Origin of the sequence: Nostoc sp. (assembly GCF_036917095.1) — a bacterium.
In the GTDB taxonomy this organism is placed as follows: domain Bacteria; phylum Cyanobacteriota; class Cyanobacteriia; order Cyanobacteriales; family Nostocaceae; genus Nostoc.
Map to the genome: position 1 here is coordinate 173014 of NZ_JBALFH010000020.1, position 57671 is coordinate 230684.

General features: G+C 42.6%; 56 protein-coding genes (2 of these 56 only partly in view). 28 read left to right on the forward strand and 28 right to left on the reverse strand.

The genetic code is table 11. From position 1 onward, the window contains the following. Positions 1-42, forward strand: partial view of a hypothetical protein gene (locus V7L01_RS08800; RefSeq protein WP_335033796.1) — the 3' end only. Its footprint begins 222 nt before the window's first position; the window shows 42 of its 264 coding nt (coding positions 223-264); the start codon falls outside the window, past its left edge; the stop codon is at positions 40-42. Positions 43-90: 48 nt separating this feature from the next. Further along, a complete protein-coding gene (locus V7L01_RS08805; RefSeq protein ID WP_335033797.1) occupies positions 91-297 on the forward strand; it encodes a hypothetical protein in 207 nt (68 codons plus the stop codon). A 47-nt stretch (positions 298-344) separates the two neighbouring features. Here the strand turns inward: V7L01_RS08805 and V7L01_RS08810 are convergent, their stop codons facing one another. Both V7L01_RS08810 and V7L01_RS08815 read right to left on the reverse strand, forming a co-directional pair. Next, a complete protein-coding gene (locus V7L01_RS08810; protein WP_335033799.1) occupies positions 345-572 on the reverse strand; it encodes a type II toxin-antitoxin system MqsA family antitoxin in 228 nt (75 codons plus the stop codon). Beyond that, entirely contained in the window at positions 569-856 is a 288-nt protein-coding gene (locus V7L01_RS08815) for a DUF4258 domain-containing protein (protein ID WP_335033801.1), read from the reverse strand. Before V7L01_RS08815 ends, V7L01_RS08810 begins: the two co-directional genes overlap by 4 nt. 442 nt (positions 857-1298) lie before the next feature. Between V7L01_RS08815 and V7L01_RS08820 the strand changes: the two genes are divergently transcribed. After that, positions 1299-2165, forward strand: a complete 867-nt coding sequence (locus tag V7L01_RS08820) for a hypothetical protein (protein ID WP_335033803.1) — start codon at positions 1299-1301, stop codon at positions 2163-2165. A 113-nt stretch (positions 2166-2278) separates the two neighbouring features. Here the strand turns inward: V7L01_RS08820 and V7L01_RS08825 are convergent, their stop codons facing one another. From V7L01_RS08825 to V7L01_RS08840, 4 genes are all read right to left on the reverse strand, one after another. Continuing rightward, positions 2279-4381, reverse strand: coding sequence for an NAD(P)H-quinone oxidoreductase subunit 5 (locus V7L01_RS08825; protein WP_335033805.1), 2103 nt, complete (start codon positions 4379-4381; stop codon positions 2279-2281). A gap of 199 nt (positions 4382-4580) precedes the next feature. Next, entirely contained in the window at positions 4581-4967 is a 387-nt protein-coding gene (locus V7L01_RS08830; protein WP_335033807.1) for a thioredoxin family protein, read from the reverse strand. A 121-nt stretch (positions 4968-5088) separates the two neighbouring features. Further along, on the reverse strand, positions 5089-5220 hold the full coding sequence (locus tag V7L01_RS08835; RefSeq protein ID WP_335033809.1) for a hypothetical protein: 132 nt from the start codon (positions 5218-5220) through the stop codon (positions 5089-5091). Positions 5221-5387: 167 nt separating this feature from the next. Further along, positions 5388-6110, reverse strand: coding sequence for an NnrU family protein (locus V7L01_RS08840; RefSeq protein ID WP_335033811.1), 723 nt, complete (start codon positions 6108-6110; stop codon positions 5388-5390). Positions 6111-6322: 212 nt separating this feature from the next. On the opposite strand from V7L01_RS08840, the gene V7L01_RS08845 reads away from it, so the two are divergent. The 4 genes from V7L01_RS08845 (at position 6323) to V7L01_RS08860 (ending at position 12176) form a co-directional block, all read left to right on the forward strand. Continuing rightward, complete coding sequence (locus V7L01_RS08845; RefSeq protein ID WP_335033813.1) at positions 6323-7336, forward strand: LysR family transcriptional regulator; 1014 nt, start codon at positions 6323-6325, stop codon at positions 7334-7336. A 469-nt stretch (positions 7337-7805) separates the two neighbouring features. Continuing rightward, positions 7806-9233, forward strand: a complete 1428-nt coding sequence (locus V7L01_RS08850; RefSeq protein ID WP_335033815.1) for a serine/threonine-protein kinase — start codon at positions 7806-7808, stop codon at positions 9231-9233. A gap of 190 nt (positions 9234-9423) precedes the next feature. Next, positions 9424-10824: an ABC transporter substrate-binding protein gene (locus tag V7L01_RS08855; RefSeq protein WP_335033817.1), complete on the forward strand. Its 1401-nt coding sequence runs from the start codon at positions 9424-9426 to the stop codon at positions 10822-10824. 305 nt (positions 10825-11129) lie between these two features. Continuing rightward, positions 11130-12176: a PstS family phosphate ABC transporter substrate-binding protein gene (locus tag V7L01_RS08860; RefSeq protein ID WP_335033819.1), complete on the forward strand. Its 1047-nt coding sequence runs from the start codon at positions 11130-11132 to the stop codon at positions 12174-12176. A gap of 78 nt (positions 12177-12254) precedes the next feature. On the opposite strand, the gene V7L01_RS08865 is transcribed toward V7L01_RS08860, so the two are convergent. Continuing rightward, the gene (locus tag V7L01_RS08865; protein WP_012412419.1) at positions 12255-12974 is read right to left on the reverse strand and encodes a Crp/Fnr family transcriptional regulator; all 720 of its coding nucleotides are present in this window, start codon (positions 12972-12974) and stop codon (positions 12255-12257) included. Between the two features lie 524 nt (positions 12975-13498). Between V7L01_RS08865 and V7L01_RS08870 the strand changes: the two genes are divergently transcribed. Continuing rightward, positions 13499-14194: a DALR anticodon-binding domain-containing protein gene (locus tag V7L01_RS08870; RefSeq protein ID WP_335033821.1), complete on the forward strand. Its 696-nt coding sequence runs from the start codon at positions 13499-13501 to the stop codon at positions 14192-14194. A gap of 179 nt (positions 14195-14373) precedes the next feature. On the opposite strand, the gene V7L01_RS08875 is transcribed toward V7L01_RS08870, so the two are convergent. After that, complete coding sequence (locus tag V7L01_RS08875) at positions 14374-15243, reverse strand: Cof-type HAD-IIB family hydrolase (protein ID WP_335033823.1); 870 nt, start codon at positions 15241-15243, stop codon at positions 14374-14376. A gap of 255 nt (positions 15244-15498) precedes the next feature. Further along, positions 15499-16206, reverse strand: a complete 708-nt coding sequence (locus V7L01_RS08880) for a PEP-CTERM sorting domain-containing protein (RefSeq protein ID WP_335033825.1) — start codon at positions 16204-16206, stop codon at positions 15499-15501. A gap of 565 nt (positions 16207-16771) precedes the next feature. On the opposite strand from V7L01_RS08880, the gene polA reads away from it, so the two are divergent. After that, the gene (gene polA, locus V7L01_RS08885) at positions 16772-19714 is read left to right on the forward strand and encodes a DNA polymerase I (RefSeq protein ID WP_335033826.1); all 2943 of its coding nucleotides are present in this window, start codon (positions 16772-16774) and stop codon (positions 19712-19714) included. A gap of 143 nt (positions 19715-19857) precedes the next feature. Here the strand turns inward: polA and psb27 are convergent, their stop codons facing one another. From psb27 to V7L01_RS08905, 4 genes are all read right to left on the reverse strand, one after another. Continuing rightward, positions 19858-20262 (reverse strand): photosystem II protein Psb27, encoded by a 405-nt coding sequence (psb27, locus tag V7L01_RS08890; RefSeq protein ID WP_335033827.1) that lies wholly within the window; start codon positions 20260-20262, stop codon positions 19858-19860. A gap of 170 nt (positions 20263-20432) precedes the next feature. After that, positions 20433-21578, reverse strand: a complete 1146-nt coding sequence (gene cofH, locus V7L01_RS08895) for a 7,8-didemethyl-8-hydroxy-5-deazariboflavin synthase subunit CofH (protein ID WP_442936956.1) — start codon at positions 21576-21578, stop codon at positions 20433-20435. Positions 21579-21682: 104 nt separating this feature from the next. Beyond that, complete coding sequence (locus V7L01_RS08900; protein WP_335033829.1) at positions 21683-23284, reverse strand: glycosyltransferase family 39 protein; 1602 nt, start codon at positions 23282-23284, stop codon at positions 21683-21685. Positions 23285-23552: 268 nt separating this feature from the next. Beyond that, positions 23553-24716, reverse strand: coding sequence for a hypothetical protein (locus V7L01_RS08905; RefSeq protein WP_335033831.1), 1164 nt, complete (start codon positions 24714-24716; stop codon positions 23553-23555). 165 nt (positions 24717-24881) lie between these two features. On the opposite strand from V7L01_RS08905, the gene V7L01_RS08910 reads away from it, so the two are divergent. Further along, the gene (locus tag V7L01_RS08910; protein WP_335033833.1) at positions 24882-25013 is read left to right on the forward strand and encodes a hypothetical protein; all 132 of its coding nucleotides are present in this window, start codon (positions 24882-24884) and stop codon (positions 25011-25013) included. A 5-nt stretch (positions 25014-25018) separates the two neighbouring features. On the opposite strand, the gene V7L01_RS08915 is transcribed toward V7L01_RS08910, so the two are convergent. Next, positions 25019-25210, reverse strand: coding sequence for a CbtB domain-containing protein (locus tag V7L01_RS08915; protein WP_335033835.1), 192 nt, complete (start codon positions 25208-25210; stop codon positions 25019-25021). A 704-nt stretch (positions 25211-25914) separates the two neighbouring features. Here V7L01_RS08915 and V7L01_RS08920 point away from each other — a divergent pair. The 4 genes from V7L01_RS08920 (at position 25915) to V7L01_RS08935 (ending at position 29819) form a co-directional block, all read left to right on the forward strand. Then, a complete protein-coding gene (locus V7L01_RS08920) occupies positions 25915-26940 on the forward strand; it encodes a multicopper oxidase domain-containing protein (protein ID WP_335033836.1) in 1026 nt (341 codons plus the stop codon). Between the two features lie 152 nt (positions 26941-27092). Then, a complete protein-coding gene (locus tag V7L01_RS08925) occupies positions 27093-28127 on the forward strand; it encodes a ComEA family DNA-binding protein (RefSeq protein ID WP_335033837.1) in 1035 nt (344 codons plus the stop codon). A 125-nt stretch (positions 28128-28252) separates the two neighbouring features. Next, complete coding sequence (locus V7L01_RS08930) at positions 28253-28687, forward strand: ferritin-like domain-containing protein (RefSeq protein ID WP_335033838.1); 435 nt, start codon at positions 28253-28255, stop codon at positions 28685-28687. Positions 28688-28850: 163 nt separating this feature from the next. Then, a complete protein-coding gene (locus tag V7L01_RS08935) occupies positions 28851-29819 on the forward strand; it encodes an FTR1 family iron permease (protein WP_335033840.1) in 969 nt (322 codons plus the stop codon). A 354-nt stretch (positions 29820-30173) separates the two neighbouring features. On the opposite strand, the gene V7L01_RS08940 is transcribed toward V7L01_RS08935, so the two are convergent. The 3 genes from V7L01_RS08940 to V7L01_RS08950 form a co-directional block, all read right to left on the reverse strand. Beyond that, positions 30174-30749: a hypothetical protein gene (locus V7L01_RS08940; protein ID WP_335033842.1), complete on the reverse strand. Its 576-nt coding sequence runs from the start codon at positions 30747-30749 to the stop codon at positions 30174-30176. A gap of 182 nt (positions 30750-30931) precedes the next feature. Further along, positions 30932-31867 carry an ABC transporter substrate-binding protein gene (locus tag V7L01_RS08945; RefSeq protein ID WP_335033844.1) on the reverse strand — a complete coding sequence of 312 codons (936 nt, stop codon included), beginning with the start codon at positions 31865-31867 and terminating at the stop codon, positions 30932-30934. After that, the gene (locus tag V7L01_RS08950; protein WP_335033846.1) at positions 31837-31995 is read right to left on the reverse strand and encodes a hypothetical protein; all 159 of its coding nucleotides are present in this window, start codon (positions 31993-31995) and stop codon (positions 31837-31839) included. The genes V7L01_RS08945 and V7L01_RS08950 overlap by 31 nt, the downstream gene beginning before the upstream one ends. A 409-nt stretch (positions 31996-32404) precedes the next feature. Between V7L01_RS08950 and V7L01_RS08955 the strand changes: the two genes are divergently transcribed. Beyond that, complete coding sequence (locus tag V7L01_RS08955; RefSeq protein WP_335033848.1) at positions 32405-33904, forward strand: family 10 glycosylhydrolase; 1500 nt, start codon at positions 32405-32407, stop codon at positions 33902-33904. 46 nt (positions 33905-33950) lie between these two features. On the opposite strand, the gene V7L01_RS08960 is transcribed toward V7L01_RS08955, so the two are convergent. The 3 genes from V7L01_RS08960 to V7L01_RS08970 all read right to left on the reverse strand — a co-directional run bounded on the left by V7L01_RS08960 (position 33951) and on the right by V7L01_RS08970 (position 37099). Then, the gene (locus V7L01_RS08960; RefSeq protein ID WP_335033850.1) at positions 33951-34547 is read right to left on the reverse strand and encodes a molybdenum cofactor guanylyltransferase; all 597 of its coding nucleotides are present in this window, start codon (positions 34545-34547) and stop codon (positions 33951-33953) included. Between the two features lie 45 nt (positions 34548-34592). Next, positions 34593-36647, reverse strand: coding sequence for a thioredoxin domain-containing protein (locus V7L01_RS08965; protein ID WP_335033851.1), 2055 nt, complete (start codon positions 36645-36647; stop codon positions 34593-34595). Positions 36648-36943: 296 nt separating this feature from the next. After that, on the reverse strand, positions 36944-37099 hold the full coding sequence (locus tag V7L01_RS08970; RefSeq protein WP_335033852.1) for a hypothetical protein: 156 nt from the start codon (positions 37097-37099) through the stop codon (positions 36944-36946). Positions 37100-37576: 477 nt separating this feature from the next. Here V7L01_RS08970 and clpP point away from each other — a divergent pair, with 477 nt between their 5' ends. Next, the gene (clpP, locus tag V7L01_RS08975) at positions 37577-38188 is read left to right on the forward strand and encodes an ATP-dependent Clp endopeptidase proteolytic subunit ClpP (RefSeq protein WP_196517036.1); all 612 of its coding nucleotides are present in this window, start codon (positions 37577-37579) and stop codon (positions 38186-38188) included. Positions 38189-38525: 337 nt separating this feature from the next. Continuing rightward, a complete protein-coding gene (locus V7L01_RS08980; RefSeq protein ID WP_335033854.1) occupies positions 38526-38999 on the forward strand; it encodes a hypothetical protein in 474 nt (157 codons plus the stop codon). Positions 39000-39398: 399 nt separating this feature from the next. Here V7L01_RS08980 and V7L01_RS35415 read toward each other — a convergent pair whose 3' ends face one another. Both V7L01_RS35415 and V7L01_RS08990 read right to left on the reverse strand, forming a co-directional pair. Next, a complete protein-coding gene (locus V7L01_RS35415; RefSeq protein ID WP_442936959.1) occupies positions 39399-40544 on the reverse strand; it encodes a hypothetical protein in 1146 nt (381 codons plus the stop codon). A gap of 80 nt (positions 40545-40624) precedes the next feature. After that, complete coding sequence (locus tag V7L01_RS08990; protein ID WP_335033856.1) at positions 40625-41512, reverse strand: hypothetical protein; 888 nt, start codon at positions 41510-41512, stop codon at positions 40625-40627. Between the two features lie 981 nt (positions 41513-42493). Here V7L01_RS08990 and V7L01_RS08995 point away from each other — a divergent pair. The 3 genes from V7L01_RS08995 (at position 42494) to V7L01_RS09005 (ending at position 46353) form a co-directional block, all read left to right on the forward strand. Then, positions 42494-44848 (forward strand): ribonuclease R family protein, encoded by a 2355-nt coding sequence (locus V7L01_RS08995; protein WP_335033858.1) that lies wholly within the window; start codon positions 42494-42496, stop codon positions 44846-44848. Positions 44849-44865: 17 nt separating this feature from the next. Then, positions 44866-45486: a flavin prenyltransferase UbiX gene (locus V7L01_RS09000; RefSeq protein WP_335033860.1), complete on the forward strand. Its 621-nt coding sequence runs from the start codon at positions 44866-44868 to the stop codon at positions 45484-45486. Positions 45487-45651: 165 nt separating this feature from the next. Continuing rightward, entirely contained in the window at positions 45652-46353 is a 702-nt protein-coding gene (locus tag V7L01_RS09005; protein ID WP_335033862.1) for a LapA family protein, read from the forward strand. Between the two features lie 18 nt (positions 46354-46371). Here the strand turns inward: V7L01_RS09005 and V7L01_RS09010 are convergent, their stop codons facing one another. Next, a complete protein-coding gene (locus V7L01_RS09010) occupies positions 46372-46566 on the reverse strand; it encodes a hypothetical protein (RefSeq protein ID WP_335033864.1) in 195 nt (64 codons plus the stop codon). A gap of 902 nt (positions 46567-47468) precedes the next feature. Here V7L01_RS09010 and V7L01_RS09015 point away from each other — a divergent pair. Further along, complete coding sequence (locus V7L01_RS09015) at positions 47469-48014, forward strand: shikimate kinase (RefSeq protein ID WP_335034178.1); 546 nt, start codon at positions 47469-47471, stop codon at positions 48012-48014. A gap of 11 nt (positions 48015-48025) precedes the next feature. Here V7L01_RS09015 and V7L01_RS09020 read toward each other — a convergent pair whose 3' ends face one another. Both V7L01_RS09020 and V7L01_RS09025 read right to left on the reverse strand, forming a co-directional pair. Beyond that, a complete protein-coding gene (locus V7L01_RS09020; RefSeq protein ID WP_335034181.1) occupies positions 48026-48649 on the reverse strand; it encodes a Uma2 family endonuclease in 624 nt (207 codons plus the stop codon). Between the two features lie 182 nt (positions 48650-48831). Next, a complete protein-coding gene (locus V7L01_RS09025; protein WP_335033866.1) occupies positions 48832-49311 on the reverse strand; it encodes a pentapeptide repeat-containing protein in 480 nt (159 codons plus the stop codon). Positions 49312-49438: 127 nt separating this feature from the next. Here V7L01_RS09025 and argB point away from each other — a divergent pair, with 127 nt between their 5' ends. Further along, positions 49439-50335: an acetylglutamate kinase gene (gene argB, locus V7L01_RS09030; protein ID WP_335033869.1), complete on the forward strand. Its 897-nt coding sequence runs from the start codon at positions 49439-49441 to the stop codon at positions 50333-50335. 148 nt (positions 50336-50483) lie between these two features. On the opposite strand, the gene V7L01_RS09035 is transcribed toward argB, so the two are convergent. Further along, on the reverse strand, positions 50484-51014 hold the full coding sequence (locus V7L01_RS09035) for a hypothetical protein (RefSeq protein WP_335033870.1): 531 nt from the start codon (positions 51012-51014) through the stop codon (positions 50484-50486). 169 nt (positions 51015-51183) lie between these two features. Between V7L01_RS09035 and V7L01_RS09040 the strand changes: the two genes are divergently transcribed. The 3 genes from V7L01_RS09040 (at position 51184) to pyrE (ending at position 53470) form a co-directional block, all read left to right on the forward strand. After that, positions 51184-51732 (forward strand): tetratricopeptide repeat protein, encoded by a 549-nt coding sequence (locus V7L01_RS09040; protein ID WP_335033872.1) that lies wholly within the window; start codon positions 51184-51186, stop codon positions 51730-51732. Positions 51733-51945: 213 nt separating this feature from the next. Then, positions 51946-52854, forward strand: a complete 909-nt coding sequence (locus V7L01_RS09045) for a DUF3153 domain-containing protein (protein WP_335033874.1) — start codon at positions 51946-51948, stop codon at positions 52852-52854. Between the two features lie 82 nt (positions 52855-52936). Then, on the forward strand, positions 52937-53470 hold the full coding sequence (pyrE, locus tag V7L01_RS09050) for an orotate phosphoribosyltransferase (protein ID WP_229465813.1): 534 nt from the start codon (positions 52937-52939) through the stop codon (positions 53468-53470). A 73-nt stretch (positions 53471-53543) separates the two neighbouring features. Here the strand turns inward: pyrE and V7L01_RS09055 are convergent, their stop codons facing one another. After that, positions 53544-53897 (reverse strand): winged helix-turn-helix transcriptional regulator, encoded by a 354-nt coding sequence (locus V7L01_RS09055; protein WP_335033877.1) that lies wholly within the window; start codon positions 53895-53897, stop codon positions 53544-53546. Between the two features lie 147 nt (positions 53898-54044). Here V7L01_RS09055 and V7L01_RS09060 point away from each other — a divergent pair, with 147 nt between their 5' ends. Then, positions 54045-54659: an FMN-dependent NADH-azoreductase gene (locus tag V7L01_RS09060; protein ID WP_335033879.1), complete on the forward strand. Its 615-nt coding sequence runs from the start codon at positions 54045-54047 to the stop codon at positions 54657-54659. 132 nt (positions 54660-54791) lie between these two features. Here the strand turns inward: V7L01_RS09060 and pdxH are convergent, their stop codons facing one another. Further along, positions 54792-55436, reverse strand: coding sequence for a pyridoxamine 5'-phosphate oxidase (gene pdxH / locus V7L01_RS09065; RefSeq protein ID WP_335033881.1), 645 nt, complete (start codon positions 55434-55436; stop codon positions 54792-54794). A 127-nt stretch (positions 55437-55563) separates the two neighbouring features. Here pdxH and V7L01_RS09070 point away from each other — a divergent pair, with 127 nt between their 5' ends. Continuing rightward, positions 55564-56652 carry an AI-2E family transporter gene (locus V7L01_RS09070; RefSeq protein WP_335033883.1) on the forward strand — a complete coding sequence of 363 codons (1089 nt, stop codon included), beginning with the start codon at positions 55564-55566 and terminating at the stop codon, positions 56650-56652. A gap of 449 nt (positions 56653-57101) precedes the next feature. Then, positions 57102-57671: the 5' portion of a ScpA family protein gene (locus tag V7L01_RS09075; protein ID WP_335033885.1), read on the forward strand. The gene runs 261 nt beyond the window's last position; the window shows 570 of its 831 coding nt (coding positions 1-570); it begins with the start codon at positions 57102-57104; its stop codon lies beyond the right edge, outside the window.

Genomic DNA, 57671 nt, shown 5'->3' on the forward strand with positions numbered 1-57671 from the left:
CCAGTTTCAGAGCTTTGGGACTACAGTGAGCGATTTGATTGAGTTTTTTTAGTAAAATAGACAGGGAAAGTTGATAAGGGAAATTAGATTATGTCATCTCCAGCGATCGCTACTGTAATTAAGATGATGGAATCTTTATCTGAAGATGTACAAGAAAAAGTTGCAGAACATCTCAGAGAGTACGTGGAAGATTTGCAAGATGAATTGAAATGGAATAAATCATTTAACAAAACTCAACAACAACTGATTGCATCTGCCCAATCTGCTAAAAGAGAGATTTCGCAAAGCTTACCTTAAGCGATCGCGTAGTCAAACCCATCGCTAAAGAAACGCCAATAAGAAAACTAAGCCGCATATCTAATAATCTCTAATTCTGCTCCATTATTAATAGCTGACTCTGCTTTTTCTAAAACCTGTTCTGTAACTGCATCACTTAAATAATATTCACCACAGTTATCACAAATTTCTGCTGGAACTTTTTTTAAGACAATAATACATTCATCTCTTTCTAATGTCACAGTTACTAAACCTGGTTTAGTTTCTCCATGCCTACAAATTACGCATCTCATCATCTTTGTTTCCTAGTTTTAAAACCATCTAACCAAATATTAGTATCAGGAATATAAGCTGTTACTACATATCCTGTATCTGTAGCTTCATCGTAGGAAAATACCACATGAATCGGCTTACCTTCTATAAAATCCAATATTAGATAACTGGGGTAGGGTGTATCATCAGGATTTTCTTCTATCACTTCTCCATAAGAAATCGCAGTTTTTACTTCTTTCTGACTGATGCGACGATAAAACATTTGTTGGATAGCATGACGGGAGAAAACTAGATTTTGACAATACATGAATTATTTTTTTAATTATATTTGGTGAGAAATTTATTATTTTGCTAAATATTGGGTTTCTATTAATTTGTATGGTGGGTTAGCTACAGAGTAACCCACGATGAGTATTGATAATTAATTGTGGGGTACGGCGGAAAAAGATTTTTATATTTTACCTCTTGATCGCGATCGCCAAATTCAAATTGACATTGAACCCATTATTGATCAGTTACAGGCTAGAAATTTTATTGGTGATCAAATCTCTGGGATAGACTTGACCGTTTTTAAAGTTCGAGCAAAAAATAGTGATATCCCGACAGGCAAAAGTGGTGGATATCGCGCGATCTATCAAGTTGTCTCACCTAAATGTATCTTATCTTCTACTCCGAGAGTACCTGGAAGATTTGCAAGATGAAGCTCTAATAAGTTATACAAGTACTGTTGTTTAAGATGTAACATTTAAATGTCACTTCAATTTCCTGATTCATGGCGCTTTAAATCTTCACCAGATTCAGTTATTCCTAATACAGCGATTGATGAATTTGAGAAACTTATTGGCATAATAGTAGCTAAAGGAAATCGCTGGGAGTTACTAGAGTATTTTAAAGAGTATTTTGCCCATACAGTAGGCTCTACGAGTGTCTGGAGTACTTCAGAGAGTTGGGCAAGCACAGATTTACGGTCATATTTGGAAGACGCGGCTAAAAACTCACCCCTGTTTCTGGAGGCGTTCTACGAGGCGTGTGAGAATCTTCGGGATAAATATGCAATCCCTGACATTGAACGTATCAACGGTATTTGTCTTGAACACAAGATTGCTTATCAAATCCATCCACCAAAACTTGTGAAGCTATCCGAAGGTGAAGAAGCTATCCCTGTGTCTGAATCGTCACCAACCCTTACTGAGTCTGCAAGACAACTCATTAGTGAGTCTCTAACGCGTTCTGAACAACTACTGATTGAAAATCGGCCTAGAGAAGCAGTTCAAGAACTGTTTTGGATTCTCGAATCAATTACAACTGCTTTTAGAGGTGAGCAATTAGTATCTGGGACAATAAAAGGGAAATACTTTAATGTAATCGTGAATGAACTCCGCAATGCAAATGAAGGGACAGCAATCAACTATATATTGAAATGTTTAGAAAATCTACATGGTTATCATTCGTCACCAACTGGTGGTGGTAGTCGGCATGGACTTGATCTAAAAGAGGGCAAACCAATGACGCTTTCTGAAGGTCGCTTATTCTGTAATCTTATTCGTTCTTACATTTCTTTCTTACTTACCGAGTATGAAAGACTCATAAATAATGATGTGTCGGACAATTTCTAACAATGTGTTGCAGCGAATTGCACCGACAACCGATTATTCAACTAACAGACATCAGAAAAACTTTGTATTCAAGAAATAATGTAGGGGCGGACGATCGCCCACCCCGATTAAAATCAGGTAACACCAAAGACAATCACTAAGCCCAAAACCGCCCCAAACACAATCAAGGCATAGAATTGAGCGCGACCGTTTTCTAGGTACTTCAGACCTTCACCGCTAACAAGGGTGAAAAAGCCTGTGAGGTTAACAGCACCATCTACAACGCGGAAGTCAACTTCCATAACTTGTCTAGCTACGCGACGCAAGCCGAGGACAAAAACCCGATGGTAAATGTCATCGAAATACCACTTGTTGAGGGATAACTCGTAAAGTGGTTGGATTTTAGCAGCGATCGCAGCCGGGTCAATTTTACGGCGCAAATACATCAGCGAAGCCAGGGTAATCGCAATCAAAGAAATTCCGACTGAGGCACCCGCCATGATGTAGAATTCCGTCGGATTGAACTCGGAAGCCTTTTCTATAACTTCGGAGAGAGTTTCGCTAGGAGGAAAGATAAACTCTTCAAAATAATTGGCGTAGGGAGTTCCCACCAAACCAATCAAAATCGAAGGCACAGCCAACAGTGCCAACGGCAGCGTCATTGTCCACGGCGATTCGTGGGGGGAGTCGCTGTGATGTCCGTGGGAGTCATGGGAATCATGATGCTGACTAGTTGCCGCCAATTCTCCTTTCTTCATCGCCCCAGGCCCATAATTCGGGACTGGTTCTTCTGACTCTAATTCCAGGACAATTGTCGCCGCAGCTTTCTTGAGCTTTTCCTTGATTTTCTCGTCAGTCCCCCGGAATTTGCCTTCAAATGTCATGAAATACATTCTAAACATATAGAAAGCTGTAATCCCGGCAGTTAGCCACCCGATAAACCAGAGAAATGGGTTAGCCTCAAAAGCCTTCCCTAAAATTTCATCTTTTGACCAGAAACCAGCAAAGGGTGGAATACCAGAAATTGCCAAGCAACCAATTAAGAAAGTAGTTGCTGTGACAGGCATATACTTTCGCAGTCCACCCATCAAGCGCATATCTTGCGCTAAGGCGGGGTCGTGTCCAACGACACCTTCCATACCGTGAATTACAGAACCTGAACCCAAGAACAGCATCGCCTTGAAATAGGCGTGGGTCATCAGGTGGAATAGTCCAGCACTGTAGGAACCTATTCCCATTGCCATCACCATGTAACCAAGTTGGGAAATGGTGGAGTAAGCCAAGCCTTTTTTGATGTCGTTTTGGGTAATCGCAATGCTAGCCCCCAAAAACGCCGTAAACGCCCCAGTAAAGGCAATGACATTCATTGCGGCTGGAACGTCTTCAAATACTGGGTACATCCGGGCAATCAGGAAAACACCCGCCGCCACCATTGTTGCCGCGTGAATCAAGGCAGAAATGGGGGTGGGGCCTTCCATCGCATCTGGTAGCCAGACGTGGAGGGGAAATTGGGCTGATTTCGCTACTGGGCCTAAGAAAACTAAAATCGCAAACAGGACAGCGAGAAAATTGCTGATAGAACCTGATTCGACGAGTTCGGCGAGGCGATCGCCCATGATATTAAAATCAAAGCTTCCTGTTGCCCAGAACAGCCCCAAAATGCCGAGTAATAGACCAAAGTCGCCCACGCGGTTGGTTACAAACGCTTTTTGAGCGGCATCTGCTGCTGACTTGCGATCGTACCAAAAGCCGACCAGCAAGTAGGAACACATCCCGACCAGTTCCCAGAATATATAAATCTGTACTAGGTTGGGGCTGACCACCAGACCTAACATTGAAGAGCCAAACAAACTGAGATAGGCGTAAAACCTCACGTAACCGGGATCGTGAGCCATGTAGCCATCAGTGTAAACCATGACTAAGCAGGCTACCGTTGTGACAATCACCAGCATTAGGGCTGTCAGGTGGTCAATAGTGTAGCCCATGCTCAGGTGAAAATTACCTGCTGCCGCCCACTCAAAGGTGCGAATATAAGCCGGATGTCCTTGAATTTGACTCCAGAGCAAGGCAAACGACAGCCCCATAGCTGCTGCCATCATGGAGATAATCACCACAGCGTTAAGCTGGCGGAGGCGGTTTGTCACCTGATTCAACGAGATTAACCCTAGACCGACCAGCATTGCCCCAAAAAGAGGGAACACCGGAATCAGCCAGGCATACTGATAGATTGCTTCCATCACTGACGCCTACTTTTAGAATTCTTGATTAGCGTGTCGAAACTGTTAATAATTGTGACACACGCCCTTTAGGATAAAATAACCCACCCAAGGCTGATTGGGTGGGGTGTTAAGCATGGTTTTAGATTTGCCGAAAATACTTCTGAGTGCTGAGTGCCCAGTCGTGAGTTTAATTATTACTCACGGCTGGGCACTCTCTTCAGGCTGACCGACACTCTAAGTCCACTGTTTTTGAACTTTTGTAGATTTTCGGGTAATTGCTGTAGCTGGCTTTAATCTCTTCTAAAGCTAGACGTAAATCTTCTCTGCCGCGAAAGCCTTCCAGGCGATGCCGAACGGTTCCATTTTCAATCAAAAGTAAAGTTGGCAGTGACTTTAGCCTATAAGTAGTTGACAATTTAAAATTTTGATCGGCGTTAACCCCAACTAATTTAATTTCTTCCCCACATTGGGCTTGAAATTGCAACAACAGTGGGTGGATAACCCGACACAACCCACACCAAGGTGCTTCAAAATTAACTAAAACAGGAATAGGTGATTCTAAAACTTCTTGAGTAAATGTCCGCTCACTAACCGACAACACCATGACGCCTCTTGGATTATAAGGTTTTTATATCAAACTCTCTATCAGCAGTGAAGTGAAGGATTGGCAAGTCAGTAACTGCCGATAGATGCTTTCAGGAACCAAATCTCAGGACACAGAATAATTAGGCAAAATATTGAGTGCGTTGATGTGTCTCTGACAAAAAAGCCACCGTGAAAGAAAGTCGCGCTGGCTTTTTTTGATGGTTAGACTCCTCATTGCCGTAGTCGCCTGGGGATTTGACTAAATCTGCCACTTCCTCCCAAGGAAAGACAACGGGGCTTCAACTACCAATATAAAATCTCAAGCTGACTGAACGCACCCCCACTGATAGATGTTTGAATTTATCCTACATTGATTTGGAGCAATTGATAAGCTGAAATCGTCAACTATTTTGGATTTTATGCTGACAGCGGGGATCGCCTAGATTTCCCATCTTATCTTACTAGTTGCTTCCAGCAATAGAGGGTGCGACCACCAAAGCAAAGCTATAAAAATGGCAACTCCCAAATAGGCGGGGCGGAGAAATTCCTGCCATTTGAGAGATTGACGCCCGTCAATAATTGCTTTAAAGGGAATAATTGAAGTCCGCTGTTTGGCAATTTCAAAAGCTTCCCCATAGCGATCGCTCAGGCGGCGATCCCCGTGCCAAACCCCAAACAAGTGATGCAACACCAATCCAATGGAAGTCACAAGGGTAAAAGTAGTACCTAGCCAGAGAGTATGAGCAACACACCAAATTATTTGTCCCACCATCTGGGGATGACGGGTAATCCGAATAATTCCTGTTTCGTAGAGATGAACTTGGGGCTTTTGAATAGCAGCAATTTCTAGTAGATTGAAGGTAGCAGGATATAAAAACAAGAACGAGATTGCTGACAGCACCCAAACAAATTCTTGCACTCCTGGCACTCCTTGTACCTGCCAAAGTTGCAAACCATCATAGCGGTGCCCAAAAAAGTAAATAATTAGTATCACAGCCAACGGTAGGCTGACTAATGCAAAGAGAATGCGATAAAGCCTTGGGCCAATATATTTTTCTGCCCAAGGGCGCAAAGCAGCGCCTCCACTATGAGCGATCGCAAAAGCTATTTGTAACCCCAGTATGACAAAATGACTAGGTGTCAACCAAGAAATCAGCAGCATATACACGGGTGAAGTAATTTAAAGAAAATTGAAATCAGTACAACCAATACCACAAAGTATTCCAAAGGAGACTTTAGTCAAGATGTTGTGCTACTGTCTTTTTCGAGTCAAGTCTTCAAGTTTAATATGCAACAAATCATGTTTGGCTGATTGTTGCCAAAACTGATTTGTTGTGTGCATCCGCTCCTTTCAAAGTTTGTGGTTTGAGCCTTATGTCTGACCTTCCTTTCACTTTAGATCAGTTACGTATCCTCAAAGCGATCGCACAAGAAGGAAGCTTCAAGCGTGCCGCTGATAGTCTTTACGTTTCTCAACCTGCCGTCAGCTTGCAAGTGCAAAATCTCGAACGGCAGCTAGATGTCCCCTTATTCGATCGGGGAGGACGACGCGCCCAATTAACCGAAGCAGGGCATCTACTATTAAGCTACGGTGAAAAAATCCTCAGTCTGTGTCAGGAAACCTGCCGCGCGATCGAGGATTTACAAAATCTCCAAGGCGGTACTTTGATTGTCGGTGCTTCCCAAACCACCGGCACTTATCTTTTGCCCAGAATGATCGGTATGTTCCGACAAAAATATCCAGATGTGGCGGTGCAATTACACGTCCACTCTACCCGACGAACTGCTTGGAGTGTCGCTAACGGACAAGTCGATCTGGCGATTATTGGTGGTGAAATTCCCGGTGAACTATCAGAATCTTTAGAAATTCTTCCTTACGCCGAAGACGAACTAGCGCTGATTTTACCTGTTTTTCATCCCTTTGCCAAACTTGAAAAAATCCAAAAAGAAGACCTGTATAAATTACAATTCATTGCCCTAGATTCCCAATCGACTATCCGCAAAGTAATTGACCAAGTGTTAGCACGCTGTGAAATTGATACAAGGCGTTTGAGAGTTGAAATGGAACTAAATTCCATTGAAGCAATTAAAAATGCCGTGCAATCTGGTTTGGGAGCTGCCTTTGTCTCAACTAGCGCGATCGCTAAAGAGTTACAAATGGGTGTTCTACACCGTGCCAACATTGAAGGCGTCGTCGTCAAACGGACACTGTGGCTGATTTTTAATCCTAATCGCTATAGATCCAAGGCCGCAGAAGCTTTTAGTCAAGACATTTTGCCCCAGTTTGCGAACCCAGGATGGAATCAAGATGTGTTAACATTGGCACAAAAAAGCATGGTGGTAACTACATTAGAAGCAGTGACGCCTGCCTCCTCCGGCGATGGCTAAAATCTAGTCATTAGTCTTTGAAGTTCTGTACCCTTACTCTTAGAGATACTTTCAGCGAACGGGAAAGGGAGCTAGACGCGCAAGGGATGCGGACTCGAAAAGGCTCCGCTATTGCCGGAAGTCGGCGATCATACTTCTTTTTTTGTCATTTGTTGTTTTGTAAACGATCGATGACCAAATAATTCGTAATACCCTACTGCAAGGCTGCGCCTACGTAATTCGTAATTATTACCTCATAGCTGTTCGCACAGTGTGCCGTAGGCAAGCTAGGGGTTTGACATCAGGAAAAAAGGTTCCTGTTCTTCTTAAATAAATTTAGTTTCTATCTAACCTGAATGAATTACGTTAGCGACGCGCAAAGCGAGTCCGCGTACTACTACGGTGAAGCAAGCTACGCAAAGCGGCTCGTAAGAGAGCGTCATTACGAATTATCAATTAGGAATTATTTGACTAATGACTAATCGCGAAAATGGAAGTTTACTGTACTCGTCCACGTTGCCTACGCCCACAAAACTATTTTGCCGATTTAGATGATATTACGACGCTGAAAACAACGCAGCAAAAGTACTGTACTACCTGCGGTATGCCACTGATGCTAGATGGTCGATATGTACCCATGAAGCTGCTGGGAAGGGGAGGATTTGGAGCAGCCTTTTTGGCACGCGATCGCCGAATACCAGGAATGCGTCAATGCGTGGTTAAGCAGTTTCAACCGGCGGGGAATTTAACCTTAACTCAACTCCAACAAGCGCAGTTGATGTTTGAGAGAGAGGCAGAAGCTTTAGCACAGCTTGGTAACGATTGCGAGCAAATTCCTGATTTGTTTGCCTTCTTTCCAGTCATAGTTAATAGCTTGCAATCAGGACAGCAAGACCAATTTTTTTACTTGGTACAAGAATACATTAATGGGCAAAACTTAGAAGAAGAATTAGTTCAAAATGGCAAATTCTCTGAACAGCAAGTGTTAGAGGTGCTGCAAGAAATTCTGAAGGTGCTAAAGTTTGTCCATGATAAAGGCATTATCCACAGAGACATCAAACCCTCTAACATCATGCGCCGTCGTGATGGTAAACTTTTCCTACTAGATTTTGGCGCAGTTAAGCAAGTAACAAATGTTGCACTCGGTTCTGCTGCCTCTTCCACAGGAATTTATTCTATGGGGTTTGCACCACCTGAGCAGATGACTGGGGGTCAAGTATTCCCATCTACAGACTTATACGCGTTGGCTGTAACTCTTATTACCTTGTTGACAAATCAGGAAGCAGTTCAACTATTTGATGCCTATAGCAACCAATGGAAATGGCGAATGCACGTAGTGCAGGCTTCGCCAACGCAAGTCAGTGTCACCTCTCACCTTGCTGACATTTTAGACAAGATGTTGCTCCCTGCTGCTAATCAGCGCTTCCAGTCAGCCCAAGAGGTTCTAGATGCACTTAACTCACAGGCGGCTCAAGCCTCTACACAACTTAATTCGCCCTCTGTAACACTTCCGCCCCAACCATCCAAAGGTTCTAGTCCCGTCGTCCCCCGCCCTCCATCAACTCAACCAGCGTTTTCTACAGTGGAATTATTGGGTGGGGCGGCATTTAGTGGATTTGAGGGTGCATTGATAGCGATCGCCCTCTTCAGTCTAGTAAAATCACCAATACTTACTTTCACTGTTGCATGTGTGATTTTAGGGTTACTAATATTTGCCCAAACCAGACGGTGGATTGAAAAGTTCGATTTATTAATTATTCCGGCAATTACTTTTGCTATTATTTTTTTTCTCCCTTTTTTACAAGGGGGTATTGGTATTGAGGCAGTAGTTGTTTTAGCAGTTGCAGCAGGCTTAGTAGCCATTTCACTAACAGCCGTATTCCGACTTATTTATAAATTATTATCTTTGTTACTTTAAAAAACTCCTGCTGCTAACAGCCATCTATGTCTCAGAAAAACGAAACACTTAGCCTTTTCTTAGCCGCTGTTATCACCCAAGGTCAAGAACCGATCGAAAAAGCTGGATTTGTCAGAATTAAATAATCGAAGTGGTTAGATTTAGCAAAATAATCAAATAATAAACATTTTTATTTTATTCAAATTTGTTCATGTCACAAAAGAATGAAACCAAAATTTTAGCCTTGGCTCTGTTGTTGACAATTGGAATAGTTGGCGGTGGTGTGTGGTGGTTTACTAATGGCTCTGGGGTCAAAATTGGTAATACCATCATTCCCAATCAGGAAACAGGCAGCAATCCATCCCTACAAGACCGGATTAGTTTTGGGGAAAAAACTTTGACTCCAGGTGACATTTCTCCTGTAAAAAAAGAAGGAGTACAGACGATCGCTGCTAAAAGTTACGATCGAGCGATCGCCAATTTCACAGCCGCCCTAAAACTCAACCGTAACGATCCAGAAGCGCTGATCTTTCTTAACAATGCCCGCATTGGCTCTTCCAAGAGCTATACCATTGTCGCTTCTGTACCAATAGGCACTGACCCCAATGCTTCTTTAGAAATTTTACGTGGCATAGCCCAAGCCCAAAATCAAGTTAATAGCTCTGGGGGAGTCAAGGGAGTGCCGTTGAAGGTAGGGATAGCTAATGACGACGACAATCCAGAAATAGCCAAGCAAATCGCTTCCAACCTAGTCAGCAATTCAGAAGTATTAGGTGTAGTTGGGCCGACTACTAGCGATTCCACCTTAGCCGCAGGTACTATTTATACTTCTGGGCAACTTGTAGCCATATCTCCTACCAGCACATCTGTAAAAATTTCTAACTTTAGCCACTACGTTTTTCGCACGGTTCCTAGTGATTTTATGGCTGCTAGAAGTTTAGCCAACTATATGGTGAAAACCTTGCAGAAAAAAAATGCGGCGGTTTTCTTTAATTCTCAGAGTAACTATAGTCAGTCTTTAAAATCTGAGTTCATCTCATCTGTTTCCTTAGAAGGTGGACAAGTATCGAGCGAATTTGATTTGTCCCAGGCGGATTTTAGTGCGGCTAAAAGTGTAGAAAAAGCAACTAAGCAAGGCGCAGAAGTTTTGATGTTAGCTGCTAACACTGAAACTTTGGATAAAGCGCTGCAAGTAGTTCAGATTAATCAGAAAAAGTTAACTCTGCTGGCGGGAGATGATGTTTACACCGCTAAAACTTTAGAAATTGGCAGAGAACAAGCTGTGGGGATGGTATTGGCAGTTCCCTGGCATATTGATGGCGATCCTAAATCAGATTTTCCCCAGAAATCACGGCAGTTATGGGGCGCGGATGTGAGTTGGCGAAGCGCCCTCAGCTATGATGCCACTGTCGCTCTGATTGCGGCATTACAAAGCAATCCCACGCGATCGGGAGTCCAAAAAGCACTCTTTTCCTCTTACTTTTCTGCCACTGGCGCTTCTGGTACAATTCGGTTTTTAGCGTCAGGCGATCGCAATGCCCCAGTCCAACTTGTGAAAATCGTTCCTGGTTCTCGCTCCCGCACTGGTTATGACTTTGAACCAGTGCGTTAATCAGCAATAAAAAATTAAAAATTAACCAATACTTAACCTGGAAAAACTCTCAACATGGGAAATTGAGCTTTATGGGGAAAATTCTTAGTTTCAACTAGTAAACTTATCCTCACCAGCAATCAAGCCTTGAGAGAAGAGACGAACAATTCCGGGTAAATTTATTATACCTTGACTTTTAAAGTAGTCAGAAGTGAGAATTTGTCAGCATTCGTTAAGAAAATACCCGTCTTCCAAATACAATCTCAAGTAGCAAGCACTGATCAAGTTAAGCACTTATATTGAATGGACGTGCGGGTAATTATACTATGTCCCAAAAAAATGAAACAGCTATTCTTGTCTTATCCATCATAATCACGGTTGGACTAATAGCTGGTGGTTTTTGGTTCTTTACTAGAAAGTCTAATGTCAATCTAAATACAATTAATTCTGGTAGCACCAAAACTCCCCAAACCGCATCAGAACAACCTACTGGCAATACTTTCACTTCAGTACAGGATGTTCCTACAGGATTATTCAATTACGGAGGCAGTACATCTTGGGCACCGATTCGACTGGTAGTTGATTCAGCAATTCAAGCGGCGCGACCAGAACTTCGGCTGCGTTATGTAGAACCCAGCAGTGGATCTCCTGGTTCTGGTACTGGTATCGAGTCGCTGATAGACGGTCAATTAGCTTTTGCCCAGTCCTCCCGACCAGTTATAGATCGAGAATTAAGCCGTGCCCAACAGCGTGGGTTCAGTTTGAAACAAATTCCTGTGGCAATTGATGGTTTGGCAGTCGCAGTTAACCCTAACCTCAATATCTCAGGGCTGACGGTAGAGCAGTTAAAGTCAATTTACACAGGCAAAATCAATAATTGGAGCCAGGTGGGCGGCCCCAATATTCCGATTAAGCCCTATTCCCGCCGCCTTGCTGATGGCGGTACGGTGGAACTTTTTGTCCAAGACATATTGGGTGGTCAAGCTTTCAGCTCCAATGTGGAATTTATCTCCACAACCACCCAAGCCTTGCAAAAATTGGCTGGTAGTCCTGGTAGCATCTACTACGCTTCTGCCCCAGAGGTGATTCCTCAATGCTCAATCAAACCCTTGCCGTTGGGGCGAACGCAAGGGCAATATATTGCTCCTTACCAAGAACCATCTGTCCTCCCGTCCGAATGTCCTGGTAAACGAAACAAATTGAACATTGAGGCTTTCCAATCAGGAAAATACCCGATTACCCGCAATCTGTTTGTGGTGGTCAAACAGAATGGTCAGACTGAGCAGCAAGCAGGTGTCGCTTACGCCAACTTACTGCTAACTGAGCAGGGACAGGAACTGATTAACCAAGCTGGGTTTGTCAAAATTCGCTGACAAAAGCGATCGCCTCGGTTGGGGCGTAGTCCATCGGACTCAGACAGAGTGGCGGAAATCGCCGCTCTGAACTGTGCTTTAACCAGCTCTATTAATCGACTCTGCTGGCAAGCAAATTAGATTATCCCCTTGGGTGAGGATTAAGCCGCGTTGACGCAGCTTACCCATCAAGCGGGTGACGGTGACACGGGTCGAACCAATCGCGCTCCCAATTTGGGCATGGGTGAGGGGGAAGGGCAGGCAATAGCCGCGAATCACATCAGGATCGGTGTCGCTCATTGCTGGCTCTCCATATTCCTCAATTAACAATGTGAGAAATCCTAAGAGTCGGTCAATTGTGCGGCGTTGTCCTAAGGCACTCAGCCACAGCAGCTTACGCTGGTGCTGATACCTAAAGGCATCCATAACTTCACGACGGAAGTGAGGCCAGTTGTCTAAATCGTGCCAATACATCCACAGCACCGCAGTTTGGTCAACATGGGCGTAAGCCTGGAGTGTGAATGGTGACTGAGCAACAATTTCAAATGGCTGTCCCGCTCCCACAAAACCCAAAAACGCTTCTTCTGGGGTTCTGTTAATTCGTCGAGACGTTAGCTGACTGGCAGTCGCACTAACTTGGGCGGTTCCTACCATGCGGATCGCACCCCTTTGCACCAAATATAGCAATCCAGGCCGGGCTGGAATGCGCTCATCTTTGCTAAAGGTACGGCAGCGGTAGTGTTCTTGAGCCCAGTCAAGAATGCGTTGCCAAGTCAAAAAAGGCCGTGATGCCTCAGAAAAGGAGGATGGAGATTGCATAGGTAACAAAGAGCGTTCGGCTGAAGACAAAGACGTGATCAAAAGGTGCAAGGAGTGTCTTTGTGTTGGCGAGGCAGGCTTAACGCCTAACAGCGCCAGCCAATCCAAAGAATAGAAAGCAAATTACTCTCTACTCTTTTGTTATACTTCCTACTGTACAATGATGGTAGTAAAGTTTACTTACTATTCATCGATTATTCATCAAATTTTATCCTCCTCTCATTTTTCTTCATCTAAATTAAATTTATATCGTAAGACAGATGACAGAAAATCAACAAATATATTTTACACGCTTATTTCAATAAAATTACGTGCATCATAGATTACTAGTTAGCAAATATACGTCAATTAAGCAGCTATTATATAGTTATTTAATAAAAATACTAAGCATTGATACTTATAAAACAAAAAACATACACATAAAAGACGAAAAAAGTCATCTATATAAAGATAGAGATGCAAGTAGCATTTTATATATCTCAAGTGTGGCTTTACGACTGTCAAAATCTCAGAATCGAAAAACGATGGAGCTTGCCAGTGCGATCGCCTCAGATTTATCGAAGATTTGTGGCGACGTTTTTAGCATCCAGATTGTTCCCCCTGGGTGGATACATTTTGAATTGACTCACTCGACGTTAGCGACTTGGTTACAAAGTCTTGCAGTGAGGAGTCTAGAGGAAGATAGGGATCGGGGAGTAGAAGTGAAAGAGGTAATTTTGAATTCCCCCCCTTACCCTCAGCCCTCAGCCCTCAGCCCAATGCCCAATTCTTTGTTTCCTGTTCAGTACGCTCATGCACGTTGCTGTTCGCTAGTGCTACTGGCTTACCGAGAGGGATTGATAAAACTTAGAGAACCAGTTCCAAATACTAATCCAGCTTTTTGGGATGTTATCTCTCCTAACCCTTTACCTTGGCTCAATTGTGATGGCAGACTGCGGCTAAATCACCCAGATGAGCGTCGTCTAATTGCCGAGTTAGTGCAAGTGGTAGATAACATAGAGTGCCCTGATGTTAAGGGTTCTGTGAAATGGGAAAAAGTAGCACTGAGTTTGAGCCAAGCTTTTGAAAGCTTCTGGTCTAATTGCCGGATTTGGGGTGAGGTGAAAATTACCTCACCAGAGCTAGCCCAAGCTAGACTCGGATTGCTTATGGCTACTCAGTCAGTATTAAGATTTGTGCTAGAGGAAAACTTGGGTATTTTTGCGCCCTTGGAGTTATAAATCGGTAATGTCGCTTAGGCAAAATAAAAACTTTTATAATAGCTATTGACTCAATGCACCACCTCGGCTACATTAGCAGGTGTGTGAGGAGCGAACCAGCTAGGGCACCGAGACGAAACACGGCCAGTCGTCGGTGTCCTTTCTGATTTATATGGTTTAGGTTTGAAAAAGTGCCCTCATTACAGCAAAAACTTTTCAATTGCTACTGCTGCTCCGTCTTCCTCTACACTAGGAGCTACCCACTGAGCGATCGCTTGCACTCCTGTTGGTGCGTTGCCCATAGCTACGCCAAGTCCAACATACTCCAGCATTTCCACATCATTGAAGTTATCGCCAATAGCCATGACATTGGCTAACTGTAATCCCAGCAATTCTTCGGCTAGGTAACGTACAGCAGTTCCTTTATTTACAGAGGCGTTAGTTGCTTCCAAGAAGGTAGCAACAGATGTTGTGAGATAAAGTTCAGCAGGTGTGTATTGGCGGCGTAAATTTCCCAATAGCTTGTCGATCGCATCAGTGTCATCAGACAAAGCGAGAATTTTTGTCGGTTCATTTGTTAAGGTTTGACGCAAATCACCCACAGGAATCGCGGTAATATCGGAACGTTCTGCATAAATTTGGGTTTCTCTAGTTATCTCACGAACGTATAGCCGATCGTTGATATAAAAGTGGACAGATAGAAGCGATCGCAACTCAGGTTGTTCAAAATAGTCGAGTAACTGGTGGGCGATTTCCCTGGAAACAACCCAATGGCGATGAATTTTTTGGGAGATCGGGTCTTGTATCCAGGCTCCTTGATAAGCCATTAATGGTAGGGTAGAGCCGATGTCTTGGTGAAAGCGCAAGGCTGAACGATACATTCTGCCTGTAGCGATCGCCACTTGAATTCCTCGTGCTTGCGCTGCAACAATAGCTTGCTTTACAGGTTTGCTGATGGTGTTAGAGTGTCCAGCGATCGTGCCATCTATATCCAAAACTAATAGTTTTATATCTTTTGCAGCAGCCTGATTATCATTAGATGCCAAATGTGTAGCAGATGCTTTCTGCATAATTTCCTAGATTTTAAGTTCCAGTAAGAGGTTAACAGGCTCTAGCGACCAGTGGGGAGTAGTGGAAAAAATTGAGTTCTCTAGTCAACCTAATTTCCATGCCGTGAGGATGCTGAGTCACACAATTAAGTTGTTAAAAAATCTGGCTAATAGTCGCAACAAAAAAACCCGATTCTCAAAGAAATCGGGGATTTTAATTTAGATAGGCTAACCGATAGATGGGATGGAAAAAACTTACCTGTTCAAAAAAGTCTATTAATTGGACACCTTAATCCAGCTTTTTTTGCGTTGTGACAACAGACAAAGCCCAGCAATTAAACCAACTCCAAGTGTGGTAGAGGGTTCAGGTACTCTTCTCTTCACATTCTCGTAGTTATAAGTAACTTTGATACTTGCTTTGGCATATGTTTCAACCTCGGATTTTATGTTACCCGATGCTGCAACTACTGATTCGGCTAAAGCTGAGAACAAAAAGTCTATGTTGCCATTACCAATGAAAGACTGCAAGAATTGGGGATTACTGAAAGACTGCGTAGCAGATTGTGTGGCAGTTAAGTTAGAAATAGTTTTTCCAGAGCCACCACTATAATCAGTGATGCCATCATACTTAGTAGCTTGGTAACTGTAACTATATTCTGGATTTAAATCCAATAGAGACTGATTATTTAGTTTTAAGCTAAAGTCACTAGTAATATCTAGTGTTATCTTACTTTGGCTTTTACTTCTGTTTTCAAAACCTGCATTTCCAAGTAGGTCACCAGTAAATTCTATTGTTACACCTTGGAGTGTGCCTAGAGATGAGTTAAATTGCTGGACGCTCAGAGGTGCATCAATGATGTCTGTGAAATCGTAATTACTGGAACTAGTATAAGAGAGAGAAGCTGCATTAGCTGCTCCAGATGTTGCAACAATTCCTGCCAAAGTTGTGGCAGCAGCTAGAGTGTTGAATAGTTTTGTTGTCATGAATAGAAGATGCTTTTCTGAAACGAATTATTACAGGATTGCTAACTTATTTTTAACTCTGAAATTTTGCTTGTAGGCTTGATAAATACACGTAAATTTCTGTAAAGTTTTCATGTTCAAATTCCTTCAACAAATATACTTTTTTGTAGGTATGTATAAAGTTTTGTTAAGGCAAAGAGGCTTTGATAGCGGTAGTCATGTGCTGAAATATTAAGCTAGTTTTTGTTAGTTCCTGAGAATTGAATTCTAGTAAGCTAGGTCAACTTAATTAAACATAAAACGCTCAGGAGATAGATCCCCGGCTTCTGTTAAGAAGTTGGGGATCTGGTTATATCATTATTATGTTCATTTCTACCCACATGACTTAATTGGGCAGAGATCCCTGCTAAAAGTTGGTTCTACTTGGCTTCTGTACTAAGGCTGCAAATACGTATAAGTTATGCTATATAAAGTTATACATTTAATAAGCTGGTACGCAAAAAGTGCTCTCTTGTTGCCAAAACCAAGCTGAACGAGCATCTGAAATTGCTAACTATGTGACAAAGCTTCTGGCTAAAATAGGGCTATGTCTGAAATTACTTCTGCAACTGCAACACGCCCCACGTTCATCCTCGTAGATGGGCACTCTCTGGCTTATCGTTCATACTTTGCTTTCGCCAAAGGGCGAGATGGAGGACTGCGTACTAAAGCAGGCATTCCTACCAGTATCTGTTTTGGTTTTGTGAAGTGCCTGGTGGAAGTAATGGCAACGCAGCAGCCACAAGCAATGGCGATCGCTTTTGATTTGGGTGAGGCCACTTTTCGTCACGAAGCTGACGAGACTTATAAAGCCGATCGCAAAGAAACGCCAGAAGACTTCATTCCCGACTTAGCAAACCTGCATGAGTTGCTAAATGGCTTCAATCTCCCAATTTTCACTGCCCCTGGTTACGAGGCAGATGATGTTTTGGGAACCTTAGCACAACGAGTAACTGCTGCTGGGTATAGGGTGAAGATTCTGACTGGCGATCGCGATTTATTTCAGTTGATCGACTCTGACAAACAAATCACTGTTCTGAATTTTAGTCCAGATGCCCTAAAACGCTCTACAAATAGCATCACGGAATTTGAAGCAGAACAAGTCAAAGAAAAAATGGGGGTTTTACCTTCACAAATTGTTGATTTCAAAGCTCTTTGTGGCGACAAATCAGATAATATTCCTGGTGTCAAGGGAATTGGGGAAAAGACAGCAGTGCAGCTGCTAAATACCTATGGTTCGCTCGATGGTGTTTATGCTGCGTTAGATGAAATTAAAGGCGCAACTCAGAAAAAACTGGCAACGGGTAAAGAAGATGCCGATAAGTCTCGCTATTTGGCAACTATAGTTTTAGATGTTCCTATAGAATTTGATTTAGAAGATTGCAAATTAAAAGGATTTGATACAAACGTCTTATCACCAATTTTAGAAAAGTTAGAATTCAAGTCTTTTTTAGGCAAGATAAACGACCTTCAACAACGTTTTGGTGGCAAAGTTGAAGAAAAGCAAGAAACCAAAACAGATGCAAGGAATTCCAAGTTTTCTAACTCAGAATTCAGCGCTGATGAAGATAATGATTTGTGGTTTTTCAGTGCTAGCGATACAGCCGCAGTTCCACAACAATCTACTTCCCCAATTACACCACGCATCATCAACACCGAAGCCAAATTAACTGAGTTAGTAAAACTTTTGCAAACATTCACTAACCCAGAGACTCCCGTTGCTTGGGACACTGAAACTACTGATTTAGAACCAAGAGATGCTGAGTTAGTAGGAATTGGTTGCTGTTGGGGAAAGGAACCAGATGAAGTAGCCTATATTCCTGTGGGGCACAAAACTGGGGAAAATTTGCATAAAGATTTGGCTCTAGAAACATTACGCCCAATTCTTGAAAGTGCTGATTATCCTAAAGCTTTACAGAATGCCAAATTTGACCGCTTAGTTTTAAAGTGTCAAGGAATTAATTTGGCGGGAGTAGTGTTCGATCCCATGCTGGCAAGTTACATTCTAAATCCAGATTCTAGCCATAATTTGATGGATTTGGCGCAGCGATATTTGGGATTGATCGCAAAAAGTTACTTAGATTTAGTTCCTAAAGGTAAAACCATCGCTGATATAGATATTCCCGCCGTCGCAGATTACTGCGGTATGGATGCTTATTCTACCTTTGGTTTAGTGGCGAAATTGCGTGAGGAACTGGAGCAATTTCCAGCTTTGTCTAAGCTATTAGTGGAAGTCGAACAGCCACTAGAAGCGGTTTTAGCCCAGATGGAATATACAGGCGTTCGGATTAATTCAGCTTATTTACAAGAACTTTCGCAGCATTTAGAAACTGAGTTAGCCAGGTTAAAAGAGGAAGCAACTGAAATAGCTGGAGAAAATTTTAATTTGGGTTCTCCGAAGCAATTGAGCCAAATTTTGTTTGAAAAGTTGGGGTTAAGCACCAGACATTCTCGTAAAATTCAAACGGGCTTCTCTACAGATGCAGCAACGCTGGAAAGACTTCAAGAAGATGATAACACTGGATTTGTTGAGGCGATAATTGAGTATCGCACTTTATCTAAATTAAAGTCTACTTATGTTGATGCATTGCCTGCATTGGTGCGTCCAGATACGCAGCGAGTGCATACTGATTTTAACCAAGCAGCAACATCAACTGGTAGGTTATCTTCTTCTAATCCGAATTTGCAAAATATCCCCATTCGCACAGCTTTTAGTCGCCAAATTCGGAAGGCGTTTTTGCCAGAAGCTGGTTGGCTAATGGTGGCTGCTGATTACTCACAAATTGAATTGCGGATTTTGGCTCATTTGAGTCAAGAGCCGATATTAGTGCAAGCATATCAGCAAAATGAAGATGTTCACACTGTTACGGCGCGGTTAGTGTTTGAAAAAGAAAATATCACCTCAGAAGAACGAGGGATGGCAAAAACTATCAATTTTGGTGTGATTTATGGAATGGGTTCTCTAAGGTTTTCGCGCTCAACTGGGATAGATAAGACGATTGCCAACGAGTTCATTAAGCGGTTTAATGAACGATATCCGAAAGTATTCGCATATTTAGAGCGAGTGAAAAAAGAAGCGATCGCTCTTGGTTATGTAGAAACTATTTTCGGTCGCCGTCGTTATTTTGACTTTACTAATAACAGTTTACGCAAATTAAAAGGCAGTAACCCAGAAGATATCGATCTGAGTAAATTGAAAAATTTGGGCCCTTTTGATGCGGGTTTACTACGCTCTGCTGCCAATGCACCAATTCAAGGTTCCAACGCTGATATTATCAAAATTGCAATGGTAAGACTGCATGAGGTTTTGAAAAACTATCAGGCGCGTTTGTTGTTGCAAGTTCACGATGAATTAGTATTTGAAATCCCCCCTGATGAATGGGAAGAATTACAACCGCAAATTAAGTCGGTGATGGAAAATGCAGTCGAGTTAAGTGTGCCGTTGCTGGTGGATGCGCGTGTCGGTGAAAATTGGATGGAGACAAAGTAAGTTGAACTGTGACAAGGCTTTTAGTTAGAAAAGTGTCAATCAGTTTATTTGAAAATTGAAAAATCTGATTTATATCAAATTGGCAAAATAATCAAGAGCCAAAAGTATCGACTCTTGATGATGGAGTAGGCAATAGTTAAGAATTAACCGCCACGCTTCAGCGCCGTCTCTACCTGCTGTAACTCCTTCTCTAAACGATTTTTGAGTTTTTCGGGTACAGGACGATTTGGGTAAGAACTGTAGTGTCCAGCTAGGGAGTTGAGGGCTGTTCGCATGGTTGTAAAGGAGCCAAGACCAGAAACAGAGTTAACTCGCTGATAGCGAGCTGAAAAGTCATTAATTTTTTGACGCGCTTCTGCTTGAACTGCTGCTTTGTCTGATGAATCTTGTGATAGATCCAGAGCTTGTCTCATAACATTGACCACAGCTAAGGTGTCTTGGCGATAATCCCCAGTTAAGCTATCTGGACTGCCAGAACAGCCCATTAAGCCGATAGATACAACCAAAACCAGCGCAAGCAAACGCGACCAATAGCGCTTCATATGCATTCAGTAAAAGGATACGTAAATTAACGTCCATCGTATCTTGGATTGGTAACTTGGGGAATGGGGAGTGAGGGATGAGGGGGATAAGGGGGATGAGGGAGCAGGGGGAGTAGGAGAAGAATAACTATTAATTATTGACCAATTCCCAATGACAAATGACAAATGACAAATGACTAATGACTAATGACTTTTTGATAAAGAGTATCGCGTTGTTGGTAAGGTCTTCCTAAAGAAGCGATCGCAGTTTCCAAGGTTTCCACTTCCATACACGTACCGCCCAAAGCACCTGCCATTGTGGTTATATGCTCCTCCATCAATGTGCCGCCGATATCGTTACACCCCCAAACTAAGGCTTCCGTTGCACCCGCAAGCCCCAGTTTTACCCAACTCTGCTGATGGTTGGGAATCCAATTACCCAAGTAAATCCGCGCCACAGCGCCTAACAGGAGTGCATCGGTTAAAACTGGTTGATCGCGTCCGACGCGGCGACGTAAGGATTTGGGCGCTTCTTGCCCAACAAAGGGTAATAAAATAAACTCTGTGATCCTTGCTGGATATCCCCGATCGATGGCGGTTTTTTGGAGCGATCGCAATTTTTCAAAATGCCCGATTTGCTGCTCGTGGGTTTCAATATGCCCAGATAACATCGTGCTAGTGGTATGTAAGCCTAATTTGTGAGCCGTGCTGACAATTTCTAGCCAAGTGGCTGTGTCAATCTTCTCTGGACACAGTATCCGCCTTACTTCATCGTCTAACACTTCAGCTGCTGTTCCCGGCATGGAGCCAACACCAGCATCGCGCAAAGCAGCAATTACATCGGCATACTCAAGTCCGTCAAGCCTGGCGATAAATTGCACTTCTTGGGGGGAAAAAGCATGGAGATGGATGTGGGGAAATTCCTGTTTAATGGTTTCTACAACCTTAAGATAATAGGGCAAAGATTTACCATTGATCTGCGCTTGTGGATTTAATCCTCCCTGCATACAGATTTCTGTCGCACCCCGTCGCACCGCATCTGTCGCCTTTTCCAAAATTTGTGCCGAATCTAACCAGTATGCATCGGCATCACCATCATCTCGACGGAAAGCACAAAAACTACAGTGCTGCTCACAAATATTAGTAAAGTTGATATTACGATTAATTACATAAGTAACTGTATCGCCTGCTTGAGTGTGTCGGAGTGTGTCGGATGTAGCACGTATTGCGGCGATCGCCTCTGGCTCAGTTTGTTCTAACAACACCACTCCATCTTCGTGAGATAAGTCGTATCCCATCAAGGCACGGTCAAGAATTTTTTCAACAGTAATTTTTGTCAGCATTACTTTCTTAATTTCTCAGTAAATCTTAATTTTACAATCTGGAAAATAATAAAATTTTACTTAATCAATACACCAAGCTCAGGAGAATCCCAGTTATATCAAATTTAGCTGCTTTTCTGTTCTAGCCGCCACAGCCTACTATACTGGAATACATCGACTAGTTTGTATTTCTTCTCTAGCTCATATCTAAATTTTTTAGAAGGATTATACAAAAATAGCTCGCTGAAACTATCAGGAATGTTTGGTATGCTTGGTTCAGTTACCAATTGCATCGGCACTTTCCGATCTAGCAGATGAATGAGAGACATTAAATCGCCAATATTTAGAGAATAATTACTACTAATTAATAATGGATCGTTAGCTTTATTAATAATGCGAGCTATTTGAGGGTTAGCATGACTGCTTTTATTCCACCATGTCTCGGCTTGAGAACTGACAGCACAGGATACAACTCCAGCGGAAATTACTACTACCATTAATAATTGCCAAAATTTACGGCTTATTAACTTAGAAGAAATAATTTTATCCGCCAGCAAATAAGCAACAGCTAGCTGAATGCCAACATAACATGGAATAACATATCTAGGTCGCAGACTGACCTTACCTCCAATAATCAAATCAGGCAATATGACAGCTAAAGCAGGTACTCCACTTAAGATAAAAACAAATAACCAAACTCGTGTTCCTGCTTGACGATAAAGAAATAAGAATGAATATACTACCAAGATTAGTAGTAAGGGAATTAAAAATCGACCCCAGCGCAAAACTGGCAAATTCAAATCTGGAAAAAATGGTTCGTAGCGCCAAAAATCTGCAAATAAACAGCTAATATTGCTAATCCAACCAGAAGCTAAAGCTGATACAGATTGTCTGGTTTGAGCGCTGGCTGTTGTGCGCTCAATTTCAGACAAGCTATTAATAACAGTTAAAATCCAAGGAACGAAAGCTAAAAAGCCGACACTAGTTGCTATTAGATAAGCTTTAACGGTTTTGGTGAATCGAAAGCGTTCAATGGCAAATACATAAATACCGTAGGCGATCGCTAGCAACCCAGAAAACAAAAAGGTGTACAATCCTAGTGCCACTGTTACTGCATAAATCCCCCAAAGCTGCTTGTTACGCAGCCTTATTGCTCGTAGCAGTACAGCACTCCCTAGCAAAGTAGTCACTATCCACAAACCAAACTCCCTTGCCTCTTGGGCGTACAGTACATGGAAGGGAGAGACTGTTAGAAAAGCTACGCTTATCCATGCTGTTATGGGTGACTGAAATAATTCTAAGCACAGCCAATAAATGCAAGGAAAAGCTAGCAAGCTAATTATGGCTGACAAGCTTCTGGTAGTTGCTACTGAATTGCCAAACAACTGCATCCATAATCTAACCATCACGTAATAAAGTGGAGGATGCTGGGCATCCTCAACCGCCAAAGAGTTGATTGTATTGATTAAACCTTTTTCAGAGTTTGGCTGTTGATATTTTTGTATATCTCCAACAGCAAACACGCGCCCATTAAATACTTGTTGAACAAATTCTGTCTTAGTGTAACCAGAAATTCGTAATGAAGTATAAGCTTCATCGTGCGAGTAGACTTTTCGATCCAGATAGGCGAAGCGAAAAAATATCCCTAATATTAACAGAATAATTATTAAAAATCGCAGCCAAATAGGAGGAAAATATTTTGCAAGTATTGATTGTCTGTTTATCATAAATATCTAATTATCCGGCTGATTACAGGTTGATGAAGTACAGTAGCAGCTTGTAAACCAGTTTTTTAGATGTTTAGGATAGCTTTTATTAATTAACTAAAAAATAGCAATTAAGAAAATTTGTAGTAAGCGGCTCGATCCGCTTACTACAAGCCAACTTTATTAATTTGACATTGCGTAATGTAGTTTTATTTATTCTTACCTACTTACTTAATGCACATTGTTATATTGGCTATAATTCTCACCAAAGCACTGGATATTACTAATTTTACCTTGCTTGTGGTGTTCGTCGGTTCTGTATTAGCAACCCAATGGCCATACCAATACCGACAAAGGCTGTAAAGTAGAATAAACCAATCAATCGGATATAAATTGGTGGTGCGATCGCTTCAACTTCAACTTCTTGCGCTACCTTCACTGGTGTAAATTGACGGCTAGATCCTGGTAGAGGAGTTGCTTCCACCTCGATTGTGTGTGGTGAACCATCAAAAAACTGTTCAAGCCATGTTAACTTCCCTTGTTCGTCGGGAATACCTTTGTAATCAAAGACTGTTAAATTATGTTCTGTGGCGATCGCTTTCACCTGCAACGCTACATCTCTGATAGGTTGTCCGGTTGCGCTATCTTTCACCTGTAGCCCTAAGTTTGCAAGTTTTCCGACAGTCGCGTTTTTATCTCCCTGAAGTTTAATTTCCAATCCCTGAGATTTTTGAGATGATGGTGCGATCGCTTCGGTAGTATTTGAGTGGTGTTCGCTGCCATGAGCTTCTGCTACTTCTGCACTAATGTTGATAAATAATAGGGTTACTATAGCCACTACTGTTAATGCACTTAATAAAAGGCGCACTGACTGTGGTGCAATTTCTCCTTGTTGTAGTTCTTCTTGTCCGCCAATAATCCAACCACCCAACAATCCAAGTGATAGTAAAATACCTGCAATAACAGCAAAATATTTATATTTGATGGGATTTTCTCGGACATTCAAATTTAAGGTTTGTTCATAGGGAGCAAAAGTATTTGCTACCAAAGGTGACACATTCACCCGCAATTGATAATTACCACGAATAGGTAACATCTGCTGAATTTCTAGCTTCCCATCAGGTGCAGTGGCATCCATTTGCAACAATTCTGTTCCCTCGACAATGGGGAAATCTGTTGTTAGCCAAGGATTAGGCGGCGGCGTCAGAATTTGTAAACTAATTTTGGCATTTGCTAATGCTTTACCCCCAGCATCAACAGCTTGTAACGTCAGGGTAACGGGAGATTGTGGTTTTTCTGCCTCTGCTTCAAAGGGAAGAATACGTTCTAAAGGTGGGTTGGTGGAGAGTAGCACTCTAGATGTAGGAATTTGCGAATTACCCACAAATGAATAAAGAATTGACAAAGTGATGCAAACAGCGCTGATAACTCCAAAAATCCGATATTTTTTCATAAAAGCTTACGGTAAATGTGAACCTAAATGTGTTTTTTTCAACTGAAACCTTAATAGCAAGGCATGGAAGTTATTCTAGAATATTATTGCTAATTAGAAGAATTTCACTCAAAGAATTAGTCATAAATCAGACATCATCTTAAATTAAATTAAGGTGATGTAGAGATGGGCAACAGACCATCTCCACAAAACTATTTACAAGCAAAAACCCTAGCGCAAAATTTTGGCTATTTTAGCATCGTAACTTTATTAGGTGTCAAAGCATTGCTTCATGCACCTAAAAAATCTTGGGATTAGATAATTTAGTGACATGCAACGCCTAATGTGTGGTGACGCGCTGAGTGTGCTGTGTTATGAACCGCAGGATAGGTGGAGAACAAAACAGTCCAAATAACTAAAGAAGATAACAGCATATAGAGCGTTACCTGCACAGGCTTGGATAAGGTAATACCTGCGGTCTTTTGCAATACTGAAATATGAGAAAAAGTAGCCATTTTTGACCTCGTAATAATAAATTTGGGTAATTCATCAATCAAAGGGCATTATGCCGCTTGATTGCAAAAAGATATACGATCGACTTTGCCTTTGACAAGTGTGTATCAAATGTATTGGGTAATTGGGCTTTAGTGAATACTATACTATCCTTTGAAGATCGGTTCATCATGAGGCAGAAATCTCCACATAAAGTCCATACAAATAACAAAAGAATGACACATGCATTGAATGACGGCATTTTCAACGCTGATAACACAAAGGTAACAGAGCAAAATTAAAAATTTTCATCTTGCCAAGCATCCAAAATTCCTTAAAATGCGATTTATGCTATCTCTAAGCCAATTACAATACGCCACAGATTACCGACAGTTACTTGCTTGCGTCCATATCTAAGGTGCTATTATACTCAACGTTTCTACTCCAAGTACTCCTAAAGGAATAAGCAGATCGGAAATAGGCATGAAGCCGTTCGCTTTTTCTGAATATGATTTATACATAAAGCAACGTGTAAATACTGTTAAAATTAAGAAAAGTTGGCTGGAGTTTTCTGGGACTGATTCTCGCTTTATCTAGATTTAATAGCTTCACTAACAGTTTTGAAGCGCCATAAAATTATTGACAATAATTATTAATTCCTCTAATATTTAAAAGCAATTGCAAAAGATTTGCAATTCTTTTTTGGTGCTAACCGTAACTAAATCTCATGCCCAACAACTTCGCTCTAGGTAACGCAAAACCGTGGAGCCGCCGTCAATTACTGAAGCTGGGCCTAGCAGGTGCTGGAGTGACTGGTGCCGCTGGACTTTGGCAGATGCTAAATCTACAAAGTAAGTCAATCGTCCAAGTGCCACCATTCGCGATGGAAGCACCAGACGATGCTACTAATCCGATGAAGATGTTAAGGGATTTTGATTATGGGACGGTAAAGCAAGAAAATGGGCGGACTATCCGGGAATTTCAGTTAACTGCGGGTACTTCCATAATCAAACTCAATAGTGCTGTTTCTTACAACATCTGGGATTTAAACGGTCGCATACCAGGGCCAACGCTACGGGCCAAACAGGGCGATCGCATCCGGGTACTATTTCTCAACAATGCAGGGCATTCTCACTCTTTACATTTTCATGGCGTTCATCCGGCAGAAATGGATGGTGTTCGCCCAATCAGCAACGGTGATGCGACAATTTATGAATTTGATGCTGAACCCTATGGCGTTCACCTATACCATTGCCATATTGAACCAGTCACCCGTCACATCGCCAAGGGGCTGTATGGGATGTTTATCATCGATCCACCTACTCCCCGTCCCCCGGCTGATGAAATTGTATTAGTGATGGGTGGATATGACGTGAATGATGATAGCCATAATGACTATTACGCCTTCAACGGTCTACCTCACTATTACATGCATAACCCGATTCGGATTTATAAAGATCAGTTGATTCGGCTGTATGTTCTCAACATTATTGAATACGATCCGGCAGTAACGTTTCATCTCCACGCCAACTTTTTTGATGTCTATCGCTATGGCATGAGTATGACTGCTAGCGAGAAAACAGATGTGATTACGATGGGTATCGCAGAAAGGCACATCTTGGAATTTGCTTTCCGCTACCCAGGTAAGTATATGTTCCATCCCCATCAAGATGCGATCGCAGAAAATGGTTGCATGGGGCAATTTGAAGTACTTCCTATCAGCAACTCTCAAAATGCTGTTAAAAATTCCTGACAATATTATTAGTAAGTTTTAGGTAAATAGTTGATAAAAAATCTCATTATATGCAACAGTATAATCTATGACAATGTGTCAAACAAACTAGCTTCTAGCAATAGTTTGAAATGTTTCAATTAATACCTTTTTTCGTTGTGCGAGGAGCAAAGATGATAAAATTTCGTTATATCTGTTTAACAGTAGCAGCAGCCGCAATAGTTACCTTGAGTTCGTGTAGCAGTACACCAACCGCAGAAAACCCATCAGCACCAGTTACTAGTCCTTCTACAGAAGCAGTAAGTAGTAACAGTCATAGTGGTCACGGTGGCAAAGAAAAAATTAACATTAACAGTGCTATCTTGTCAGAATTGGATAAATTTGAAGCCAAGCTAGGTATTCCGGCTTTATCCAACAAAATTCAGGCAAATCGCCCCTATGGCAGCCCAGAAGATTTAGTTACTAAAAAAGTAATTACTCAAGAGCAGTTCGACCAAATTAAAGACCAGGTTGGCGTTCAAGAAGTGGTACTCACAGGTGAGGCAAAAGATGTTGACTATATGTCTAAATTAGGCTTAATGAAAGGGCATCTTTTGGTAGCACGAGAACTGCTAGATCAGAATCAGCCGAAACAGGCAGAACCTCATATTGGACATCCAGTTGAGGAAATTTACGTTGACGTAGAAGATCAACTTAATGAGCGCAAAGTCAAAGAATTTAAAACAACATTGGTGAGTTTGCAAGATTTAGTGAAATCTAGTCCGAAGGATAGCAAAGTTAAAACTAATTTTACTTCTTCAGTGCAAGCAGTTGACGGCGCGATCGCAGCTTTGCCAGAAGCTGAACGCTCAAAACCAGGATTTGCGCTCCAGGTAATTAACGAATTGCTAGACTCAGCTAACTCCGAATATGGCGCTGCGATCGCAAATGGTAAAGTAACCGCGCCAATTGAGTATCAAGATTCCCGTGGTTTTGTCTTTTACGCCAATGAATTATACAAAGGAATTTCTAGTCAAGTAGCTCAAGCAGATCCCGAAGCACATAAAGCGATCGATGCTAGTTTTGCTGAACTCATAAAAGTTTGGCCTTCTGCCATCCCACCAGCAAAAGCAGTCAAAACTCCGAATGATGTTACCAAGCTAGTAAAAACCATTGAGGAAAACTCTCAAAAAGTAGTTGACAAATCTAATACCCAAGCACAGCGATAACACTTTAATTTAATGGGAAGCATAGGGTAAGGAGTTTAAAATAAGGAAATAGTTAGGAGTTACTAATTACGTACTTCCAACTCCTAACTAATTACACCCCATTCGTTACTTTTAACTAACAGCTGATGCAAGAACTTGACCAGAAAAAGACCATTGACCTGCTGAACGCCATCATGGAATTTGAACTAGCAGGAGTAGTGCGCTATACACATTATTCTTTGATGGTGACTGGTCCTAACCGTATTCCAATCGTGGCTTTTTTCAAAGCACAGGCAAGTGAGTCTTTACTTCATGCCGAACAAGTAGGAGAAATTCTCACTGGTTTAGATGGGCATCCCTCCCTAAAAATTGCCCCAATGGAAGAAACCTACCAGCATAAAGTCAAGGATATCTTGGAAGAAAGCTTATCCCATGAAAAAAAGGCATTGGATCTGTATAAAAATCTGCTCGATACTGTTACCAATGCCAGCATTTATCTTGAAGAATTCGCTCGCGGCATGATTGGACAAGAAGAGATGCATAATCTCGAACTGAAAAAGATGCTACGCGATTTTAGTTAATAGTCATTAGTCATTAGTCATTAGTTATTGGCTAGGGACTAATGACAAAGATAGAAGCCTGAACGGAGCAAAAAGCCGGAGCAGAGGAAACCTCCGCTCTGGATTTTTCAATATTTGGCTTCTAACCATAATAAGTTTGGGGACAAAAGACAAAGGACAAAAGATGAATTTTAGTACTGCTCTACCTACTTTTGTAATAACGCTCCGAGAAGGAGTAGAAGCTGCCCTTGTTGTTGGTATTGTGCTAGCTTTGCTAAAAAAAGCCAAACAATCCCGACTCAACTCTTGGGTATATGCTGGTGTCGGCGTTGGCATTGTCGTCAGTGCCTTAATAGGCGTGCTATTCAGTTGGGTAATTAAAGTGCTGGGAGCCGCGAATCCTCAATACACCTCCGTAGTTGAGCCAGGGCTAGAAGGTGTGTTTAGTGTATTAGCGATCGTAATGCTCAGTTGGATGCTAATCTGGATGACCAAACAAGCCAGATTTATGAAAGCTACAGTTGAAGGAGCAGTTACACAAGCACTGACACAAAACTCAAATGCTGGTTGGGGTGTTTTTACTTTAATTTTAGTTGCCGTTCTCCGCGAAGGTTTTGAAACTGTTCTGTTCGTTGCTGCTAATTTTCAACAGGGATTAATGCCAGCGTTGGGTGCTATTGGTGGTTTGGTAGTGGCATGTGCCATTGGAGTGCTGTTATTTAAATGGGGTATCAAAATTAACATCCGCCAGTTTTTCCAGGTAATGGGTGTTTTATTAGTGTTAATTGTCGCTGGATTAGTAGTTTCAGCCTTGAAACATTTTGACGACGCTGTGGCTAACCTTGCCCTTAGCAGTCGTGCCACACAAAGCCTTTGTTTCTATTACGAACGCTTTACTAAAGTCCACTCCTGTATTTTGGGGCCAATAGTTTCAAATACTTCCACAATCTTGCCTGACGAACAGTTTCCTGGCATCATCCTCAAATCTTTATTTGGTTACAGAGACAATCTCTATCTTGTACAAGCAGTGGGATATGTGACGTTTCTACTCACCATTGGAGGACTGTATTTCCGCAGTCTTGGAAGTGCTTCTCCTGAAGGTAAAAAAAATACCCCCTTTGCTCAAAAACCAGTTAGTCCCGCAAAGGATTAAAAGCCCAGTCAGTTGCCCCGTTCCTATTCTCCACAGGGCAAACGCATCTAAATTAGTCTTGCTCATAACCAAAGTTAAGAAGCAACGACAAAATTAGCATTTCTTGTTTAGTTTAGTTTCCAAGACTCAAAGCAAAAAGCTTATGGGTTACCAAGAGAAGCTGACAAAAAAATCTGGATTAATCCTGTAGTGTTTGAGTCCCAATCTGTAACTCAAACACTACGGGATTAAACTCTTCATCTAGCACAGGTATGTGCCGGAAAAGGAAAATTTTTATTACAAAAAGGCTTTGCAGTAGTTTCAAAGTTATTTTAATGTTGAAGTAATCATAGCGATCGTCAAATTCACGTTGTCTTACTGTCGAGTACATGCATTTATCAGACGGTTTTGGAAACTAGGTTCTCTAGTGTGAACTTGACACTCTTTTTCTCCAATTTCCTTGCGGTTTTTGAGAACTCCTATAAAAATCCTATCTTGTTGTAATTCAAATCGGCAAATAGCGTCATCAGAAGTGATAAAACTTGGTTCAAAGCTCTCATAAACACTAAAAATTTTACCATTTGGACATTCTACTCGGTCAATAAGGTTGATATGATTACCTACAGCTAATTGTACGAAAAACACTAAAAAAATGAAACACCCAAAAAATCCTGCTATTAAAATACTAAAAAATTTTAGCAAGTGTTCTTTGAATAAAAAGCTATTGATAAATAGCAATAAAGGTGTGATATAAAAATATAACGTGGAAATTTTGTTGAATAGTTCAAACTCGAAAATAATTCTACTTGACCAATCAAAATGCCAGTTAAAAATGAGTGGTATTAGACTAATTATAATAAAAACTAAGTTTTCTGAAGGTCTATCAAGTCTACTTCTCAAAAACCAACGAACCCATCGCAAATACTTTTTGGGAAGTTGAGCAATCTGCATTTTTAAATCCTGGGATCTATAAGTAAATAATACTCGTTAACATAGGACTCCAATTTGATTTTTGAAAACATACTGAGACTGAAAATCCTGTTTTATCAGGGTTTTATCTAAAATTTTGTTCAGAAATCAGACAGGAGTCCTATATATACTGTTGAAATTATACGCGACCTCCCATTATTGAGCTAAGTGCCTTGTGGGACAAACAACGCTTGCTTAAGCTGCTGACAAGCCTTTTCAATTGCATCTATACTACCTGGATTCACCAGACCATAATAATCAAACACATAGACTCGGTTATTTTTAGTTGCTTGCAGTTGTTGCCAAAAAGCTTCCTTTTTTAGCGAATCTAAAAGCGCTGCTTCCGAATTCCCTTGCGGGGGATTAACCAAAATTATCACCTCTGGATTTGCTTCTAAAACTTTCTCAGCCGAAAGCGTCACATAGCCACCAATTGGGCTTTTTCCTTGTAAATCTGCTGCTATATTTTTCGCTTGGAATTTCGCCAGCAAATCCCCTGCCCAACTATTTTTATTCGGCGCTAAAATTGGTTGACGACTAACCAGCGCTAGAGTAGAAAAACCCTGAGTTGGCTTTTCTGGCAAGAAAGTTTTGTAACGATTTAACAAAGGCTGAGGATCGGCGTCAATAGATTTAGCAAGCGTTTTAGTAAGTTCTTCTAGAGATTCCCAATTATTTACCTTAGTCAGAAAAGTCGGAATTCCTAGCTGCTGAAGTTTTTGAATTGGAATGTTAGAAAATCCTTCTGCACCAATAACTAAATCTGGTTTGAGTGCTACCACTTTTTCTAAATTTGGCGGACTTTGCCCTTCACTAACGCGGGGAATATCTTTGAATCTGGAGTCATTCTTAAATAATTTACTCCCAGTAATTCCGACAATTTTTGCTCGATCGAGTCGAGAAATAATATCAGCAGAAAGTGAAGAAAGAGCAACAACTCTTTTTGCCGCTCCTTTTGGCAATTGCTGAGAATTTGTGTTTGTTGCCTGAGTAGGGTTTGTGAATTTTGTTTGTGGCTGCTGAGTGCTTGGAGTCGTGCAAGCAGCTAAAACTATACTCATCAAAAGTGCTAAAGCAGATAAGAGCCAACGACGATACATATTAAAATTCCTTCTGGGGTAAGAATGGCACAAGAAACATACTCAGCACCACATTCAAAAATACCAAATGTAGCTTTTAGTTTCACTTGGCTTGACTTTGCCATTGTTGCGTAGACGCGTTGGCTCACCTCCTGCCTTGTGTATTGAAAGTTTCAACGGGCTTTAGCTATATAGCTATAAATTCCCAAGCAGGATAGCAACTAAGCCAGAGATTGAAAAAATACGGGTAATGACAACAGCTAAAAGTTAGGGTATTCTTGGTTAAAAAATCTTACTGGTTTTGACAGATTTTCACTAATTAAGGTAGAGGCAGAATCTACCCAATAGCAGACTAAACTTGCTTTATATTTATGTGTTTTATACTGCCCTGTATGGGTTTATGTCTTTAGAAAAAAATGCGGCAACACAAATAGTCCTTTGGCAGTCTTGAAAAAATAGGTTTTAAAACCCTTACTACTTAACTATATAATTCGATACACGTTGCCCACAATTATCTGAGTTGGGGTCGATGATTATTGTGTCCATCTACTGGTAGGTATGTCTAACCATCCCTTGAACGTTGCAAGATCGAGATTATTTTGGCAGCGCCTATTCGCTGTTGTTTTCACTACTAGTTCGTTGCTCCCCAACTTTGGAAGCGAACCAGCAAGGGCGCAAGTAACCCAGTATTGCCAGTTATCATCAGCGGCGGCGCAAGAAAAAGAGAACTTACGTTTATCAGCCCTCAAAGGCAAGCAAGATGCTCAAACGCGCTACCAAAAAATGCTACAAGAACAGGCACAGGACTTACGAGAGTGCCGCACTCGGACTTGGCCGAAAGTCCAAGCCATTTGGTTGCGCTTGTATCCCTGTGACATTCAGCCAGGAATAATCGACCAGATTATGGATCGGATTGTCAACCGTGGCTATAACCAAGTTTATTTAGAAGTATTTTACGACGGACAGGCATTATTGCCAGCAAAAGCTAACCCGACGGTTTGGCCTTCTGTGATTCGTACTCCAGGGACAGAAAACGTCGATATACTCGCCACAGCAATAAAAAAAGGTCGGCAACGCGGTTTAAAAGTCTACGCCTGGATGTTTACCACAAATTTCGGCTATACTTACGCCCAGCGCCGAGATAGAGAAGGTGCGATCGCTCGTAATGGCAAAGGTCAAACGAGCCTATATGTCGTAGATAACGGCTCTCAAGTATTTATCGACCCCTACAACTTGCAAGCAAAACGCGACTACTACCAATTAGTCCAAGAGGTTTTGCGCCGTCGCCCAGATGGCTTGCTATTGGATTATGTGCGTTATCCCCGCCAAGCAGGAAGTGATTCCATTGCCACCAAAGTTTCAGATTTATGGCTATTTACTGCCGCAACCCAAGAAGCTTTATTTAAACGGGCCCAGAATTACAAAGGGCTGGACTTGATTCGGCGCTTTTTGAGTAAGGGATACGTCACCCCTGGAGATATAGCGGAAGTTGATAAACTTTATCCTCAAGAAGGAGAACCTCTGTGGCAAGGACGCATTCCCCCAACAGCCCAAAAGTCAATCCTGTCTGTAACCGACAGACAACCACTTTTACAATGGGAGTTGTGGCAGCTTGCCGTTGCCCACGCCATGCAAGGAATTCTAGATTTTGTCAACGTAGCTAGTTACCCAGCAAAGCAGCAAGGTATTTCCACAGGAGTAGTGTTTTTTCCTGATGGCAACCAAAGTGTAGGACAAGGGTATGATTCCCGTTTGCAACCTTGGGATCGTTTCCCCACTACATTAGAGTGGCATCCTATGGCTTATGGGAATTGCGGTAATGTTAGTTGTATTGTGGCGCAAGTGCAGCGGGTTTTGAGTATGACAAAACCTGGTACGCAGGTTATCCCAGCTTTAGCAGGCAAATGGGGAGAATCGATCAGCAATCGTCCATCCCTAGAAGCGCAAATGCAAGCACTTCGCAAATACGCCCCACAATTGAAGGGAGTTAGCCATTTTGCCTATTCTTGGCAATACCCTGAAAGTGATAACGATCGCAAATTTTGTCGCACTCGCTAAACAGCAGAGAATTCCACTTTATATACCAATACGCTTGGGTTAAGGTTTAACTCTTAGCCAAGTCCTCTGGTGTATTACAGTTAAACAGCATTTCGGGTTCTGGTAAAGGCAAAACTTCTACCGGATATTGCCGAAGCCACTGTTGAAACGATCGCCCCCCTTGGTTGATAAACTCTAAAAGTTGTGGCAGACAGCGAGGGCGATAAAAACCACACAGAGGTTCCCAGCCTTTGGGATGTTCGGCTAAAGCTGCGATCGCATTATCCCCCACGCGATCGAGTCTACTTACCCAATCTTGCAATACCTCAACCCGCAATCTCGGCAAATCGCAAGCTAACAGCAGTACCCAATCTGTTTTGACTTCGGCTAGCCCTTGGGCAAACCCAACAAGAGGCCCGTGGGCTAAAGATTGCCCACATAAAGGCACTTCTTGAATAAACTGACAACCAGGCAAAAGTAAGTCTTGATAGCGTTCTGGCCAGGGAGTGACTACATAAACAACATCAGCACAGCTTTGAGCAATACCACAAACCCGCTGCAACAATGGCACCCCTTGAATTGGAATCAAGGCTTTATCCTGACCCATGCGAGAACTCTTGCCGCCTGCTAATACAATGGCAGTTAATTCGCTAGGGGTAGTCATTCTCACTTCACCTGATTCACGGATATGGGTTTAATATTGCCAAAATTATCCTCTATTTTGACTTTTCTGGACTTGCTGCAATAAATGTTCTACACTTTCTGCTGGTGCCAAACACTTCAAACCTTGGCAAACTAACCCAACGCTTCCCTCTGGTAAATCAGATGTGATGGCAAACGCAGCCACAGGCAGAAACTTGGGGATCAAAGAGTTTATTTGCTCAGTTGTGCTGCGAATCAAGGTAGAGTTACGATACCAATCCAAAGCTGTAAATAAACTAGGACTTGCTTGAGGAGCGCGATGCATTAGACTCCTAAAAGCTTTTAAGCCTTGTTCTGCTAGATCCAAATAATCCAGATTATCAGTGAGGAGGGCGAGACGGACAAGGTTAGCGATCGCAATTCCATTCGCTGATGGTGTAGCATTATCCGCGTAACTGCGCTCCCGCACAATTAAATCTTGACTAGAATCACTAGATGTGTTATAATAACCACCTAATTCTACACTCCAGAGAAATTCGTTGAATTCATCTTGGATAGCGATCGCTTTTTCTAACCATTGCTTATGCTCTGGGTTAGAAGCTTGTAAATCCAAGAGAGCTTTAATAAAAAAGGCGTAATCTTCAGACTGAGCTAAAACAGTTGGTTCTCCTTGATAGTTGAGCCGATGAAAACGCCCATCGACAAACTGATTTTCCAAGATAAAATTCGCTGCTCGTGCTGCTAATTCCAGATATAACGGTTCTTGAAAAACCCCAGCAGCCCTAGCCAGCCCAGAAATCATCAAGCTATTCCAAGCGACAATCATTTTCGTATCTGTCACCGAAGGAATGCGACCTGGCCAGTTAGCGGTTTTTGCTTCTTGGTTGTTACGAGCCGGGGGAAAAGTTTCCAGCGACTCAGCACTCACGCCATAGCGAGCGGTAAACAGCTTGCTCAGTGCCGTTTCCACCGTTGCACTCAGTTTCCCTGAATGGCGTCTTTGCAAGACATTACGTCCTTCAAAGTTGCCGTTAGGTGTCACTGAAAACTGTTCTAATTCCGTTAATTCTTCAGGTGTTAACAGTAGTTGTAGTTCGCTGTAACTCCAGACATAAAAGGCTCCTTCTTCTGGTTCTACCGCCGTGGGATCGGTGAAACTGTCGGCATCTTGAGCAGCATAGAAGTAACCTTCAGGTGCGGTCATTTCCCGCTTCAGCCATTGTACAGTACCAGCAACCGCCCTCTCAAACGCTAGTTCTTGGATTCCTGCACTCCACAAAGAAGCCAGATACTCCACAATCTGCCCATTGTCGTAGAGCATCTTTTCAAAGTGGGGTACTGTCCAAGTAGGGTCAACAGTATAGCGATGAAAGCCACCACCCACGTGGTCGTAAATGCCTCCCAGCGCCAAGTCTAGTCCCCGCTGGGTACAAACTTGCTTGCCATCATAGCGAGATTCAAAATTAAATCGAGTTCCCCGCAGTGCTAATTTTGCATAGGGGATCATCGGAAAGCTATTCCCAGATTGACTAGGAATAATTACAGATGTGCTGGTTTCCCAACCTTGGCGGAGTAATTCATGGTCTTCAAGCTCATCTGTTGTAGCATCTTGTAACACCGCAGAGGTGAGCAGCGACTCAATAATTAAGGCTTTGCGTTGCTGTAATTCTGCTTTTTCGGTATCGTAGTAACGGCGAAGGGCTTGCAAAACCTGCAAAAATCCAGGACGACCATAGCGCGGGTCAACAGGGAAATAAGTACCAGCGTAAAACGGCACTAAATCCTCTGGGGAAAGAAAAATATTCAAAGGCCAACCCCCTTGACCGCTCATCATCTGCAAAGCTTGCATATAGATGCTATCAAGGTCAGGTCTTTCTTCCCTGTCTACTTTGATGGGAAGATAATTGGCGTTCATGTAGTCAGCGATCGCAATATCAGAAAAAGCTTCGCCTTCCATGACAGTACACCAGTGGCAACTAGAATAGCCAATGGAAAGAAAAATCGGTTTATTTTGCGCTCTTGCAGTTGCAAGTGCTTCGTCACACCAAGGCCACCAATCAATTGGATTTTCGGCGTGTTTGCGGAGATAGAGGCTCTTAGCTTCAGCAAGACGATTAGTCACGATCAAATCCAAGTAGTTGCCTTCTTTGCTCAGTCTACCCTGTTCCCAGGAGTGTTAGCCTGGACGCCTATGTACACAAGCAAGAAACCCTACGAGCGAATTACCTCTTTGGTAGGAGGTAGTAATACATGTCTTTGGTGTCGCCTAAGTAAATTGGTGTAAAAAAACCAAGTTTGTAATGATAGCTTTAGTGCTAAATCCTTGACTACAAGGCAATCAGAAAGCTTTAGTTTTCTTTATCTAATTGGGTTTATTTGCGCCGACTTACTTACACCTGTGCAACTTATGAAACATTTTTATTGAAAAGGCCGCAATAGCAAGCTAACAATATTTGGTGGCGTTTGTTGCATAGGTGATGCTGTCTTTGTCTGAATTAAACTATTTGGGCTAAGTCCTGCTATCAGATGGAGCAAGAAGGTGATGATGGCGGCTTGTACAAGTTTTTCCAGCATGGCACGTCTCTCTCTGAGTGAATAGCATTTCAAGTAGGACTAGTTATTCTAAATACACCTTTTACTATCAACTTACTGAATCTAACAAAATAACTTGGTAAATCCTGAGGGAAATTCTAAAAAAATGTTTAAAATGTTACTGAGAATTAAGAGAATTCCCTAAGCAAGTCGGATTTCGGTTATCGGTCTAATCGCCACATCGCCAAGGTTGTACAGCAAAAGCCGAGACATGAGATTGGCGATAGTTGGAGTATTTTGATTTGTTCTTCCCTAAACCGGGATATTTTCTTAGACAGCTTTTGCTACTAAAAAGTGCCCTTAGAGGTTGAATCTATTACAAAAGAACCTTTTTTTACCTTGTTGGATAAGACAGAATGGGAAAGATTTACTTCTATCTGGCTGAGAACAGTAGAGATAAACCCCAGTTTCGTGCTGTCACCGATAAAATGTATTTAAAGTAGCCACAAACACGCTTCCATGATTCCTATCGTTATTGAACAATCGGGTCGAGGCGAACGCGCCTTTGACATCTACTCACGGCTGTTACGTGAGCGCATCATCTTTTTGGGACAACAAGTTGACAACAACATTGCTAACTTGATTGTTGCCCAACTGCTGTATTTGGATGCCGAAGACTCGGAGAAAGACATTTATATGTACATCAATTCTCCCGGTGGTTCGGTGACGGCTGGTATGGGCATTTTTGACACTATGAAACACATTCGCCCTGATGTCTGTACAATTTGTACCGGATTGGCGGCGAGTATGGGCGCTTTCCTCCTCAGTGCTGGTGCTAAGGGTAAGCGGATGAGTCTACCCCATTCTCGGATTATGATTCATCAACCTCTAGGCGGCGCTCAAGGACAGGCGACTGATATTGAAATTCAGGCGCGGGAAATTCTATACCACAAACGGCGGCTAAATGACTATTTAGCTGAACATACAGGTCAACCAATTGAGCGGATTGCTGAAGATACTGAACGTGACTTTTTCATGTCACCAGAGGAAGCCAGGGAATACGGCTTGATTGACCAAGTGATCGATCGTCACGCTGCTGGTAGCCGCCCAGCAGTTGCTGTTCTTAATTAATAGTCGCGATTGGTAAATGGTGATTTACCACTTTTAATTTCCTTAAACCCCAAAAATAACCCCTTTTCATAACTGAAGAGGGGTTATTTGATTTCAAAACTGGATAGCTTCAAAACTAGTTTGCTGGAGTAGAGCAATGTTATCAAAACAAACTTTTTATGACTAAATAATACCAAGCATTTTGAATTTTATTTTCAACTTCATACTATTAAAGTCTTTTTCAGACTGTATTTTTTTTATTAAAAGCTTAATTTAGATTTAAGTTACAAAGACACCAAGTCATTTTGTAGAGTGTGTAATACCAAAAATCAATCATTTATCTTCAGGAAGAAACATCATGAATTGCTTCAAATCGAGCCTCAAGCTAACCGTGCTAACTTTATTGACTTGTGGATTGGTTTCCCCAGCTTTTGCAACACCCGATAACGACAATAGCATTTTTGCAGCGGATTTTGACGGGAATTTGAATAGTGGTCAAGGATTTCTTCAGATTAAAGGCGATGTGACCGCCACCGATGACTTAGAAGACTTTAGAAAAGTGCTACTCACGGGGCGCTCTAACTTACGTTTAATACTCGAAGGCGTTGCCCCGAACGGAGGACGGACAGATTTATTATTAGTTAGGGATTCAAACAACAATGGTCAAATTGATGCCAATCAAGGCGAAGTGATTGGCCAAAGTCGCAACTCATTTTCCCACCAAATTACACGCCAGAATCTAGCCGCAGGAAATTACTTCATCATTATCCGGAGCAGACAGTTTAGCTCAAACAAAGTTCAGTATCAAGTCAGTGTAGATGCACGGGTGTAGTCAATTCTGTAAACTCGCCGATCAAAAGTGCGATCGCGCTTTTGATCTTTCTCAACTCAAGAGGGTATTTTTCTCTCGTTAACCCTAACTCACTAATTGTCTAGTCAATGCATAAGTTCTAGACGAGTCAATTCTGGATAGCTCAGGTGCGGTACAATTTCAATTCGCACACTAGGCATAGTCAATGACAGTTTTTATTTCCGCTCAAATAATACTATCCTTGGCAACTTCATATTAGTTATTACTAGAAGTTATGCAATTGCTAAAAAGCTTATTTTATCGAACCGCCTTCTCTGTGAGAGGCTTCCGCCAACGCGCAACGTATCGAAGAGAAGAGCGCCGAGAATTCGTAGAGTGTGCGTAAGTCTTAATTACAAATGACGAATGACAAATGACTAATCAAAATCCCGCTATTGGGTCTGGCTGAGATTGTAAGTATTTGAGGAATTCGTGTAATTCTTCTTCAGTCAGCAAAGTCCGCCCGCGCTTACCGTAGGTTTCAATTAAATGCTCGCGTCCCTGTTCTGGTGTCCAGCCTAAACGCTGAAGTTCGACATCTGTTTGAGCAATTACATCCGATAAATCCACCGGTTCGGCTTTCTTCTTTCTCTTTCCTGTCACTGATGGGGTAGAGACATTCTCTTGAGGGCTGTAAGTCCGAGGTGTAAATGGTGTGACATTATTGGCAGAAATTCCTGGAAAGGTTTGATTCTCCACCTGGTTATCAAAGGTTATTTCCAAGTTTTCAACTGGAGGATCGAATTCTAGCTCCCGATTAGCAGTCACAGGAGAGTTTTGACCTAAATCCTGACTATAGGTATCGCTTGGTAGGGACGCAGCATTGCTGTAACCGTTAGGCAAATTCTTACTTTGCTTGCTAGAAGTTGTTATGACATACTTCTGTTCTTCCTCTTCCATCCAACATAACTGTTCGATTTCAGTATTAATTTGCCCCTGCTGTTGTGTCCAACATAACTGTTCGATGTCAACATTAATTTTGGCAGTCACAACTTCATCTAATGGTTGAGATTCAAGGTATTGGAGGAATTCATGCAATTGCTCATCGGTTAGCAAAAAACGCGATCGCTTCCCATAATTTTTTGTGACATGTTCCCTTCCCTGCTTTGTTGTCCAGCCTAATCGCTGCATTTCAACATTAATTTTGGCAATCAGAACTTCGTCTAATGTTGGTAATGGTTGAGATACAAGGTATTGGAGGAAGTCTAGTAATTGTACTTCTGTCAGCAAAGTACGCGATCGCTTCCCATAATTTTTTATGACATGTTCCCGTCCCTGCTCTGTTGTCCAGCCTAATCGCTCCGTTTCGACATTAATTTTGGCAATCAGAATTTCGTGTAATGTTGGTGTCGGTTGAGATATAAGGTATTGGAGAAAGTCCAACAGTTCTTTATATACCAGCAAATGATGCGATCGCTTCCCATAAGTTTTTTTGAGATGTTCCCGTCTCTGCTCTGTTGTCCAGCCTAATCGCTCTGTTTCGACATCTATTTGAGCAATTACTTCAGCAAAATTTACAGGTTCCATAACTTCGTCACAGTTTCAACAGCCTACGTTATTAGTCATTAGTCCTTACTAATGACTAATGACTAATGACAAATGACTAATCAAAATCCCGCTATTGGGTCTGGCTCAGATTGGAGGAATTTGAGGAATCCGTGTAATTCTTCTTCAGTCAGCAAAGTGCGCCCTCGCTTGCCGTAGGTTTTAATCAGATGCTCTCGTCCCTGGTCTGGTGTCCAGCCTAAACGCTGAAGTTCGACATCTGTTTGAGCAATTACATCCGATAAATCCACCGGTTCGGCTTTTTTCTTTCTCTTTCCTGTCACTGATGGGGTAGCGACATTCTCTTGAGGGCTGTAAGTCCGAGGTGTAAATGGTGTGACATTATTGGCAGAAATTCCTGGAAAGGTTTGATTTTCCACCTGGTTATCAAAGGTTATTTCCAAGTTTTCAACTGGAGGATCGAATTCTAGCTCCCGATTGGCAGTTACAGGAAAGTTTTGACCTAAATCCTGACTATAGGTATCGTTTGGTAGGGGCGCAGCATTGCTGTAACCGTACTGTTCGTTACTGCTTGTTACCACTTCTGGTTTGAGGTTTCGTACTCTAGAGGGCGGTATAGATATTTCTTTGTCGCTGACCGCTGGCCACTGACTACCAACAAAATCCTTATCCTTTGCAGAAGAATAGGCAGCAGACTCATCTAATCCACCTTTGGTATTCACGGAAGGGTTTAGCTGCGCTGGAGGAATTGGATTTGAGGGCAACGCCACTGATTCTGGTGGCGCGTTTGTAATACCCAAAACTATCAGCGCCCTGTTTCTGGCTTGGTCTTCTGCTACTTCTACTGTTTCTGCTGCTGCCATACCCGTAGCACGGGTTACGCCTTCTATTTGCACGCTTGCCCGGACAATATATTTTCCTTGAAAAATTTGCACTAATTCAGAAATCAGACTGCCTTTGGGATACAAGCTCTGGAATTGAGCCAACATAATACTGCTACCAATCTAAATCTTTTTAATAACAGGGTCGATACTGCCTGGATGCTCAAGCGATGTAAGCTGCCCTTACTTTAATTTACATCCACTCGATACTCAGGATGCTTGCCAATATTGCATTTTTTTATTTTTAATTGCTTACTTACTATGTGTAATCAGTTTCTTGGCAGGCGATGAGCAGGTATAATCCTCTGCTCTGTGTTCTCAAGGTGATGTTCTTGCTTTGCCTCGTGTCCCAATTGTAGCAGTAGCTCTTTTTTGACGAAATTTTTGGCTAGTGCTAACTTGTCTGGGTAGTCTTGCCTGCAATGCTATACTGATTACCCAACACGATATCTAGAAGTATTTTCTGGAAGTGCGCTCTAAATCTACAATAATGGAGATAAGGTTCGCCCTCACTGCTTATTAACCTGCTCACCTAATTGTTACCGATTCTACATGTGGGAAAATTGGGTTCATCGGCAGTTTTGCCTAGTTAAAAATCAGAGTCTAATGTCGTAAAATTACCTTCACTCTAGACAATCAAACACCTGTAGTTTCCACGCCACTTGCTCCACTTGGGGAAAGCCCAAGATGGCAGTGGCTCCCCTGCATAGCGCTTTTGGGCAGTATGGATTCTCTAAACCCAGCTTCTCAAAAACCCGTCGCGTAATTACCTAGCGGGGCTAAATCCTAATCAGGCGTGTAATCTTATAGTTTGGTTAGGTGAAGAGACTTGAACGCAGGCGAACTCTGAGAGGCATCGTGCAGTGAGAAGTTCGTAGACGCCCAGAGCTGTCCGTGGGTCGGCTTCCTTTGCTCGGAACTGCGGGAGTAGTTTTCTGCTCTTGTTGGGTCGGCTTCCTTTCCTTGGAACTTGGGAAGCCTTGTCTCAGGGCAATTCGTTTCCAGCTTGTTTCTGTAAGCCGTGAGGGTATACAGAAAAGAACCAGATTAAACAAAAAATGATGTTTTGACCAAAGGTCGGTTCACTGCATGGAATTTTCAATCGCTACACTCCTTGCCAATTTCACCGATGATAAATTGGTAGCTCGGAAGGTTTTAGAAAAGAAACTTGGCTGTGAAGATGAAAAAAGTTTACAAAAACTTCACATTGCCTTAGATGTTCTCGAAAAAATCGGTATTTTAGTGAAAGAACGGGGCAAGTACCGCCGTGTCTCAGAAGAGGGAATCATCGAGGCAAAACTCCGTTGTTCTAGTAAAGGTTTTTGCTTTGCTATTCAAGATGTGGAAGGAGCTGAGGATATTTACATCCGCGAAAGTCATCTGAGTAATGCTTGGAATGGCGATCGCGTTTTGGTTAGAGTTCTCAAAGAAGGCAGTCGCCGTCGCTCTCCCGAAGGTGAGGTAAAGCTAATTCTAGAACGTTCCAACCACACGTTACTGGCACGAATTAAGCAGGTGGAAGCTGGTTTCCGGGCTGTGCCTTTAGACGATCGATTGCTGTTTGAACTGAAGATTCAACCTAACGGGGCGAAGTTGGAAGAAGCGATCGATCATCTTGTTCATGTGGAAGTCTTGCGTTACCCGCTAGCACAATATCCTCCCCTTGGTCGAGTGGTGCAAGTCCTCGGTAGCGATGCCGAAGCTGCTGCTGATATAGATTTAGTTACGTGCAAACACGACCTTTCCCGGACTTTTCCAGATAATGTCCTAGAAGCAGCCGCCAAGTTGCCCAAAAAGCTGCTCAAAGCAGACCTGAAAAATCGGCTGGATTTACGTAATTTGTTTACTCTCACCATTGAAGGGGTAAATGGCGATACCAAAGTTATAGAAAACGCTTTTAGTTTAGAAAAAAACTTAGCCGGAAATTGGCTTTTGGGCGTTCATATCACCGATGTTTCTCACTATGTCCAACCTGACGAAGCCCTAGATAGAGAAGCACTCAAACGGGGCAAATCAGTGTATCTGGGAGAATTAGTACTGCCAATTTTGCCCCCAGTTGTGGTAGAACGCTGTTCTTTAATACCTGGGAGCGATCGCTTAACCATCTCTTTTTTAATTACCATCGATCCCCAATCTGGGCAAGTGTTGGAATGGGAAATTCAACCCAGTGTAATCAACGTCGAGACTGCACTAACTACTGAACAAGCCCAAGCAATTCTCACAGGTGAAGCTCAAGATAAATCATCGCAGGTTTCCCAAATACTGCAAGACCTCCAAGCCTTGCAAACAGCTGTGAAACAAGTAAGGTTGACTCGTGGTAGCCTCCAGTTAAATCTGCCGCCCAGTCAAAACGCCTACTATGATGAGGGGATTCTCGGCGCTGTGGTGGTGAATGATTTACCAGTGCGATCGCTACTCACGGAGTTGGTACTGTTAGTTAATCAACTGGTAGCGACTCATTTAAATGCCCTTGGTGTTCCTGCTATTTGGCGAGTCCAAGGTACGCCCGATGTTGAAGATGTCCAAGAAATGCTGAAATTGGCTGTCAATTTAGGCGTTGACCTCACCCTAGATCCAGAAGTAGATATCCAACCCTTAGATTATCAACATTTGACCACAGCTTTTGCGGAATCTCCCTCCGAGCAAGTTCTTACTTACTTGTTGCAAGACACCCTCAAGCCGTCGGCGTACAGCACCACCAAAGGATCTCACTTTGGTCTGGCACTACCGCAATATGTCCACTTTAGCGCTCCCTTGCGGCGTTACCCAGATTTGCTGATGCAAAGAGTGTATTACGCGCTACTCGAAAACGGACGCGATCGCCGCAATACCCGTGTGAGAGAACGCGTTAACCTGCGCCACTCCTCCAGCCACTCGGAAATTAACTGGAACGTTTTACCCCCAGAATTGCAACAAGAACTCCAAAGCGATTTAACTAGGGTAATTGTCCAAATCAACGACCGAGAAAAAGAAGTTCAAGAAGCTGAAGCCGATTTAGCCGGACTGCAAAAAGCCCAACTGATGAAGCAACGCATCGGTCAGGTATTTCAAGGCGTGATTACCGGGGTTCAATCCTACGGTTTCTTTGTGGAAATTGAAGTACCCGCGGCTGAGGTGGAGTCCAGCAGTAATCCTGGTGTGCCTTTAAGGGTAGAAGGATTGGTACACGTCAGTTCTCTCAAAGACGATTGGTATGAATATCGCGCCAGACAACAAGCACTGTTTGGTCGCAAAAATCGAGCTTCTTATAGACTAGGCGATCGCGTCGCCGTGCAAGTTAAAAGTGTCGATTACTACCGTCAGCAAATTGATTTGGTCACTGTCGGCAGCGATGGTCTAGCCAAAGGTTTAACTGGCAATGATTCTAATGAGGAGCTTTCAGACCTCTACTTACCAAATGACATGGAGCCTGACGATTTAGACTCTTACTCTGAGGACGAGTAAAATACACTAAAACTTACGTGTCAAATAACACTAAGCCTTTAATTTTAGGCGTATCGGGCGCATCTGGTCTGATTTACGCTGTTCGCGCGATCAAATTTTTACTAGAAGCGGAGTATAGTATTGAATTGGTTGCCTCTAAATCAACTTACATGGTTTGGCAATCAGAACAGGAAATTCGGATGCCATCAGAACCAACCGCGCAAGAACAATTCTGGCGAGAGCAAGCTGGAGTTGAAGTTTCGGGTAAACTCCGCTGCCATCCTTGGAGTGATGTTGGAGCCGGGATTGCCAGTGGTTCCTTTGCCACTCTAGGGATGATCGTCATTCCATGCAGCATGAGCACAGTGGCAAAGCTAGCGGTTGGCTTGAGTTCCGATTTACTAGAACGGGCGGCGGATGTCCAACTCAAAGAAGGGCGAAAGCTGGTGATTGTCCCCCGCGAAACCCCTTTTAGCCTAATTCATCTCCGTAACTTAACCTCTTTAGCAGAAGTTGGAGTTAGAATTGTCCCCGCTATTCCCGCCTGGTATCACAATCCCCAAACCATTGAGGATTTAGTTGATTTTGTAGTTGCCCGTGCTTTAGATCAACTAGATATTGACTGCATCCCAATTCAGCGGTGGCAAGGTCGTCGCTAACTCCCTCAGCGGATTTATCGTAAATCCACAATAGTCCGAAAAGGGTAATGATAGAGATGGCTGATAGTGTCAGTAGTCAGCGAACAGTAATTAGTAAAGAGTAATCAGACTGACCACTGACCACTGACCACTGACAACTGACCACTGACAACTGACAAAATTGCTATGGCTGTAATTCGCTTAATTCTATTGGTGGCGGTATTAGGAGGACTAACGCTGTTGTTAGTCCAAAATTGGTCACCTACCCTATCGCTAGTATTTTTGGGCGTGCGAACTCAACCATTACCACTAGCGATATGGATTTTGTTCAGTACTGCCACTGGTGCTTTCACGTCTATATTGATTGCCACCTTGTTTAACTTATCCAATTATTTTGTGGGAGGACAACGCCAAAGTCCTGACCGCCGAAGCGCAACTTCGCCTCGTGCGAAGGCAACCCAAAGAGAAGAACCTACATCTCGCCCTGCCAGTTCTCCACCACCAGCTAGTAGAAAAGAAGAGCCTAGCGGTGATGTATTTGATGATTGGGAGACAAATAGCAGTAGAGATGATGATTGGAACTTTGATGAAAAGTCAGAGGAAGCGCCAAGCCCTAATCCTCAAGCTCAACAGTCTAGAGACTCAACAACTTACGAACGTCAATCAGAAGCGAAAAGTACTTCTAAGTCTGGTTCAGTTTACTCCTACAGCTACCGCGAGCCAAAAAATACGGCTGCGGGAAAAACTGAATCAATTTACGATGCTGATTACCGCGTAATCATCCCCCCTTATCAGCCGCCGACTACCAATCAAGCAGATGATGATGATTGGGATTTTTTTGATGATGACGATGATTTTGAGGATGATGATAAACGCCCCCGTCGGTGAGATGTAGCAGGTTAGTCTCTACTTGATGCCACACTGCTCTCTAGACTCCTGCTTCACCTTACCCGTCATGGCAGCTTCCTGCAAAGTCATGAAAGCATTAAAATCTTCCAAGTCATACCGGGTAGCCAACAGTTGTCGTAGTTGATTTTCAGCTTCCACTGTCAAATAGCCAGTTGCTAAAGCTTTTTGTACAACGTCACGAATTCGAGTCATAGTTGACACCTCATTCATAATATATTTATTCATTCAGGCTTATTGGGGTGAAATATGCAGTAGTCTTTGTGCCGAAACTTCAACTTTGCAAGGTTTTTTTTGGCGATCGCGGTACATAAGTCTTCATTTACACCTTTATCACAAACATTTAATTGAGCAGGGCTTGTTATAACTGAACTTTTAGAATAACTACGTTGTGCTATTAAAAACACAGTAATGTGTATACTTAAAATTACCCACCAGAGTAAAAATCCTGATTATTTAAATAGACAGGAATTGTGTGGATAAAGTTTCAAACAAGCTATGTTAATTTTTTCGTTAAGCATAGTGATTATTATGCAGCAACTACCAAGTTAATTGAGGAAAGTTACTACATTTGTGAGAATTTCATCGTTTATTATTTATGGTAATTTCACAGAAGAATCGTTAATCTATTGCAGAAGTTACTTTAAATACATTCATAACAGTAATAACAACAGTTGATTAAACTCAAATAGAAGATTAATTTGTAGAATTTAAAAACAATTGCGAGTTAGAAAAGTTATACGTAAATCTGATATCAGCACAGGTAAAAGCCTTATCATCCATTGAAAATAAATTATTCAGAGGTTCACTTTACGGTTCTAGTTCTGCGGAAATTGCTAATGAAGTTTACCCAAGCCGTAGTAACACTACTATTAGAGTTTATCTTTGAATAAATGCTGAGTAACTAGGCAGAATACTTAGTCAAAATAAAAAACTGGAGTTGTATGACTCGTTTGCGAGAAAAAGCAGAATCAAAATTCTCAGATGATTGCCGATCGCTTTTTTAGTACATCACTTGAATACGCAGGTATGAGTTGAGTTTATAATTGTAAACTGTGACTCAGCACTCAGAACTCATAATTGGAGCGAAGCAACTGGTGAGCAGCTTATTACAAGGAGTCAACCTGTACTTAATTGGGATAATGGGCGTTGGTAAGACGACAGTAGGGCGCTTACTGGCAAAGGAACTGGGTTATGGGTTTGTGGATACCGATGATATTATTGCCCAAGCAACAGGTAAATCTATTAATCAGTTATTTGCACAAGTTGGTGAAGCAGGGTTTCGCCAGTTAGAAAGCGACGTGCTTTCACAAGTTTGTGCTTTTACAAAGTTGACTATCGCAACCGGTGGAGGCATTGTACTGCGGCGAGAAAATTGGGGTTACCTGCACCACGGTTTGATAGTCTGGCTAGATGCACCAGTGGAGATAATTTACAGCCGTTTAGCTCAGGATACCACTAGACCACTGCTGCAAGATGTCGATCCCAAAGGTAAATTGCGATCGCTCCTCGAACAACGAACACCACTTTACTCTCAAGCCGATTTGCACATCACCGAGCGAGAGGGAGAAATGCCTGAAGACGTTGCCAAGCGAATACTTGAGGCAATTCCTAGCGTTCTCAAAACACAAGTTTCTCATTAAGAAAACTCAAGTTACCAAATTTTGCCCATCCGTAGGATAAATCCTGGTAATTCTGGATTACCGATAACTGCTTCGGGATTATCCAAAATTTCAACTTCTCGATTCGGACGGTAAATGTAGACTTTTCGATTCTGCCGATCGATTAACCAGCCTATTGATGCACCGTTATCGATGTACTCCTGCATTTTCTCTTGTAATTTTATCAAGCGATGTCTACGACGGGCTACGCCTACGCTAGAGGAACGTAGTTCAATTACAAAATCAGGACAAATTGGTGCAAAAGAAGCTTTTTGTGAATCTGTTAAAGCATTCCAGCGCTCCAGTTCAATCCAAGAAGCATCAGGGGAACGCATTGCTCCATTGGGTAGCGTAAAACCTGTACTGGAGTCAAAGCCTATACCAGTGCCATCTTGTTCAGTCCAATACCCAAGCTGTGCAGCAATGTTAAAGTTACGGTTGCCCGTATCTAAAAAAGCTGGTGGCATGATGATGACTTCCCCATTAGCAGTACGCTCAATTCGCAAATCTCCATTAGCTTGGCAGAATTCATAGAACTGCTCATTTGTCATCTGCACAAGGGAGGGGAAATTTACCGTTAGGGGTGTGCTTTCAGTTTGAATTAGCAGCGTGGTCATTTTCATTCCCTAGCTTCAGCCGAATGATTTCAATTCTAGAGGTTTGAAGGAGCGATCGCCTAATACCTGTTATGTTTGCAACGCGAGGTTTGAGTCGATAATAAAGGTATTGAATCGGCGAACTGGTTGCCGACAGTTTTCCTAAAATGGTACTGTGATCCCACACAGAAACGGAGAATTGTTTACCCTTCAACCCAATCTGGGCCAACAAAAATCCTACCACTGGGCATAATAGTATTGTGGTAGAAAGCCCTATGAGCATGACCAAAGGAACCAATAGTTCCTCGGAGGTTAGCATTTTCCAAGTTAGCATCAACTACCGAAGCCTTGGCAACCTTAGCACCCTCTAGATTGGCACCACTCAAGTTAGCTCCATCTAAGAAGGCGTAACTCAGATTAGCGCCCTCGATATTGGCATAACTTAGGTTAACCCCCAACAATTTAGCACCAGTCAAGTTAGCTCCAGCCAAGTTGATTCCGCTCAAATTAGGATCATCCAAGGAAATATCAACAAACTCTTTTTCTCCAGCAGCAATGCGTTTGAGCAATTCTTCAGTACTTGTATTGGGTGTGAAGAATCTATTGAGAAATTCAATATCTCCAGTATCAAAACGTCGGTTTAGTTCTCTTCTTTCTTCCGCTCTTCTTGTGTCTTCATCCATCGCTCAGAAATTGTATTCATTCAATACCAGTACAAACATACTCAACTTTGGCATCAGAGATTGTGACGAGTTACAAAGTCTTCTACACTGACTGAAATAGGTTTTAACTCTCTCTGTTAGGCTCCTCATGACGGTCAACGATTCTGAATACATCAGGCAAGATGAAGCCACTCGTGTGCGTGTTCTAAGCGAAGCACTACCTTATATTCAACAATTCGCCGGTCGCACTGTTGTTGTCAAATATGGTGGCGCAGCGATGAAAGATAGCACACTCAAAGACAAAGTTATCCGCGACATTGTATTCTTATCCTGCGTGGGCTTGCGTCCAATTGTAGTCCACGGCGGTGGCCCAGAAATTAACAGTTGGTTAGATAAGCTGGGCATCGAACCACAATTTAAAAATGGTCTGCGAGTCACTGATAGCGCCACAATGGATGTGGTGGAAATGGTTTTAGTTGGTCGAGTTAACAAAGAAATTGTCGCGCTAATTAACCAAGCTGGTGGATTGGCTGTAGGACTTTGCGGTAAAGACGGTAATCTATTTACAGCTCGTCCCCAAGGTCAAGAAGGCATCGGCTTTGTAGGGGAAGTCAGCAACGTTAATATCAAGATTTTGGACACCCTCGCTAGCAATGGCTATATTCCGGTAGTGTCCAGCGTTGCCGCAGACGAAACAGGGCAAGCTTATAACATTAACGCCGATACTGTAGCTGGAGAAATTGCCGCAGCATTAGGAGCAGAAAAATTAATTTTACTAACTGACACCAGTGGAATTTTAAAAGATTACAAAGACCAATCTACTTTGATTCCGAAAGTAGATATTCGCGAAGCCCGCGAGTTAATTGCTAATGGTATAGTCAGCGGTGGGATGATTCCTAAAGTTAGTTGTTGTGTGCGATCGCTTGCTCAAGGAGTCCGTGCAGCACACATCATCGATGGTCGCATTCCCCACGCCCTGTTACTAGAAATCTTTACAGATGTTGGGATCGGGACAATGATTCTCGGTTCGCAGTTTACTTTATAGAGCAAAAGAGGCAGGGGGAGTAGGGGAGGTGAATATTAAAGACTCGTCCACGAGTAAAAAACGAATTTTAATTTACACCAAATTACAGTTACAAATTATTTTCCCCTGCCCCCTGCCCCCTGCTCCCCTGCCTCCTGCCTCCTGCCTCCTAACGCGGATAGGTAATGAAAACACGCGATCGCCCACCGCTAAATGGTGTACGACGCCATGAATTATTTATAATCACCGGATTAACTACGGTTGAGTCCCGAATTGTCGGATTAATCAAAGTTGGATTAATCAGCGTGGAATTTCTCACGTTATGCCTGAACTGGGGATAGGAATAATCGCGGTAATAATTGCGTTGTGGTATTAGTCCTGTTGTTGGGTCTACAGGCATAGGTGTGGGAATCGGACTACCATAAATAAAGGAACCCACAGAAGGCGATGTCTGACGACAAGCTGCAAAGCAGCTACGCCTGACTCCATAACCAGGTGTGGGAATCGGATTACCATAAATGAAGGAACCTACAGAAGGCGATGTCTGACGACAAGCTGCAAAGCAGCTACGCCTGACTCCATAACTACCATCAATCACGATTACACGCTGGGCGGAAGCTGGAGCAATGGTTACACCCATCACAGCTAAAGTCATGCCTGCTAAGAGCCAATTAAGTTGCGAATGTTTGATTTTCAACATATTTTGCTCACCTGCATTCGATACCGGAATTTTTAATCAAAAAATAGTCGCACCTACTTAGTTAAAATTTTAGAAGTTTATTTAGTTTCAGATTGCCAGCTTCTGAAAAGATTCCAAAAAGATTGTTGGCATTGGCAAAATTAAAAAAGTGCTGATTTGTGTATAAGCCGTGAGTGTAGAAAGTTTAGAAATTGCTAAAACCCGCTACCAGGCTGGGAAAGTTGCCTTTGAAAATGGGCAATACCGCGAAGCCGTAGAAAATTTAGAAAAGGCCAGCGCCCTGTTAGCCCCTAATTCTCGCCTTGGGGGCGAAGTAGAAATTCATCTAGTGACAGCTTATGAAGCGGCTGGACGCACGGATGATGCGATCGCTCTTTGCGAAAGGCTCAAACGCCATGCCCATTTTGAAATCAGCAAACAAGCGCGACAGATGCTTTACATCTTAAAAGCGCCAAAGCTGAAAAGACCCAGCGAATGGATGACCCAAATTCCCGATTTGGGCGCACTACCCGATAATGAACTCAAAATTTCTGTACCTGCCAAGTCTACTAAATCTTCTGTGCAGCAGAAGCCTAAACCTGCCGAGCCAGAATTCGTTGACCTCAGTCAGGTCAATACCAGAGATAATCGCTTTATCTGGGTGGCGCTAATTGCCATTGGTTTAACCATCTCGTATTTGGTTTGGTTGAATTTTTCCGGAACCCCTGGCCAATCCTAACAGGAGGATATTTCCATGCTGGGGTTCTTTCTTACCCTTGGAGAACGTCCGTCACTCAGCAATATAGTTCAGATAAGATCCCCCCGCCTGCGGCGACCCGCTTCTTAAGGTTGGGGGGATCTTCGAGAGATAAAGCAAGTTAACCGAACCGTATTGCGCCACCCAGTAGTAGAAGTCAAGATTAGTTAAAAAGTTTGACTTGTTGGGAGATTTATGGTATTAAATTCTTCAATTTTCGGAAAGATTTTCTTTTGGTTAATCAGACCATTTAGTTTTGTGTTGACAAAAATAAAATTTCTCTCACCACTGAATGGTCGAAATCGAATGAACCGCGTCTTTCCCATCCGAAATCCTATTTTGTGGCTAGTGGTGTTAACATCCCTGCTACTATCTGGCTGTGTTAAGTACGATGTGGGGCTTAACTTTGACAATTCAAATAGTGGCGAACTAGTACAGCATATAAAGTTGGGAGAGCGGCTAACCAGTTTTAGTGGCGATTCTGTGTATGAATGGTTAAACAGCATAGAACGCCGCGCCCGTCAACTTGAGGGTAAAACACAGCGAGTTTCCCAAGAAGAAATCATCGTCACAATTCCTTTTAGCAGTGGTAGGGAATTGCAAGAGAAGTTCAACGAATTCTTTAACTCCCATACGAATCAACCCTCTGAGTCAGTGCAGGGTAAATCTGATTCAGAACTGCCGAAAATTGAATCAAACGTCCTCTTGGAGCAGAACAATTTTTTACTTATAGTCCGAAATCGGTTGATTTATGATTTGGATTTGCGATCGCTATCCTTAATTGCCAGCAAAGGTAACGTCTTGGCTAATGCTGGTTCAATTCTCGACTTGGAATTTAGCTTAAAAACTCCTTGGGGAGCCAAAAATATTCAACTGACTGAAACTGCGATCGCGCCAGAAAAAAATGGCAATCGATTAGTGTGGAAACTCCAGCCTGGTGAGCTAAACCACATAGAAACCGTTTTCTGGCTTCCCAGTCCCCTTGGTATTGGTGCGTTGTTAATTATCCTGTTTGTCTGGGGAGGATTCTACTTGAGATACAATTTCATGCCAGATCCCAGAATTCAGTTTCCTGCCAAAGCAGCCACCGCTCAAGAACAGTAGAATATTCATCTGTTGAATATTGTCAGTTAAGCCGATGGAGAATGCATCGGCTTTTTTACGCTTCCTCCAGCTTTTTGTAAAAATGAGTCAAAGTGAATTAGCCAAAGAAATTGTTCGTGTTTCTTACTTGAAAGGCGAGTTTAGGTTACGTTCTGGTCAGGTATCTTCCCATTACTTTGATAAATACCAGTTTGAATCTAATCCTTTGTTACTGAAACGGTTAGCTAAAGAAATGGTAAAAAAGATTCCACCAAGCACGGAAATTTTAGCAGGGCTGGAATTAGGGGGAGTTCCTTTGGCAACAGCAATCTCATTAGAAGTTGGATTACCAGTTGTCTTTGTTCGGAAGACAAAAAAAGAATATGGGACTGAGAAGATAGCAGAAGGGATTAATATTCAAGGGAAAAATTTGTGTATCATTGAAGACGTTATTACAACAGGTGGGCAGGTTGTAAAAAGTACGGAAGCGCTGCGTAATGCAGGAGCGATCGTGGACTTCGTAATTTGCGTAATCTGGCGCGGAAGTACACAAGACAACAGCCTCGAAAAAGCTGCTATTCAAAAACTTCCTCTGTTTGACATGGAAGAACTTTCGGTGTGGATGGAACTGTCTTGAAGCCCACAGTCACAATATTTTTGAACAACCCTAAAAATACTTAGCTTTGAGATGAGACTTGTAAAATTTAGATTTAAACATTAGTGTTGCTATGTTCCTGTTGTTCGCTGCCATACCAACGTTCAGCAAGTGCATTAAGTTGATGAAGCACATCAATGAGTTCCTGACCACGTTCTGTGAGACCGTAAGTTACTTGAGGTGGAATACTTGGTTCATACTGGCGATAAATAATTTCTGCTGCCTCAAGCATCCTCAGTCTTTCTGTTAAAACTTTGGTTGAGATGCCCTCGACTAGATGCTTCAATGCACCAAAGCGACTAGGGCCACTATTACACAACACCCACAGTATATACATTGTCCAGGGCCCTGATAGTAAGGACATCAGAATACTGACAGGGCAAGCATCAGGATTTTTAGAGACAGACATCGATAATTTAGCTAAGATTGTGCGACAGTTACTTTATGGTAACTACTTTACTTTAGTAACTAGTTACTTTTAGTATCTGATGTAATGCTTTGAAATTTAGACTCAAAAAAGTAAAAGCAGAAATCTTAGCTAATCAGGAGATATTTGGTGGTCAACATTCTACATATTGATTCCAGCCCCCGTGGTGAACGATCGCACTCCAGAGAACTATCTAAGGAATTCGTCAGTGGTTGGAGGGCAGCGCATCCTGAAGACGCGATCGCCTATCGAGATTTAGGGCATTACCCAGTTCCTCACGTTAATGAAGCTTGGATTGCGGCGGCATTTTCACCACCAGAAACCCATACCCCAGAATTAACTGAGGCACTTAGGATTTCTGACGAGTTAGTAGATGAGTTTTTGGCAGCCGATCGCTACGTCTTTGGCGTGCCAATGTACAACTTCAATATACCTTCCACCTTTAAGGCTTACATCGACCAAATTGTTCGCATCAATCGGACTGTTGCAATAGAAGCTGAAGGCTTTAAAGGGTTAGTCAAGGGTAAAAAGGCGGTTATCATCACAGCTCGCGGCGGTGACTTTAGCGCAACATCCCCTTTTATTGCCTATGACTTCCAAGAACCCTACCTGCGGACGATTTTCGGCTTTATTGGGCTTACAGATATTCAATTTATTAACGCTAACAGCCTGAACGGTGATGCCCGTACCCAATCTCTATCAGAAGCACAGGCAGCAATTCAAGATGCGATCGCCCAGTGGTAATGTATTGACATTTAACAGATGTTCTGATTTGGGTATTGGGCATGAGGGCAGCGAGCCGAGAGTAAAGAGCTAATTTTTATTCTCCCCCTGCCTCCCCTGCCTCCCCTGCTCCCCTGCCCCCCTGCCCCCTCTTCACGGTGACAACCGCTGAATATTCCAAGTGCTATTATCTAAACGGCTATAGAGCAAGCGATCGTGCAGGCGGCTAGGGCGTCCTTGCCAAAACTCAATTTCTGTGGGGATCACTCGTAAACCTCCCCAATGAGGCGGTCGAGGAATCTCCTCATTTTCATATTTGCTTTTAAACTCCTGCAAGCGTCGCTCAAGAACTTCTCGGCTTTGTATCACCTCGCTTTGATTAGATACCCACGCACCCAGGCGACTGTTGGCAGGGCGACTGTGAAAATATTGGTCGGACTCAGTTTCGGAAACTTTCTCCACATACCCCGTAATTCGGACTTGACGCTCCAGTTCTGCCCACCAGAAGACTAAAGCCGCCTGGGGATTTTCTGCTAGTTCTTGTCCTTTGTGACTGTTGTAGTTGGTGAATAAGACAAAGCCCCGTTCATCAAAATCTTTGAGTAACACCATTCTGGCTGAGGGCTTACCGTCTGGTGTAGCAGTGGCAATGGTCATGGCATTGGGTTCAGGAAGTTGTGCTGCTAGTGCCTGATCGAACCATTTTTTAAATTGAATAAAAGGATTGAGGTCTACCTCTAGTTCGCTCAAACCTTCCAAGGTGTAGTCCTTACGAAGGTCAGCTACAGTTTTGTCCATTTTGATTTAGTTCCTTGCTATCAGATACGCTTATACATGTCTTTGTTAAAAATATCTATGATGATGATTGGTGGCATCAAGAATTTTACAAATTCTTTTAAGAAATATCTAAAATAAGTTGCATAAAATGCGCCGTTCGGCCTCCCTTCAACGTTTGTTAATTTATGGTCTGAGCGGTCCAATTATCGCTCTCAATGTCTGGCTGCTGTCTGTGCTTTTTCGCTATTTTCAGCATCCCATTACCGTCTTGAGCATTGCGGCAATTCTGGCTTTTCTCCTAAATTACCCGGTTAAGTTCTTTGAACGTGCTCGGATCACACGCACTCAGGCGGTGATTATAGTTTTACTTGCAACGTTAACCCTGCTTGGGATTCTAGGCGTTACCTTAGTGCCATTGATCATTGACCAAACAATCCAACTGTTAAATAAGATTCCTGATTGGTTAACCGCCAGTCAAGCAAACCTAAAGCAGTTTGAAATGCTGGCAAAACAACGACGTTTGCCAATTGATGTGAGTATTGTAAGCAGTCAAATCAATGCCAACATTCAGAATGTGGTGCAACAGCTAGCTTCTGGTGCAGTCGGTTTTGCTGGCACACTCCTGTCAGGATTACTTGACATAGTGCTAGTTATCGTGCTTGCATTTTATATGCTTTTATATGGCGATCGCGTCTGGTATGGTCTGATCAATCTTTTGCCCTCTAATATTGGAGATCCCCTCACCGCATCCTTACGCCTAAATTTCCAGAACTTCTTTCTTAGCCAGTTGTTGCTAGGACTATTCATGATGCTAACCCTCACGCCAATTTTCTTGGTAATGAAGGTTCCCTTTGCCCTGTTGTTTGCCATATTAATTGGGATTTCAGAACTTATTCCCTTTATCGGGGCGTCTCTAGGCATTGGTCTGGTAACAATTTTAGTACTGCTGCAAAATTGGTGGTTGGCAGTTCAAGTTGCCATAGCGGCAATTCTCATGCAGCAGGTTAAAGATAACCTGTTAGCTCCCAGGTTACTCGGCAACTTTATCGGACTGAATCCTATCTGGATTTTTGTAGCTATTTTGATGGGATTTGAAATTGCTGGATTGTTGGGGACGCTTGTTGCTGTTCCCATTGCTGGTACTATTAAAGGCACTTTCGATGCGATCAAGAGCGGTAAGCCGAGTGACTTTGTATCAAAAACTGTCACTATTGCTCATGACCCGCCCCCAGATTGAGACGGTAGGGGAGTAGGGGGAGCAGGGGAGGCAGGGGGAGAATAAAAAATTAGCTCTTTCCTCTCTGCTCCCTGCCCCCTGCCCCTCTGCCTCCTCTTCCCAATGCCCAAGGTCAAAAGTTGCACAATCCGATCTCACAATTCACAATGGTGATTGATTACAAATTTGGGGGGATACTGCCCAATACGGTTCGGTTAAGGGAAGAGACGCGATAAATCGCCGTCTCTACAAAGGACTGATTATTGTAAAGACGGCGATTTATCGCGTCTTTGCGATCTATAACTTTTATCAAAAAACCTTATCCGAACCGTATTGGGATACTGCCAACAGGCAACTCCTGAATAAAAAGCGCAAGCGAACGTATAGAGAATACTCTTGGCTAATAGTCAATGAGTTTAGTGTTGAATTTACGGTCTTTTGATTCTCATTAATTAACTTAGAACCCGTTGATGGAAGCTTCTGAGCTATTAGAAACAATCACACTCCTGATTTACCAAGCTGAACAGGGAGAAATTGACCCTTGGGATGTCCAAGTGATTGAGGTGATTGACCGTTACTTAGAACTGATGGCACCGGAGGCAATAGGAAGAGGTTATGAAGCGGACTTGTCTCAATCTGGACAGGCTTTTTTGTCAGCATCAATGCTGGTATTATTCAAAGCCAATACCTTGATGCAATTGTCAACAGCAGGTGATGCACAAGATGGTTTAGTAGATGATTCCCTATTAGAAGATGAAGACGGAATATCACATCAGGGTCATCGTCTACCATTAGAACGGCAATTGCGTCGTCGTCCAGCGGCAATGCCGCCACCAAAGCGCCGGGTGACTCTGCAAGAGTTAATCAAGCAATTGCAGATTATGGCAAACCAGCTAAAACTAGTAGAAAAAGTCAGCAAACCTATCCGTCCCAGACGTTTGCCTAGCGTCCAAAGTATGCGGGAGGCGCTGGAATTAGCTCACCAGGAAAATCTGACAGAAGTGGCTGGAGAACTGGAGCAGGTTTTGAATTTATCGGCA

Coding starts and splice junctions, on each gene's coding strand:
- V7L01_RS08930 (WP_335033838.1), top strand. CDS start 28,253: ATGCAAGAACTTGACCAGAAAAAGACCATTGACCTGCTGAACGCCATC.
- pdxH (WP_335033881.1), bottom strand. CDS start 55,436: ATGGACAAAACTGTAGCTGACCTTCGTAAGGACTACACCTTGGAAGGT.
- V7L01_RS08905 (WP_335033831.1), bottom strand. CDS start 24,716: ATGAAAAAATATCGGATTTTTGGAGTTATCAGCGCTGTTTGCATCACT.
- V7L01_RS08880 (WP_335033825.1), bottom strand. CDS start 16,206: ATGACAACAAAACTATTCAACACTCTAGCTGCTGCCACAACTTTGGCA.
- V7L01_RS09035 (WP_335033870.1), bottom strand. CDS start 51,014: ATGTTGAAAATCAAACATTCGCAACTTAATTGGCTCTTAGCAGGCATG.
- V7L01_RS08855 (WP_335033817.1), top strand. CDS start 9,424: ATGTCACAAAAGAATGAAACCAAAATTTTAGCCTTGGCTCTGTTGTTG.
- V7L01_RS08810 (WP_335033799.1), bottom strand. CDS start 572: ATGATGAGATGCGTAATTTGTAGGCATGGAGAAACTAAACCAGGTTTA.
- V7L01_RS08820 (WP_335033803.1), top strand. CDS start 1,299: ATGTCACTTCAATTTCCTGATTCATGGCGCTTTAAATCTTCACCAGAT.
- V7L01_RS08940 (WP_335033842.1), bottom strand. CDS start 30,749: ATGCAGATTGCTCAACTTCCCAAAAAGTATTTGCGATGGGTTCGTTGG.
- V7L01_RS09025 (WP_335033866.1), bottom strand. CDS start 49,311: ATGGATGAAGACACAAGAAGAGCGGAAGAAAGAAGAGAACTAAACCGA.
- V7L01_RS08830 (WP_335033807.1), bottom strand. CDS start 4,967: ATGGTGTTGTCGGTTAGTGAGCGGACATTTACTCAAGAAGTTTTAGAA.
- V7L01_RS08915 (WP_335033835.1), bottom strand. CDS start 25,210: ATGGCTACTTTTTCTCATATTTCAGTATTGCAAAAGACCGCAGGTATT.
- V7L01_RS08825 (WP_335033805.1), bottom strand. CDS start 4,381: ATGGAAGCAATCTATCAGTATGCCTGGCTGATTCCGGTGTTCCCTCTT.
- V7L01_RS08990 (WP_335033856.1), bottom strand. CDS start 41,512: ATGTTGGCTCAATTCCAGAGCTTGTATCCCAAAGGCAGTCTGATTTCT.
- psb27 (WP_335033827.1), bottom strand. CDS start 20,262: ATGCATATGAAGCGCTATTGGTCGCGTTTGCTTGCGCTGGTTTTGGTT.
- pyrE (WP_229465813.1), top strand. CDS start 52,937: ATGAGTCAAAGTGAATTAGCCAAAGAAATTGTTCGTGTTTCTTACTTG.
- V7L01_RS08805 (WP_335033797.1), top strand. CDS start 91: ATGTCATCTCCAGCGATCGCTACTGTAATTAAGATGATGGAATCTTTA.
- V7L01_RS08935 (WP_335033840.1), top strand. CDS start 28,851: ATGAATTTTAGTACTGCTCTACCTACTTTTGTAATAACGCTCCGAGAA.
- V7L01_RS08910 (WP_335033833.1), top strand. CDS start 24,882: ATGGGCAACAGACCATCTCCACAAAACTATTTACAAGCAAAAACCCTA.
- V7L01_RS09020 (WP_335034181.1), bottom strand. CDS start 48,649: ATGACCACGCTGCTAATTCAAACTGAAAGCACACCCCTAACGGTAAAT.
- V7L01_RS09045 (WP_335033874.1), top strand. CDS start 51,946: ATGGTATTAAATTCTTCAATTTTCGGAAAGATTTTCTTTTGGTTAATC.
- V7L01_RS08850 (WP_335033815.1), top strand. CDS start 7,806: ATGGAAGTTTACTGTACTCGTCCACGTTGCCTACGCCCACAAAACTAT.
- V7L01_RS08865 (WP_012412419.1), bottom strand. CDS start 12,974: ATGCAATCTCCATCCTCCTTTTCTGAGGCATCACGGCCTTTTTTGACT.
- V7L01_RS09010 (WP_335033864.1), bottom strand. CDS start 46,566: ATGACTCGAATTCGTGACGTTGTACAAAAAGCTTTAGCAACTGGCTAT.
- cofH (WP_442936956.1), bottom strand. CDS start 21,578: ATGCTGACAAAAATTACTGTTGAAAAAATTCTTGACCGTGCCTTGATG.
- polA (WP_335033826.1), top strand. CDS start 16,772: ATGTCTGAAATTACTTCTGCAACTGCAACACGCCCCACGTTCATCCTC.
- V7L01_RS08925 (WP_335033837.1), top strand. CDS start 27,093: ATGATAAAATTTCGTTATATCTGTTTAACAGTAGCAGCAGCCGCAATA.
- V7L01_RS08995 (WP_335033858.1), top strand. CDS start 42,494: ATGGAATTTTCAATCGCTACACTCCTTGCCAATTTCACCGATGATAAA.
- V7L01_RS08980 (WP_335033854.1), top strand. CDS start 38,526: ATGAATTGCTTCAAATCGAGCCTCAAGCTAACCGTGCTAACTTTATTG.
- V7L01_RS08875 (WP_335033823.1), bottom strand. CDS start 15,243: ATGCAGAAAGCATCTGCTACACATTTGGCATCTAATGATAATCAGGCT.
- V7L01_RS09070 (WP_335033883.1), top strand. CDS start 55,564: ATGCGCCGTTCGGCCTCCCTTCAACGTTTGTTAATTTATGGTCTGAGC.
- V7L01_RS08840 (WP_335033811.1), bottom strand. CDS start 6,110: ATGCTGCTGATTTCTTGGTTGACACCTAGTCATTTTGTCATACTGGGG.
- V7L01_RS08945 (WP_335033844.1), bottom strand. CDS start 31,867: ATGTATCGTCGTTGGCTCTTATCTGCTTTAGCACTTTTGATGAGTATA.
- clpP (WP_196517036.1), top strand. CDS start 37,577: ATGATTCCTATCGTTATTGAACAATCGGGTCGAGGCGAACGCGCCTTT.
- V7L01_RS08970 (WP_335033852.1), bottom strand. CDS start 37,099: ATGCTGGAAAAACTTGTACAAGCCGCCATCATCACCTTCTTGCTCCAT.
- V7L01_RS08900 (WP_335033829.1), bottom strand. CDS start 23,284: ATGATAAACAGACAATCAATACTTGCAAAATATTTTCCTCCTATTTGG.
- V7L01_RS08870 (WP_335033821.1), top strand. CDS start 13,499: ATGGAGCTTGCCAGTGCGATCGCCTCAGATTTATCGAAGATTTGTGGC.
- V7L01_RS09055 (WP_335033877.1), bottom strand. CDS start 53,897: ATGTCTGTCTCTAAAAATCCTGATGCTTGCCCTGTCAGTATTCTGATG.
- V7L01_RS08815 (WP_335033801.1), bottom strand. CDS start 856: ATGTATTGTCAAAATCTAGTTTTCTCCCGTCATGCTATCCAACAAATG.
- V7L01_RS35415 (WP_442936959.1), bottom strand. CDS start 40,544: ATGGAACCTGTAAATTTTGCTGAAGTAATTGCTCAAATAGATGTCGAA.
- V7L01_RS08845 (WP_335033813.1), top strand. CDS start 6,323: ATGTCTGACCTTCCTTTCACTTTAGATCAGTTACGTATCCTCAAAGCG.
- V7L01_RS08860 (WP_335033819.1), top strand. CDS start 11,130: ATGTCCCAAAAAAATGAAACAGCTATTCTTGTCTTATCCATCATAATC.
- V7L01_RS08920 (WP_335033836.1), top strand. CDS start 25,915: ATGCCCAACAACTTCGCTCTAGGTAACGCAAAACCGTGGAGCCGCCGT.
- V7L01_RS08955 (WP_335033848.1), top strand. CDS start 32,405: ATGTCTAACCATCCCTTGAACGTTGCAAGATCGAGATTATTTTGGCAG.
- V7L01_RS08960 (WP_335033850.1), bottom strand. CDS start 34,547: ATGACTACCCCTAGCGAATTAACTGCCATTGTATTAGCAGGCGGCAAG.
- V7L01_RS09005 (WP_335033862.1), top strand. CDS start 45,652: ATGGCTGTAATTCGCTTAATTCTATTGGTGGCGGTATTAGGAGGACTA.
- argB (WP_335033869.1), top strand. CDS start 49,439: ATGACGGTCAACGATTCTGAATACATCAGGCAAGATGAAGCCACTCGT.